General features: G+C 65.9%; 49 protein-coding genes, 1 tRNA gene and 1 pseudogene (1 of these 51 running past the window's edge). 34 read left to right on the plus strand and 17 right to left on the minus strand.

Annotated features, from left to right (window positions below; all coding sequences use genetic code 11):
- On the minus strand, positions 1-1,466 hold a 1,466-nt coding region (locus tag B4N44_RS00255), incomplete at its 3' end, for a class I tRNA ligase family protein (protein ID WP_296695492.1).
- A gap of 154 nt (positions 1,467-1,620) precedes the next feature.
- Between B4N44_RS00255 and B4N44_RS00260 the strand changes: the two genes are divergently transcribed.
- The 8 genes and pseudogenes from B4N44_RS00260 to B4N44_RS00295 form a co-directional block, all read left to right on the plus strand.
- Complete coding sequence (locus tag B4N44_RS00260; RefSeq protein ID WP_296695495.1) at positions 1,621-2,415, plus strand: MlaE family ABC transporter permease; 795 nt, start codon at positions 1,621-1,623, stop codon at positions 2,413-2,415.
- Between the two features lie 115 nt (positions 2,416-2,530).
- Complete coding sequence (locus B4N44_RS00265) at positions 2,531-3,268, plus strand: ABC transporter ATP-binding protein (protein WP_296695498.1); 738 nt, start codon at positions 2,531-2,533, stop codon at positions 3,266-3,268.
- Entirely contained in the window at positions 3,265-4,380 is a 1,116-nt protein-coding gene (locus B4N44_RS00270; RefSeq protein ID WP_296695501.1) for an MlaD family protein, read from the plus strand. Before B4N44_RS00265 ends, B4N44_RS00270 begins: the two co-directional genes overlap by 4 nt.
- A 92-nt stretch (positions 4,381-4,472) precedes the next feature.
- The gene (locus B4N44_RS00275; RefSeq protein ID WP_296695504.1) at positions 4,473-5,123 is read left to right on the plus strand and encodes an ABC-type transport auxiliary lipoprotein family protein; all 651 of its coding nucleotides are present in this window, start codon (positions 4,473-4,475) and stop codon (positions 5,121-5,123) included.
- A 45-nt stretch (positions 5,124-5,168) separates the two neighbouring features.
- Positions 5,169-6,500: a hypothetical protein gene (locus tag B4N44_RS00280; RefSeq protein WP_296695506.1), complete on the plus strand. Its 1,332-nt coding sequence runs from the start codon at positions 5,169-5,171 to the stop codon at positions 6,498-6,500.
- Positions 6,501-6,506: 6 nt separating this feature from the next.
- On the plus strand, positions 6,507-7,409 hold the full coding sequence (locus B4N44_RS00285; protein ID WP_296695509.1) for a DMT family transporter: 903 nt from the start codon (positions 6,507-6,509) through the stop codon (positions 7,407-7,409).
- A gap of 183 nt (positions 7,410-7,592) precedes the next feature.
- On the plus strand, positions 7,593-10,292 hold the full coding sequence (locus B4N44_RS00290; RefSeq protein WP_296695511.1) for a type IA DNA topoisomerase: 2,700 nt from the start codon (positions 7,593-7,595) through the stop codon (positions 10,290-10,292).
- An 11-nt stretch (positions 10,293-10,303) separates the two neighbouring features.
- Positions 10,304-10,689 (plus strand): annotated as a pseudogene (locus B4N44_RS00295) (nitrogenase component 1); the annotation flags it as partial.
- A 151-nt stretch (positions 10,690-10,840) separates the two neighbouring features.
- Here B4N44_RS00295 and B4N44_RS00300 read toward each other — a convergent pair.
- Positions 10,841-11,515 (minus strand): OmpA family protein, encoded by a 675-nt coding sequence (locus B4N44_RS00300; RefSeq protein WP_296695514.1) that lies wholly within the window; start codon positions 11,513-11,515, stop codon positions 10,841-10,843.
- Positions 11,516-11,772: 257 nt separating this feature from the next.
- Here B4N44_RS00300 and B4N44_RS00305 point away from each other — a divergent pair, with 257 nt between their 5' ends.
- From B4N44_RS00305 to B4N44_RS00365, 13 genes are all read left to right on the plus strand, one after another.
- Positions 11,773-12,339 (plus strand): DUF2878 domain-containing protein, encoded by a 567-nt coding sequence (locus B4N44_RS00305; RefSeq protein ID WP_296695517.1) that lies wholly within the window; start codon positions 11,773-11,775, stop codon positions 12,337-12,339.
- Positions 12,332-13,126, plus strand: a complete 795-nt coding sequence (locus B4N44_RS00310; RefSeq protein ID WP_296695520.1) for a DUF1295 domain-containing protein — start codon at positions 12,332-12,334, stop codon at positions 13,124-13,126. Before B4N44_RS00305 ends, B4N44_RS00310 begins: the two co-directional genes overlap by 8 nt.
- Before the next feature lie 26 nt (positions 13,127-13,152).
- On the plus strand, positions 13,153-13,866 hold the full coding sequence (locus B4N44_RS00315; RefSeq protein WP_296695523.1) for a DUF6134 family protein: 714 nt from the start codon (positions 13,153-13,155) through the stop codon (positions 13,864-13,866).
- On the plus strand, positions 13,863-14,402 hold the full coding sequence (locus B4N44_RS00320) for a lipocalin family protein (RefSeq protein ID WP_296695525.1): 540 nt from the start codon (positions 13,863-13,865) through the stop codon (positions 14,400-14,402). The genes B4N44_RS00315 and B4N44_RS00320 overlap by 4 nt, the downstream gene beginning before the upstream one ends.
- Before the next feature lie 219 nt (positions 14,403-14,621).
- Positions 14,622-16,463, plus strand: a complete 1,842-nt coding sequence (cydD, locus tag B4N44_RS00325; RefSeq protein ID WP_296695528.1) for a thiol reductant ABC exporter subunit CydD — start codon at positions 14,622-14,624, stop codon at positions 16,461-16,463.
- Positions 16,460-18,193, plus strand: coding sequence for a thiol reductant ABC exporter subunit CydC (cydC, locus tag B4N44_RS00330; protein WP_296695531.1), 1,734 nt, complete (start codon positions 16,460-16,462; stop codon positions 18,191-18,193). The genes cydD and cydC overlap by 4 nt, the downstream gene beginning before the upstream one ends.
- 129 nt (positions 18,194-18,322) lie before the next feature.
- A complete protein-coding gene (locus tag B4N44_RS00335) occupies positions 18,323-18,463 on the plus strand; it encodes a hypothetical protein (RefSeq protein WP_296695534.1) in 141 nt (46 codons plus the stop codon).
- Positions 18,464-18,552: 89 nt separating this feature from the next.
- Complete coding sequence (gene prxU / locus B4N44_RS00340; RefSeq protein ID WP_296695538.1) at positions 18,553-19,272, plus strand: thioredoxin-dependent peroxiredoxin; 720 nt, start codon at positions 18,553-18,555, stop codon at positions 19,270-19,272.
- 173 nt (positions 19,273-19,445) lie between these two features.
- Entirely contained in the window at positions 19,446-20,852 is a 1,407-nt protein-coding gene (gene selA / locus B4N44_RS00345; protein WP_296695540.1) for an L-seryl-tRNA(Sec) selenium transferase, read from the plus strand.
- The gene (gene selB / locus B4N44_RS00350; RefSeq protein WP_296695544.1) at positions 20,846-22,774 is read left to right on the plus strand and encodes a selenocysteine-specific translation elongation factor; all 1,929 of its coding nucleotides are present in this window, start codon (positions 20,846-20,848) and stop codon (positions 22,772-22,774) included. The genes selA and selB overlap by 7 nt, the downstream gene beginning before the upstream one ends.
- Before the next feature lie 11 nt (positions 22,775-22,785).
- Positions 22,786-22,881 (plus strand) — tRNA-Sec (locus tag B4N44_RS00355).
- Positions 22,882-23,033: 152 nt separating this feature from the next.
- Positions 23,034-24,098, plus strand: coding sequence for a selenide, water dikinase SelD (gene selD / locus B4N44_RS00360; RefSeq protein ID WP_296695546.1), 1,065 nt, complete (start codon positions 23,034-23,036; stop codon positions 24,096-24,098).
- Positions 24,099-24,344: 246 nt separating this feature from the next.
- A complete protein-coding gene (locus B4N44_RS00365; RefSeq protein WP_296695550.1) occupies positions 24,345-25,025 on the plus strand; it encodes a c-type cytochrome in 681 nt (226 codons plus the stop codon).
- A gap of 45 nt (positions 25,026-25,070) precedes the next feature.
- On the opposite strand, the gene B4N44_RS00370 is transcribed toward B4N44_RS00365, so the two are convergent.
- The 5 genes from B4N44_RS00370 to B4N44_RS00390 all read right to left on the minus strand — a co-directional run bounded on the left by B4N44_RS00370 (position 25,071) and on the right by B4N44_RS00390 (position 30,938).
- Positions 25,071-26,057 (minus strand): cytochrome-c peroxidase, encoded by a 987-nt coding sequence (locus tag B4N44_RS00370; protein ID WP_296695552.1) that lies wholly within the window; start codon positions 26,055-26,057, stop codon positions 25,071-25,073.
- A 333-nt stretch (positions 26,058-26,390) separates the two neighbouring features.
- Entirely contained in the window at positions 26,391-27,644 is a 1,254-nt protein-coding gene (locus tag B4N44_RS00375) for a hypothetical protein (protein WP_296695555.1), read from the minus strand.
- Complete coding sequence (locus B4N44_RS00380; protein ID WP_296695557.1) at positions 27,641-28,114, minus strand: thioredoxin family protein; 474 nt, start codon at positions 28,112-28,114, stop codon at positions 27,641-27,643. Before B4N44_RS00380 ends, B4N44_RS00375 begins: the two co-directional genes overlap by 4 nt.
- Before the next feature lie 193 nt (positions 28,115-28,307).
- Positions 28,308-29,753 carry a TrkH family potassium uptake protein gene (locus B4N44_RS00385; protein ID WP_296695560.1) on the minus strand — a complete coding sequence of 482 codons (1,446 nt, stop codon included), beginning with the start codon at positions 29,751-29,753 and terminating at the stop codon, positions 28,308-28,310.
- A gap of 60 nt (positions 29,754-29,813) precedes the next feature.
- Positions 29,814-30,938 carry a glycosyltransferase gene (locus tag B4N44_RS00390; protein WP_296695745.1) on the minus strand — a complete coding sequence of 375 codons (1,125 nt, stop codon included), beginning with the start codon at positions 30,936-30,938 and terminating at the stop codon, positions 29,814-29,816.
- 81 nt (positions 30,939-31,019) lie between these two features.
- On the opposite strand from B4N44_RS00390, the gene B4N44_RS00395 reads away from it, so the two are divergent.
- The 10 genes from B4N44_RS00395 to B4N44_RS00435 all read left to right on the plus strand — a co-directional run bounded on the left by B4N44_RS00395 (position 31,020) and on the right by B4N44_RS00435 (position 42,644).
- A complete protein-coding gene (locus B4N44_RS00395; protein WP_296695561.1) occupies positions 31,020-31,607 on the plus strand; it encodes a DJ-1/PfpI family protein in 588 nt (195 codons plus the stop codon).
- Complete coding sequence (locus tag B4N44_RS00400; RefSeq protein ID WP_296695563.1) at positions 31,607-32,092, plus strand: gamma-glutamylcyclotransferase family protein; 486 nt, start codon at positions 31,607-31,609, stop codon at positions 32,090-32,092. Before B4N44_RS00395 ends, B4N44_RS00400 begins: the two co-directional genes overlap by 1 nt.
- 31 nt (positions 32,093-32,123) lie before the next feature.
- On the plus strand, positions 32,124-32,585 hold the full coding sequence (locus tag B4N44_RS00405; protein ID WP_296695565.1) for an OsmC family peroxiredoxin: 462 nt from the start codon (positions 32,124-32,126) through the stop codon (positions 32,583-32,585).
- Positions 32,586-32,631: 46 nt separating this feature from the next.
- Positions 32,632-33,363, plus strand: coding sequence for a hypothetical protein (locus B4N44_RS00410; RefSeq protein ID WP_296695566.1), 732 nt, complete (start codon positions 32,632-32,634; stop codon positions 33,361-33,363).
- A gap of 11 nt (positions 33,364-33,374) precedes the next feature.
- A complete protein-coding gene (locus B4N44_RS00415) occupies positions 33,375-35,207 on the plus strand; it encodes a RyR domain-containing protein (protein ID WP_296695568.1) in 1,833 nt (610 codons plus the stop codon).
- 432 nt (positions 35,208-35,639) lie between these two features.
- Positions 35,640-35,846 (plus strand): allophanate hydrolase-related protein, encoded by a 207-nt coding sequence (locus tag B4N44_RS19845; protein WP_414718106.1) that lies wholly within the window; start codon positions 35,640-35,642, stop codon positions 35,844-35,846.
- Between the two features lie 207 nt (positions 35,847-36,053).
- Entirely contained in the window at positions 36,054-38,828 is a 2,775-nt protein-coding gene (gene ppdK / locus B4N44_RS00420; RefSeq protein ID WP_296695569.1) for a pyruvate, phosphate dikinase, read from the plus strand.
- A gap of 205 nt (positions 38,829-39,033) precedes the next feature.
- Positions 39,034-39,501, plus strand: coding sequence for a DUF29 domain-containing protein (locus B4N44_RS00425; protein WP_296695572.1), 468 nt, complete (start codon positions 39,034-39,036; stop codon positions 39,499-39,501).
- 285 nt (positions 39,502-39,786) lie between these two features.
- Positions 39,787-40,704 carry a phosphate/phosphite/phosphonate ABC transporter substrate-binding protein gene (locus tag B4N44_RS00430; RefSeq protein WP_296695574.1) on the plus strand — a complete coding sequence of 306 codons (918 nt, stop codon included), beginning with the start codon at positions 39,787-39,789 and terminating at the stop codon, positions 40,702-40,704.
- Positions 40,701-42,644, plus strand: coding sequence for a hybrid sensor histidine kinase/response regulator (locus tag B4N44_RS00435; RefSeq protein WP_296695578.1), 1,944 nt, complete (start codon positions 40,701-40,703; stop codon positions 42,642-42,644). Before B4N44_RS00430 ends, B4N44_RS00435 begins: the two co-directional genes overlap by 4 nt.
- A gap of 6 nt (positions 42,645-42,650) precedes the next feature.
- On the opposite strand, the gene B4N44_RS00440 is transcribed toward B4N44_RS00435, so the two are convergent.
- The 7 genes from B4N44_RS00440 to B4N44_RS00470 all read right to left on the minus strand — a co-directional run bounded on the left by B4N44_RS00440 (position 42,651) and on the right by B4N44_RS00470 (position 51,611).
- Complete coding sequence (locus tag B4N44_RS00440; protein ID WP_296695581.1) at positions 42,651-43,694, minus strand: succinylglutamate desuccinylase/aspartoacylase family protein; 1,044 nt, start codon at positions 43,692-43,694, stop codon at positions 42,651-42,653.
- A 283-nt stretch (positions 43,695-43,977) separates the two neighbouring features.
- On the minus strand, positions 43,978-44,883 hold the full coding sequence (gene rimK / locus B4N44_RS00445) for a 30S ribosomal protein S6--L-glutamate ligase (protein WP_296695582.1): 906 nt from the start codon (positions 44,881-44,883) through the stop codon (positions 43,978-43,980).
- On the minus strand, positions 44,880-45,362 hold the full coding sequence (gene lspA / locus B4N44_RS00450; protein ID WP_296695584.1) for a signal peptidase II: 483 nt from the start codon (positions 45,360-45,362) through the stop codon (positions 44,880-44,882). The genes rimK and lspA overlap by 4 nt, the downstream gene beginning before the upstream one ends.
- 70 nt (positions 45,363-45,432) lie before the next feature.
- Positions 45,433-48,264, minus strand: coding sequence for an isoleucine--tRNA ligase (gene ileS, locus B4N44_RS00455; RefSeq protein WP_296695585.1), 2,832 nt, complete (start codon positions 48,262-48,264; stop codon positions 45,433-45,435).
- A gap of 136 nt (positions 48,265-48,400) precedes the next feature.
- Positions 48,401-49,399: a bifunctional riboflavin kinase/FAD synthetase gene (gene ribF, locus B4N44_RS00460; protein ID WP_296695588.1), complete on the minus strand. Its 999-nt coding sequence runs from the start codon at positions 49,397-49,399 to the stop codon at positions 48,401-48,403.
- A 127-nt stretch (positions 49,400-49,526) separates the two neighbouring features.
- Positions 49,527-51,062 (minus strand): murein biosynthesis integral membrane protein MurJ, encoded by a 1,536-nt coding sequence (gene murJ / locus B4N44_RS00465; RefSeq protein ID WP_296695590.1) that lies wholly within the window; start codon positions 51,060-51,062, stop codon positions 49,527-49,529.
- A 270-nt stretch (positions 51,063-51,332) separates the two neighbouring features.
- Positions 51,333-51,611: a glycine zipper domain-containing protein gene (locus B4N44_RS00470; protein ID WP_296695592.1), complete on the minus strand. Its 279-nt coding sequence runs from the start codon at positions 51,609-51,611 to the stop codon at positions 51,333-51,335.
- A gap of 523 nt (positions 51,612-52,134) precedes the next feature.
- Here B4N44_RS00470 and rpsT point away from each other — a divergent pair.
- Positions 52,135-52,398 carry a 30S ribosomal protein S20 gene (gene rpsT, locus B4N44_RS00475; RefSeq protein WP_093026946.1) on the plus strand — a complete coding sequence of 88 codons (264 nt, stop codon included), beginning with the start codon at positions 52,135-52,137 and terminating at the stop codon, positions 52,396-52,398.
- Between the two features lie 168 nt (positions 52,399-52,566).
- Here rpsT and lgt read toward each other — a convergent pair whose 3' ends face one another.
- From lgt to B4N44_RS00490, 3 genes are all read right to left on the minus strand, one after another.
- On the minus strand, positions 52,567-53,397 hold the full coding sequence (gene lgt, locus B4N44_RS00480) for a prolipoprotein diacylglyceryl transferase (protein WP_296695599.1): 831 nt from the start codon (positions 53,395-53,397) through the stop codon (positions 52,567-52,569).
- A gap of 141 nt (positions 53,398-53,538) precedes the next feature.
- Positions 53,539-55,461, minus strand: coding sequence for a hypothetical protein (locus B4N44_RS00485; protein ID WP_296695601.1), 1,923 nt, complete (start codon positions 55,459-55,461; stop codon positions 53,539-53,541).
- Between the two features lie 187 nt (positions 55,462-55,648).
- Positions 55,649-56,197 (minus strand): Smr/MutS family protein, encoded by a 549-nt coding sequence (locus tag B4N44_RS00490; protein WP_296695602.1) that lies wholly within the window; start codon positions 56,195-56,197, stop codon positions 55,649-55,651.
- A 303-nt stretch (positions 56,198-56,500) separates the two neighbouring features.
- Between B4N44_RS00490 and surE the strand changes: the two genes are divergently transcribed.
- Both surE and B4N44_RS00500 read left to right on the plus strand, forming a co-directional pair.
- A complete protein-coding gene (gene surE / locus B4N44_RS00495) occupies positions 56,501-57,250 on the plus strand; it encodes a 5'/3'-nucleotidase SurE (protein ID WP_296695605.1) in 750 nt (249 codons plus the stop codon).
- A gap of 29 nt (positions 57,251-57,279) precedes the next feature.
- Positions 57,280-57,671, plus strand: partial view of a protein-L-isoaspartate(D-aspartate) O-methyltransferase gene (locus tag B4N44_RS00500; RefSeq protein WP_296695748.1) — the 5' portion only. 241 nt of this gene lie beyond the right edge of the window; 392 of the gene's 633 nt are visible here — the first part of the coding sequence; it begins with the start codon at positions 57,280-57,282; its stop codon lies off the right edge, out of view.

The following is a 57,671-nucleotide window of genomic DNA, read 5'->3' on the forward strand; positions in this document are numbered from 1 at the left end:
GCGACCCAGAAGAAGATGATGTCGAATCCGGTGACCAGCACCGAGGTCGGATAGAAGGCGTTCAGACGATCGGTCTGCTCGGGCCAGCCGAGCGTGCTGAAGGGCCAGAGTGCTGAGCTGAACCAGGTGTCGAGCACGTCCGGGTCCTGGAGCAGGACAACCTCGGGGCCGAAGTCGTGGCGCTCGCGGACCGCGTCCTCCGAGCGGCCGACATAGACGTTGCCTTCCACGTCGTACCAGGCCGGGATCCGGTGCCCCCACCAGATCTGGCGGCTGATGCACCAGTCCTGGATGNNCTGATCGGTCAGATAGGGCTCGATGACTGCGCCCGAGCGATCGCCGCGCGGCTGCTGAAGCCGATGCTCCTTCACCGCCGCGAGCAGGCCGAGCGCGTCCAGATCGGCGACGATCAGCTTGCGCGCCTCGTAACGGTCCAGACCCACATAGGCGGCGGGCAGCAGCGCGCCCTCCTCGGGCTGGTTGTCGCGGATCGCGGCATCCGGGGTGAGGATGTTGATCAGACCGCCGTGCGGCTGATCGGCGATCCCGGTCTCGTCGCGATGGCGCAGCCAGACCTGATGGTCGTTGAAGTCGTGCGCGGGCGTGATCTTCACGCAGCCGGTCCCGAACTCCGGATCGGCGTGCTCGTCGGCGATGACGGGGATGCGCCGACCGGTCAGGGGCAGCTCGACGAATTCACCGATCAGATGTCTGTAGCGCGGGTCTTCCGGGTTGACGGCCACGGCGCAGTCCCCGAGCAGGGTCTCGGGGCGGGTGGTGGAGACGACCAGATGCGCCGGTCCCGTCGCGCCGGACGGCAGCGCCAAGGGATAGCGGATGTCCCACATGTGCCCGGACTCTTCCTCCGAGATGACCTCCAGATCGGAGACCGCCGTGTGCAGTGCCGGATCCCAGTTGACCAGGCGCTTGCCGCGGTAGATGAGCCCCTCTTCGAACAGGCGCACGAAGACCTCGCGCACCGCGTTGGAGAGGCCCGTGTCCATGGTGAAACGCTCGTGCTGCCAGTCGAGCGAGGAGCCGAGACGGCGCAGCTGGCGTGTGATGTTGCCGCCGGATTCCTGTTTCCACTCCCAGACGCGCTCGATGAAGGCATCGCGTCCCAGATCGTGACGGGTTTGGCCGGCGGCCTCCAGTTGGCGCTCGACCACCATTTGGGTGGCGATCCCGGCGTGATCCGTGCCCGGCTGCCAGAGTGTGCGATCGCCTTTCATCCGGTGATAGCGCACCATCGTATCCATGATGGTGTTGTTGAACCCATGACCCATGTGCAGGCTGCCGGTCACGTTNNCGTTCGGCGGCGGGATCATGATGCAATAGGCTCCGCCGCCCGCGCCTTCGTCTCGGGTGCTCCCGGTCTGGTCGGCCGGGACGAAATAGCCCTTCTCTTCCCAGAGGCGATACCGGTTTTTCTCGAGGGTTTGGGGGTCGTAGTTCTTATCCAGCATGATGATGTCGCCGTCTGCGAAGCGCGTTCGAATGAAGTCGCGAGTATAACCGAAGGCGCCCGGCGCTTAGGGGACGCTCAACTCGGATGGAGCGCTGCAGCGCCGGCGGTTTAAGATCAACCGGGAATTTGCACGGGGGACGCGGTCAGGCGTGATGGGAGTCGAGGACAGACACAGGGGGCCCTTCAGCGGGCCGACCGGTTGGATCGAGGAGATCGGCTTCGCCGCGATCGCCCTTGCAAGCTGTCTCGGCCTCTATTTGAAGATCCTGCTCGGACGGACACGTTTGGACATGCCGGCCTTCACCGCATCCTTGCGTCAGGCAGGGCTCTCCATTCTGCCGGCCATCACCTTGGTTACCGCCTCGCTCGGTCTGATCCTCGGTCACCAGATCGAGTCGATCCTGACGGAGCTGGACCTGCCCGGGCTCGTGGTCTTGACGCTGACCTACGCGACCGTCATGGAGTTGGTGCCGATCCTGGTGGGGATCCTGGTGGCCGGTCGGGCCGGCGTTGCGCTCGCGGTCCGGCAGGCGACGCTGACGGTGACCGGCGAGATGGACGGACTGCTCGCAAGCGGCATCCACCCCGTCCAGTTTACGGCCGGTCCGGTCCTGCTTGCGATGTTGCTCATGAGCTTCGCATTCGTGGTTTGGGGGACCTTGGTGACCTTCGCTGCGGCCGGTACCTGGTTGTGGACGATGGCCGGGATCTCCCCGGCGTTGCTCTTCGAGTCGTTGATCCGGGCGCTCAGCGTCGGTGCTCTGGTCGAGGCGTTGGTGAAGCCCTTGCTGTTTGCGCTCTTGATCGCCCTGATCGCCACCGTCAACGGCACCGGCGCAGGGCGCAACCCGGAGGGCATCTCGCGCGCCGCGACGCGGACCATGATCGGGGCTGTCTCGGCGATCCTGGTGGCTGACCTTCTGTACATCCTGTTTTTGCGGGTGTGATGCGGCAGCCTCCAGCCTCCGGCTTCCGGCCTCCTGCCTCCGGCGAAACCGTGCTGCGGTGTGCAGGTGGGGTCGGACAAGACCTTGCGCGGCGATGGCGGCCTCGGCGGGCGTCATGACTGCGGCACTGGTGCTCGATGCTGTTTATCAGCATGTCGGCGGGCGCATGGCCTTGGACGATATCCGGCTCTCGCTGCACGAGGGTGCTTGGCTGTTGATCTGCGGTCCCAACGGCGCGGGGAAGACGCTCTTGACCCGATTGATCTTGGGACTGGATCGGCCCTCGGCGGGTACAATCGAGGTCCTGGGGCAGGATCTGAGTCGGCTCGGCGAGGCCGCGATGGTGCGTCTGCGCGGCGACATCGGTGCGGTACTGCAGCGCGGCTCCCTGCTCGCCGATTACAGCGTGCTCGACAACCTCCTGCTGCCCCTGCGCAACGCGCCCATGACCCGTTACGACATGGCCCGGGCAGCGCGTTTGGTGATGACCTTGCTGGGGCTGGACGGACTGGAGAATCACATGCCGCGCGGACTCTCCTTGGGCCAACAGAGACGGGTGGAGCTGGCGCGTGCGCTGATCCACCAGCCCAAGCTGCTGGTCTGGGACGGCCTTTCGGACGGGCTCGACCCGAGCGTCGCCCGCGAGACCTTGGATGTCTTGCGCACTTTGAGGGAGAACCGCAATCTGACCCTGATCGCCACCGACAACGTGCCGGATGTCTTGGCCGGAGCCGCCGATCGGGTTGCCGTGATGGAGCGCGGCCGTCTGCTGTTCGAGGGCACGCCGCAGGGGCTCGAGTCCGCCGGCGCGACCCGTCTGGATCTGCGTGCAGCCCTGTGGGGACATCCATGACCGAGCACCCGGCTCCTGCGGATCGCCGGCTGGATCGGCTCTATTCCCCGCCCGAGATCGGCGCGCCGGGCAAACGTCGGGCGCGGGCGGAACGTCGCGATCTGCTGTTTTCCGGCATCTTCGTCATTGCGATGGCCGCCTTTGCCGTCGCTGCATTTACCCTGGTTCTACCCGGTCTGTTCGGGAAGACCTACCGTCTGCAGGCCTACTTCCCCGACGCAGACGGACTCGATGCCGGGCTTCAGGTCGTCCAGGAAGGCTATGTCATCGGTCTGGTCGAGCGCGTCGAGCCGGTCTTTCCGAGCGCCGATGCCCATCGGCTCCATTGCCCGGCGCCGTCTGCCGACATGCCGGCGCGCTCGCCGAGACTGCCGTGTTTCCGAGCGACCCTGCGGATCCGCGACAATTGGCCGATCCCGCAGGGCAGTCAGGCGCAGTTGGCGCCGCTGGGTCTCCTGAAGGGACAGGCCGTCAGTATCCGGCCCGGCGGCTCCGCGGAGCTCTATGCCGACGGTGCCGTGATCGAGGCCAAGGCACCCGATATCGACCTGGCCGAGCGGCTCGCGGTGCTGACCGAGACGGTACGTCGAGTGGTCGAGGAGAGCATCGCTCCGACGCTCGCGAGCATCCGCGACCAGGTCAAGACCATCGAGCTGTTGATCGGCACCGGGGAGGACCAGGGCGAGAATCGCGATCGGCTTGCGGGCGCCTTCGAGAATCTCCGGCTTCTGTCGGAAAACCTTGTCACGGCGGTCGACCCGGATGCGATCGGCGCCATCCTCGGCTCGGTGGAAGAGATGTCGGCGAGCCTCGCGCTCATCACCGGCGACATGACCGGCAGTACCGAGGACATCCGGCGTGCGGTGGCCGATTACGGTGATCTGGCGGTAGATATTCGGGGCTTGGTCAACGAGAACCGCCCGGCCATACAGAGCTCCCTCGACGACACTCAGTTCCTTCTGCAGTCACTCTCCGCCGCCTTGACCCCCATCTTGATCAACATCGAGGACGCGAGCCGCAACCTCTCGGCCCTCGCGCGCGACCTGCGCGGGAATCCCGCCCTGATCATCAAGGGTCGAGAGCAAGAGGAGCAGGCGCCATGGTTCCGTTGAGGTTCGGTCGCCCGCATCAGAGGACCGCAAGCCGCATTGCGACGCGCTCGAGCCGGTCGCTGAAACGATTGACGAGGCCATTTCAACGCTCGATGTCCGATAAGATCGCTCTACGCCGCTCGCCCCATGTTCTCACGGCGCTGATTGTCGTGCTGCTTGCGGGTGGTTGCGGGTCGTCCGCGCCCATGCGGTCCGACCTCTTTTATTCGCTCGACCCCGATCCGTTGGAGTCTCCGGTCGGCGCGCCGCTGCCGGGCACCTTGCTGGTGTCGGATCTGGCCGCGCGCGGCTTCTTGGGCGGGCGGCAGATCGTCTTCCGCACCGAGGCCGAGCCTCTGCAGGTGCAGCGTTACGACGACCTCCTCTGGGCCGACCCCGTACCGCGCGCCCTCTCGCGCAACCTGGTCCGTGCCGTGCGTCACGCGCAGATCTTCGAGTTCGCCTTGATCACGGCCGACCGTGCCCGTGCGGACTACCTGCTCGGCGGCGAGGTGGAGCGTTTCGAGCACCTGCCGACGGCGACGCCGCCGCGGGTGGTCGGCGCGCTCAACCTGGCGCTGGTGCGCGCCGACGACCGTCGCTCTGTCTGGGACCGCAGCTACCGTGGAGAGGTCGAGGTACAGGGCGATACGCCTGAGGCGATGGCCGAGGCATTCAACCGACTGGCGGCCCTGCTGGCCGCCGATGTGGTGCGCGACCTTCGAACGCTGCCCGGAGCCGCGCGCTCCTCGGTGAGGCCATGATCGGCGCGATGGGATCGGTCTTGTGGGTCTGCCCGGACGGTGTCGATGCGACCTGATCGGTTTGCGGCGCTCTATCCCCGCGGTCTGGATCGGATGCGCGTCGCCTGGGATCATCTGCGCATCCCGGGGCCGCCGGCCGAGTATGCCCTGACCCGCACCGAGGTCGAGCACCCCGACCCGGAGCGACGCTTCGCCCGCCGCACGATTGGGGAGATCCTCTGCGACGGCGACCGGCTGGCCCTGATCGACAAGGCGTCGCCCCACAGCCTCTTCGACCTCATGGTGTCCGAGATCTCGGATCCTCCGAAAGCCACGCCCTGTGCGGTCGAGCCCGTCACCGGCCGCGTCCTCTGGCGAACCGGCCTCGCCTTCGTGCGTTTCGTCTCCGACCCGGATGTGATACACCGCTTCGATCTGGACGACGGCGAGCTGCATCTCGCGCTCAACTGCGACCCCAACACGCATGACCGCGAGAGCGTGCAGGCGGCCAAACAGTTTCATCTCCATCTCCTTTACTGGAGCGGCGAGGCGTTGAAGCCGCTGGAGCGCGCGGGGCGATTCGGCGCCGTCGCGGATGTCCGGCTACGCCGTCAAGCCATCGACCCGCTCGCCTTCCTCGGTGCGCACTTGATCCACGGGTCGCTGGCCGAATTCGACCTCGGCATCCCGGGTGCCCGGCTGGCGATGCCCGACGAGCGGTTGACGATCCGCGGCGACCGGCCGCTCGGCTGCCTGATCGAGCTGCCCGGTTGGCAGGTGCTCGGCGATCCCGCTTTCGAGGATCTCATCCGGCGTCTGCATCGGCGCCTCGAGTTGCTTGCGGCCGATCTGCTCGAGGTCTTCACCGGGCAGCGGCGCGCGCCGTCGCCCTGGCATCGCCATGCGCTGCGCCCTCATGCGGACATCGCACGCGGTCTCGGCGCGCTGCCCGTGTCCGCCCGGATTCGGGCCGGGCTGCGCGAGCTGTCCCTGGCGCTCCGAGACCTTCCCGTGTCGACCGCCCGCCGCTTGGAGCGGAGCGACGCGCGCCGGCGCATGGATCTCATGACGCTGAATCAGCCCTGCTACGCCCTGAATCTCCATGCCTCCGAGCGCAACCGTCCAGGTGCAACGCTCAACGACGCCGCGCTCGTGCACCTGACCATCCAGCCGAAGCTCTTCTCGGGCATCGGCGGGGCCGGTCTGCTCGAGCTCGGCGGTGTTCCCAGCGTGCGGATCCTGCGTGGCGAGGGTCGCTCGAGCGTCGAGAGCTGGCATCGCCGAGGCCGGTTCCAACGCGCGTTCGCCGAGTTCAATCAGTGCCTCCAGGGCGATCATCCGGACATCCGTTTCCGGCCACTCAAGCGGTTCGTCGACCCGAGTACCGGTTGGGCGTGAGCGCGGATGGATTTCTCCGATTTTGCCCATCTCTGGATCTTCTTCTCGCTGGCGTCGGCGTTCTTTCATGCGTCTCGCCTTGCGGTCACCAAGCATCTCAGCCTCGACTTCTCCACCGAGGTCCTGACGCTTTACGTCAACCTCAGCAGCCTGGTCATCACCCTGCCGCTGATCCTCTGGTCTCGCGATTTCCCCTTCCATCAGCCGGCCTATGTCATGGCGATCCTCGGCGGGGGCATCTTGTCGGCCTTCGGCGGATGGGCGTTGAACGCAGCGCTGCACAAGACCGAGGTCTCGCTGGTCGGACCCCTGATGACGCTCACGCCGGGGTTCGCGATCCTGATCGAATGGCTCATCACCGGCGCCTTGCCGGCGTCGGTCGGGCTGATCGGTGTGGTCCTGTTGGTGGGCGGGGGCTACATCCTGAGCCTCGGCGATCACGAGGTGCGCTGGTATCTCCCCTTCAAGCGACTGGTGACGGACCCGGGCAGCGTGCTCGGGCTCATTGCTGCCGCCTGCTTCGCCGCTGCGAGCGTGGTCGGGCGGATCGGCATCCAACTGAGCGATCCGCTGTCGTTTGCCGTGGTCGTCGCCATCGTCAACCCGATGGTCATCTTCGTCCTCTTCAGCCTTCGCGACCGGGGCTTCTATCGGCAGATCTTCACGCAACAGGCGCGCCGTCGCATCCGCCCCCTGTTGGTCCTCGGGGCGCTATTCGCGCTCATGCGCATCGCCGATCAGATCGCGCTCAGCCTGACGTTGGCCTCCTATGCCATGGCCGTGAAGCGCACCGCCGGGATCTTCTCCGTCGTCCTCGGGCGTTGGTTCTTCAACGAGCACCATGTCGTCATCAAGCTGATCGGCGCCGCCGTCATGCTGCTCGGGGTGTTGGCGTTGACGCAGAAGTAGGCTAAGCCGCGCCTGACGCGGTATGCGATGTTTTTGGGTTGGATCAGCCACGTCAGATTCGGCGAGGGTCGGAGTCTGCGCGGTTTAAGCCGACGTTCAGCGGTTTGCGGCGAGCCCGGCTGTCGGATTAGGCTGCGCTCATCCGACCTACGGGATGTCTCGGCGTGTGGAAGGGAGATCGGGATGACGATCGTGGTGATTGCCGAAAAGCCGAGCGTTGCCCGCGATATCGCGCGCGTGTTGGGTGCACGTCGCAAGGGCGAGGGGTTTCTCGAGGGCAACGGGTATCGGGTGACCTGGGCGATCGGACACCTGATCCATTTCGCCGAGCCGGACGAATACGGCGAGGTGCAGGGTATCGACTGGGCCGGGCGGTGGTCGGCGGATCAGCTCCCGATGATCCCCGACGCCTGGAAGCTCGAGACCTCGAAGCAGACTGCGGCCCAATTCAAGCTCGTCAAGGCGCTCATCACGGCACCCGAGACCAAGCGACTGGTATGCGCGACGGACGCCGGACGCGAAGGCGAGCATATCTTTCGCCTCATCTATCAGCACGCCCGCTGTAAAAAGCCGTTCGACCGACTCTGGATCTCCAGCCTGACCGACGAGTCGATCCGCGAGGGCTTTCGCGCGCTGCGTCCGGGCCAAGCCTACGATCATCTCGCCGATGCTGCGCGCGCCCGTGCGCAGGCGGACTGGCTGATCGGCATGAATCTCACGCGGGCCTACACGGTGCACAACCGGGTGCTCTGCACGATCGGGCGGGTGCAGACGCCGACCCTGGCAATGATCGTCGCCCGCGATCAGGCGATTGCGTGCTTTACCAAGGCATTCTTCTATGAGTTGGTGGCGCATCTGAGCACTTCGGATGCGGCGCACTTCGATGCCCGTTACATCCGCGACGGCGAGACACGCATCGACAAAAAGGAGGAGGCCGAGCGGCTGTATCGCGAGCTGAGCCCGCACCACACCGGCACGGTCACCAAGGTCGAGAAAAAGATCCGCGCCGTCCGCCCGCCGCCGCTCTACGACCTGACCAATCTGCAACGCGATGCCAATCGGCGCTTCGGCTTCACCGCCGCGCAGGTGCTCGAACAGGCCCAGGCGCTCTACGAGACCCACAAGCTCATCAGCTATCCGCGCACCGAGAGCCGCCACATCTCGGAGGATATGCTGCCCGAGCTGCCGGGCATCCTGACGGGCCTGCAACACCCGCTCGCCGCCGAGGCGTTGGAGCGGCTCCAGTCCGGTCATCGGCTGGGCAAGGCATACGTGGACCGCACCAAGCTGACTGACCATCACGCCATCCTGCCGACCGGCAAGACGCCGTCGCCCGATCTGCCCGCGCCGCTGCGCAAGATTTACGACCTGGTGGCGACGCGCTTCGTGGCGGTCTTTCTACCGGATCAGCGCATCGAAGAGACGCGGGTGGAGATCGCGATCGGGGATGCGACCTTCCTGGCGCGTGGTGCGGTAGTGCTGGAGCCCGGCTGGAAGCGGGCGGAAGCTGCGGGGCATGCGCAGCGCCGGGCCGAGCCGGCTCCGGGTGCGGTGCCGGTCGAGGGCAATGGCGCCGACGAGACCGGCGAATCAGGCGTCCTGCCGCCACTGGTGCAGGGACAGGAGCTGGCCGTCGACAGCCTGGAGGTGCAGGAGAAGGAGACCCAGCCGCCGCGTCACTATGATGATGCGACCCTCCTGGCGGCCATGAAGAATGCCGGTCGCGAGATCGAAGACGACGCCCTCGCGGCCGCGATGAAGCAATCCGGGCTGGGCACGCCTGCTACGCGCGCCGAGATCATCGAAAAACTGATCCGCACCCGTTATGTCGAGCGTCAACGCAAGCAGTTGCACGCTACGCCGAAAGGAATGGCCCTGATCGGCTTGGTCGACCCGGCGCTGCGCAGCCCCGAGCTGACGGCCGAGTGGGAACAACGCCTCAAAGACGTCGAGCATGGCGAGCTGGCTGTGGATGTCTTCTATCGGCAGATCCTGGACTTCCTGCGCGACCTGGTGCCGCAGATTGCGCAGGGCCCGGCGATGTCGGCCGAGCAGGCGGCAGCCGAGCGCGCCGAGCGTCCGTCGAGCAAGGGTGCGCAGAGAGGGAAGGCAGGAGGCACGCGCAAGTCCGCTCGGTCGAGCCAGGGCGGCGCCTCGGTTAAATCCTCGCGTGGATCGGGCGAGTCGGAAGCGCGAGGACTCGGCGCCTGTCCGATCTGTCGCGAAGGCGAGGTCACCGAAAACGCTCGCGCCTATGGCTGTAGTCGGTATCGCGAGGGTTGCGGATTCACCGTTTGGAAGACAGTCGCCGGGTTGTCGCTGACACAGGACCAGGTGCGCCGGCTCATCGCGCAAGGTCGGCTGCCGCGAATCGAGGGCTTCACGTCGAAGGCAGGCAAGCCTTTCTCCGCCGGGCTACGGTTGGATGCGGCCGGGAAAGTGGTCTTCGATTTCGAGGCCGAGGCGACCGATACCGGGTCGGCTGAGGCGGCCGTCGAGGGGGGGCAGGGGGCTCGCAAGAGCGCTCGACCCAACCGAGGCCGGCGGACGGCCCCGGCAACCTCGGAAGATGCGAAGGACGTCCGCGCGCCGATCTCCTCGATTCGCGACAACCCCCTCGTCTGCCCGAAATGCGGCCAGGGCAGGATCATCGAAGGCCGACGCGGATTCGGCTGCAACCGGTTCCGCGAGGGCTGCGATTTTGTGGTCTGGAAGACCTACGACGGCCGGGATCTGAATGAAACCGACATCCGCGACCTGATCGAGCAGAGGCGCACGCGGCCGATTCAAGGCGGCGCGGCCGGCGTCGGTTCGGTCCGGCTGCGTCTCGATGCGCAGTGGCAGGTCGTGACCGAGACCGATGCGAGTACAAGATCGGCATGACGACGGATCTCATCGAGCACGAGGGCTTCAAGGTCCACGACGTCAACCTGGTCGCCGAGTACAACATCGCAGGGGAGATCTGGAGCGTCCTGCCCCTGCTCGACGAGCTGGGTCTGCGTGTGCTCTGCAGCCTCTCCGGGGACGCGTGCTTCCACGAGGTGCAGACCCTGCACCGCGCGGAGGTCGATATGATGGTCTGCTCCAAGGCCATGATCAACGTCGCGCGCAAGCTCAAGGAGACCTCGAGGGCAACTTCTAAGGCGTCGCGGATGTCTCGCAGGCGCTGCGCGATGTTGCGCGGATTATCGACGACCCGGATCTCACCCGTCGCACCGAGGCCCTCATCGCCCGCGATGAGGCCAAGATCCACGCGGCACTCGAACCCTATCGGACTCGAGCGGACGATTGACCGGCGGGCCATCCGCCCGGGAAGGATGCGCTCGACTGCATCGTGTGAGACCCTGCCTGCTCGGTGGATCGGGCGGGGCGCCGCTCGATCGGCCTGAGCGGATCGGCCGGTCGAGTGATCTGTCGGATTCGCTGTCCGATCAGGCGGTAATGGGCACGATTGTGATATCGACCCGGCGGTTGAGCTGCCGGCCCGCTTCCGTCTCGTTCGATGCAATCGGTTGATTCTTGCCGTACCCGGAGGCGATGATGCGCTGCGGCAAGACCCCGTCCGACTCCATGTAGTACTGAACGGCACCTGCGCGCCGCTGGGAGAGGAGTTGGTTGTGCTCCGCCGAGCCGGTGCTGTCGGTATGACCGGAGATCAAGAGCTCGGTTTTGCCGTACTTGCTGACGATCGCCGAGATCTTGTCCATGGTGCTGTAGAAGCCCGGCTGGATGCGGTCGGAATCGATCTCGAAGGTGGTTGCACCCGTCATTCGGACCAGCAGTTGATCGTTCGGCAGCTTCTGCACGCTGATCATGCCACTGGCGATCTCATCGGCGAGCGCCTTTTCGAAGTCCTTGCGTTGGTTCTCCATGTAGGCGCCGACGGCGGTTCCGATCAGGGCCCCCCCGACCGCGCCGATCAATGCGCCGCGTCCCGCATTGGCGCTGAACGAGCCGATGATTGCACCCGCGGCGGCGCCTCCGGCGGAGCCGAGCGCCGCGCCCGCGCCGGTCTCGGTCAGGCCGGAGCCGTCGGCGGCACAGCCGACGACCAGGACGGCGGCAAGGGCGGAGGCGGCGAGGCGTTTGAAGGGACGTAATGTCATCTGGGTGCTCCCGTGGCGAGTCGTGATCAAGGTGGAATTTGTGACCGCCGATCATAGCAGAGGCGCGCGGGCCTCGTGTCGCGGAGAAACGGCGGGAATCACCTCTTTTCATGCTGTACTGCCAGGGCATCGGCGCAAACCGCTCATGTGATCTCTCACAAGCTGCGCACCGTTGCGTATCGTTGCGAGCGCTTGTCTCGGGACCGAGCGACACAACATGTTCTCGAACCCAACCAAACCCGCGGGACATCGGATCGATGCTCAGACTCGTCGTCAACCTCGTCGCCTTCCAGATCGCCTGGTTCGCCTGTGTGCTGGGCGGTGCGCACGGATGGCCTTGGCTCGGGGTCGGCGTGGCCGCGCTGGTCGTTGCCTTGCACCTTTGGATGTCCGAGGCGCTGCGTCGCGAGGTGATGCTGTTGGTGATCGTCGGCGCCATCGGCGCCGTTTGGGACGGATTCCTGGTGCGCTTCGGGTTCCTCGAGTATCCGTCGGGTATGCTGCTGCCCTGGCTCGCCCCGGTCTGGATTGTCGCCATGTGGGTGGCGTTTGCGACGACCCTGAACGTGGCGCTGAGCTGGCTGAAGGGGCGTTGGTCCCTGGCGGTCGTGCTCGGCGCGATCGGCGGGCCGCTCGCCTTCTACGGCGGGCACAAGCTCGGCGCCGTCGCCTTCCCGGACACGTTCGTGGCGATGGCCGTCCTGGCAGGCGGCTGGTCCTTCCTGATGCCGCTGAGCGCCCGGCTGGCGCAGCGGTTCGACGGCGCGGGTTTTCCGAAGGCCCCTGCTTTGGCCCCACTCACGCAGGACAGTGCACATGTTTGATCTCGATCTCTATCTCGCCGGCTTGGGGGCCGCGCTCGGGATGGGTCTCGGCGCCTGGCTGGTCAGCTTGAAGCTGAACGACGTCAGTATCGTCGACTCGCTCTGGTCGCTGTTCTTTCTGCTCATGGCCGCGGTCTTCTTGCTCGGCGCGCCCGAGGCGGGCGAGCGCGCCTACCTGGTCTTCTTCCTGGTCACGCTCTGGGCGGTGCGCCTGAGCGTTTTCATCACCAAACGCAATTGGGGCCACGGCGAGGACCGGCGCTACCAGGCGATCCGGGCGGAGAACGAGCCGGGTTTTCGCTGGAAAAGCCTCTACATCGTCTTCGGTCTTCAGGCGATCCTCGCCTGGATCATCGCGCTTCCGCTGCTCGCGGCGACACTCGGTACCAACCCGCTCGGGTGGCTGGACTATGCGGCTCTGACCCTTTGGCTGATCGGGCTCTTCTTCGAGGCGGTCGGCGACCAACAGCTCGCCGACTTCAAGGCTCGGCCCGAGAATAAGGGCAAGGTCATGGATCAAGGGCTTTGGCGCTACACCCGTCATCCTAATTATTTCGGCGAGGCATGCATCTGGTGGGGCTATTTCCTCTTTGCGCTCGCGGCCGGCGGCTGGTGGACGATCGTCTCGCCGGTGCTCATGACCTTCCTGCTGCTGCGCGTGTCCGGGGTGGCCTTGCTGGAGAAGGACATCGGCGAGCGCCGGCCGGCTTACCGCGACTATATCGCGCGGACCAACGCCTTTTTTCCGGGGCCGCCGCGGCGGGTCCGGGATGATTCGAATCGTTGAGAAATGAGGTACCGGGAGAGATGCAGATGGAAACAGGACAACGCTGGTTGAGGTCGCCACCCGCGACCGGGCAGGACAGTCGGGCGCCTGCAAGCCGTTGGCGGTCGGCTGCCGCCGTGGCCCTGATGATCGGGGCTGCACCCTTCGCCTCCGCCAACACCGAGTCGGGGAGTTTTCGGTTCAAGGTCTATCTGGATCAGGATCCGATCGGCGAGCACAGCTTCGATATCCGTGCGCTCGGCGAGGATGCGCAGGTGTCGAGCCGGGCCAGCTTCGACATCAACTTCTGGATCTTCACCGCCTACAGCTACCGTCACGAGAGTCGCGAGACCTGGCGCGACGGCTGTCTGCAGACGATCGACGCCAGCACGGACGACAACGGCAAAGACTACCGTGTGCGCGGCGAAGACAGTGGGAAGTCGCTCGCACTGTCGGTGAACGGCGAGTCGCGGCGTCTGCCCGGCTGCGTCATGACCTTCGCCTATTGGGACCGTGATTTTCTAAAGCAGGACAGACTCCTGAACCCTCAGACCGGCGAGCTGGTGCCGGTGCGGGTGCAGCCGCAAGGGACCGAATCCATCCGCTTCGGCAGCGAGGATGTCGCCGCTGCACGTTATAAGCTCAGCACCGACGAGCTCGAGCTTACCCTCTGGTATTCGGACAAGCACGGCTGGATCGGTCTCGAAAGCGATACCGGCAAGGGCAAGACGCTGCGTTACCAGCGGATGGCACCGACATGAAGAGACTCTCGGCTCTCTTGCTCATCACACTCGTGCTCGCTTTTGCGAGCGGCTGCACCGAAGAAGGAGGCGCACCCATGGATACCGTCAAACAGGTCGATCTCGAACGCTTCATGGGCAAGTGGTACGTGATCGCCAACATCCCGACCTTCGTGGAGAAGGGCGCCTACAACGCCGTCGAGTCTTACGCGCTCAATCCAGACGGCACCATCGCGACCACTTTCACATTCAACAAGGACGGGTTCGACGGGCCTTTGAAGACGCACAACCCGAAGGGCTTCGTGCGCGATACGAACACCAACGCACTCTGGTGGATGCAGTTCATCTGGCCATTCAAGGCGGACTTCCGCATCGTCTGGCTGGAGCCTGATTACAGCATCACCGTCATCGGCCGGGCCAAACGCGACTATGTCTGGATCATGGCCCGCGCGCCCGAGATCCCGCAGGCCAAGTACGACGAGATCGTCGCCTTCCTCGGCGGGCTCGGCTACGACACGAGCAAGATCGAGAAGGTGCCGCAGCGTTCGGGCGGGTGAGGCGTGGGCGGGGGCGTTTGCCCCCGCGCGTCCCTTTCGGGCACGCGCAGCCGTGAGATGTGCAGTGCGAGCCCGAAGTAGCGCTGTCGATTGCTTGACATACCGTACGGCCTTGGTCAACTGCGGCCGCGGATGAGTTTTTTCGTTGCCCTGTCGGTATCCCCTTCCTTATCCTCCCCCGATTCGGGTCGACCGACCCGCCTGCAGGCAGATCGCATCATGTCCGTCAACGTTTGGCTCAAGTCCCATCGTCCGCTCGCCGGTGCGGCGCTCAAGCGCACCATCGGGTTCGGAGTAGTGCAGGGGCTGCTTGCCATCGCACAAGCCTGGTTGCTCGCCTTGATCCTGAACGCCGTGATCTTCGAAGGCGCGGGTCTGACCGAGATCGGGCACTTGATGGCGGTCCTGCTGGGGCTCTTCCTGGTGCGCGCCTTCAGCGTCTGGCTGGGCGAGCGTTCGGCCTTTCAAGCCGCCGCCTTGGTCCGCTCCGGGTTGCGCGATCAGGTCTTTCGCCACCTGCAACGGCTCGGTCCGCGCTATCTGGCCAACGAGCGCAGCGGCGCCTTGGTCGAGACGCTCACCAAGGGGATCGATGACCTGGAGGGTTATTACGCCCGTTTTCTCCCGGCCATGACCCTGACGATGATCCTGCCCGTGGTGATCCTGGTCGTGGTCTTTCCGGCGGACTGGGTGGCGGGTGCGGTCATGCTGGTCACCGCGCCCCTGATCCCGCTCTTCATGATCCTCATCGGATCGAGTGCTCAGTCCAAGAATCAGCGCCAATGGAAGGAGCTCGCGCGCATGAGCTCGCACTTCCTCGACGTCATCCAGGGCCTGACGACCCTGAAACTCTTCGGCGCGAGCCGTCGCGAGGCCGACGAGGTCGCGCGCATCTCCAATGCCTATCGCAGCAGCACCATGCAGGTCTTGCGGGTCGCCTTTCTCTCCTCGGCCGTTCTGGAGTTCTTCGCCGCCATCGGCATCGCCATTATCGCTGTGTTCGTCGGCTTTCGACTTTACGGACTGGTGATGCCGATGCCGGATTGGCTGACGGCGCTCCCCGAGATCACCTATCTGCAGGGCCTCTTCATCCTGATGTTGGCGCCCGAGTTCTACGCTCCCCTGCGCAACATGGGGATCCAATACCACGCGCGCATGGCTGCCGCCGCTGCTGCCGAGCAGATGATGCGGGTCCTGGATGCCGAGCCGGAGACGCGATCCGCACCCGATGCGAACGCACCTGAGCGAGCTGCGTCCGGTCATGCCCCGCTGCAGGCTCCGCGCCCCTTCGGTCTGCGTTTTCAGGACGTGCATTTCAGCTACGAAGCGGGCCGCGACGCACTGTGCGGTATGGACTTCGAGGTTCCGGGCGGTGCCCGTGTCGCGCTGGTCGGGACCAGCGGGGCCGGCAAGACCACGGTGATCAATCTTCTGCTGGGCTTTCTCTCGCCGGCCTCGGGACGAATCCTGATCGGCGAGCAGGCACTCGCCGACCTCGATCTCGCGCAGTGGCGCAGCCACCTCGCCTGGGTTCCCCAGCAGCCGCGTCTCTTTCAGGGGACGATCGGCGACAACATCCGGCTCGGTCGCCCGGATGCGGATCTCGAGTCGGTCCGTGCGGCGGCCCGTCGCGCCCGTGCTGCCGAGTTCATCGAGGCATTGCCCGCGGGCTACGACAACCTGGTCGGCGAGCGCGGCGCCGGTCTCTCGGGCGGTCAGATCCAACGCATCGCACTCGCCCGTGCCTTTCTGCGCGATGCCCCGCTGGTGATTCTGGACGAGGCCACCGCCAACCTCGATCCCGAAAGCGAGCGTCTGGTCCAGGAGGGCATCGAGGAGCTGGCCAAGGGTCGCACCCTCTTGGTCGTCGCCCACCGACTCGCGACCGTGCGCCGCGCCGACCGCATCCTGGTGCTCGAATCGGGCCGGGTGGCCGAGTCCGGGACGCACGAGACCCTCTCCGCGTTGAACGGGCTCTACGCTCGGATGATTGCGGCCTACGGCCAAACCGCACCTGCGCAGGCCGACCTTTGGAATCCGGGGCAGGAGAACGACCGATGAAGGAGCTGTTGCGTCTTTGGGGTCTGTTTCGGCCCTATCGCGGCTGGATGATCGCCGGCACCCTGATCGCTCTCCTGACCCTGATCGCCAACGTCGCGCTCATGGCCTTGGCGGGCTGGTTCATCACCGCCATGGCCGTGGCAGGTGTCGCCGGAGTCGCCATCAACTACTTCGCGCCCGCCGCCTTGATCCGCCTGAGCGCCGTCATGCGCACCGCCGGCCGCTACGCGGAACGCCTGGTCAACCACGAGGCCACCTTCCGGTTGATCGCCGAGCTGCGGGTCTGGTTCTACCGCCATCTCGAGCCGCTGGCCCCCGCGCGTCTGCAGCAGTATCACAGCGGCGACCTGCTGAGCCGCATCCGTGCCGACATCGACGCCTTGGACAATCTCTATGTTCGCGTGCTGGTGCCGGTGGCGGTCGCCGCCATCAGCGCTGTGCTCTTCTTCGTCTTCCTGCTGCTGCACGACCCGCTGCTGGCGCTCTCCGGGCTCGCCTTCCTGCTGATCGCCGGTGTCGCCTTGCCCGTCTGGTCGCAAGGGCGCGGTCAGGCCCCGGGGCGTCGGCTCGCCGAGGACGAGGCCGAGCTGCGTGCGGCCGTCATCGACGGGGTTCAGGGCATGGCCGAGCTGACGATCTACGGGGCCAACGCGCGCCAAGCCGAGCGTATCGACGGCCTGGGTCGGCGCCTGATCGCCGATCAAGCCCGCTTGAGCAGCGATCACGGCGTCACCCAGGCGGCGGTCGGTCTGAGCGCGAGCCTGAGCCTCTGGGTGCTGCTCTGGCTGGGCATCCCCATGGTGCACGAGGGTACCCTGATGCCCCCGCAGCTGGCCATGCTCGCACTCTTCACGCTTGCGAGCTTCGAGGCCGTCGCCCCCTTGCCCCAGGCCTTCCAACTTCTCGGGCGGACGCTGGCCGCGGCGCGGCGGATCTTCGCCATCGTCGATACGGATCCGCCCGTCGTCGAGCCGACCGCACCCTCGCCCCGACCGGAGCGTTTCGACATCCGCTTCAGCGGTGTCGGGTTCAGCTATCCGGGTGCGGCGACGCCCGCCGTCGCCGACATCGATCTCGATGTCCCGCAGGGCACCCGTGCCGCAGTCGTCGGCGCCACCGGTTCGGGCAAGAGCACGCTCTTCAACCTGCTGCTGCGCTTCTGGGAGCCGGACGCCGGCGACATCAGCATCGGCGGTCACTCCATCACGACCTTCCGCGGCGACGACCTGCGCAGCCATATCGCGGTGGTCAGCCAGCAAACCTATCTCTTCGACACCACCATCCGCGAGAATCTGCAGATCGCCGCGCCCGAGGCCACGCAGGAGGCGATCGAGGCGGCCTGCCGCGTCGCCCAGATCCACGACTTCATCAGCGCGCTGCCCGACGGCTACGGCACCTGGGTGGGTGAGACCGGGGTGCGTCTCTCCGGCGGACAGGCGCGACGCATCGCCGTTGCCCGCGCACTGCTCAAGGATGCCCCCATCCTGCTGCTGGACGAACCCACCGAGGGCCTCGATGCCGAGACCGAGCGCAGCCTCATGCAGGCGCTCGATCGGCTCATGGTCGGACGCACCGTGCTGCTCATCACCCACCGTCCCGCCGGGCTGGACTGGGTCGACCGCGTTCTCGTCCTCGACAACGGGCGCGAGGTTGCGCGCGGCGATTCCAAGGTCATCCCGGAAGCCACGCAAGGGGCCTTGCTGCGAGACGTCGCGGGCGCGGTGGCGTAAGCTGGCGGTGAGCAAGCACATCCCGGCACAGGACAATCCTACCCAACCCGCGGCGCTTCTTCACATCGGTCTCGACGACGATCTGCAGGGCGAGCTGGCCCGTTGCCGGGAGGGCAGGACAGCCGTCGCGTGGAAGGGTTTCGGCGCACGGAGGCGGGGGATTGGCGCCACGAGATCATCGAGGATGGCGACCTGACCTTCACCTGCGGTGACCTCCGGGTGCGCCTGTCCGTGGCCGATCTTTGCGAAGATGTCGTACTCGAAGGTTGAAGGCGCCCTGGTCCTCGGGGATGTCCTTGACATGCCGATGCCCGTGGCTGTTAATTGATTCGCAGGACTACGAACAACCAGGAGGGACTATGAGCGAAGAAGAAGCCGTTAGCTGTGCTCGCGTGTCGAGCTCCGTTGCCGGCGACCCCTCGTCGGAAACCGCCGCGCCGGCAGAATCGAGCGGCAAACAAGAGGTAACCGTCATGAGTGTGCGCGTGGGGCAGAAGGCCCCTGATTTTACTGCACCGGCCTACCGCAAGGGCGGATTCACCAGCCTGAAGCTGTCGGACTTCTCCGGCAAGTGGGTGATGCTCTGTTTCTATCCCGGTGATTTCACATTTGTCTGAGCAACTGAAGTGTCGGCGGTCGCCGCGAATTATCAGAAGCTGCAGGATCTCGGTGTTGAAGTCATCTCGGTCAGCGTGGACAGCCACTTCGTCCACAAGATCTGGAACGACGAGGAATTGAGCAAGATGGTGGAAGGCGGTGTGCCCTTCCACATGGTTGCGGATCAAGCGGGGAATGTCGGTCGCGCCTACGGCTGCTGGGACGAGAGCCAGGGTGTCGAGCTGCGCGGGCGTTTCATCATCGATCCCGATGGTGTGATCCAGGCGATGGAGGTGATGACGCCGCCGGTCGGGCGCAAGCTCGCCGAGACGATTCGGCAGATTCAGGCCTTCCAGCACGTGCGCGCCACCGGCGGGAAAGAAGCCTGTCCCGCCGGCTGGGAGCCGGGCAAGCCGACCCTCACGCCCGGCCCGGATCTGGTCGGAAACGTCTGGAAGGTGTGGAACCCGTCCATGGAATAGCCGGCTTGCATGGGCCGGCTGGTCGAAACCCCGCCCGGTGGCGGGGTTTTTGTTGGAGCGACAAATGTTAAAATTTTTGAGTAGCTTAAACCGCGCCGGCTCCAACGGTCGTCAAGTCTGCCGAGACCGATCCCATCCAAAAACATCGCATACCGCCTCGGGCGCGGTTTAGGATGAATCCACTTTCGAACCTTCCCTCAGTCAGTCGCCTGCTCGCGGATGCGCAGATCCTCGCCCTGGTCGATCGCCACGGGCTTGCGGTGATTACGCGACTCGTGCGCGAGACGTTGGCCGAGGCCCGCGATGCCGCGCGCGCCGGTACGCCCGTGCCCGACGTCGCGACCCTGATCGCCCGGGTCGATGTCGACGCCGCGACGCTCGCACGACCGAATCTGCGACCCGTCTTTAACCTCACCGGCACGGTGCTGCATACCAACCTCGGCCGTGCATGCCTGCCGGAGGAGGCCGTCACCGCGCTGGTCTCGGCCGCCCGCGGGCCCTGCGCACTTGAGTACGCGCTCGCCGACGGCGGACGCGGCGATCGAGACGACATCGTCGAGGAGCTGCTGTGCGAGCTCACGGGTGCGGAGGCTGCGACAGTGGTCAACAACAATGCCGCCGCCGTCTTTCTGCTGCTCAATACGCTGGCGCGAAAGAAGAAGGTTGTCGTTTCCCGCGGCGAGCTGATCGAGATCGGCGGCGCCTTTCGCATCCCCGATATCATGGAGCGCGCCGGTGCAAAGCTGGTCGAGGTCGGGACCACCAATCGCACCCATCTGGCCGACTTTGCCGGTGCCATCGGCGCACGCACCGCCATGCTGATGAAGGTCCACACCAGCAACTTCGCGATCCAGGGCTTCACCCACGCCGTGCCGGAGCGCGAGCTGGCCGCGCTGGCCCACGCGCACGGCCTGCCCTTCGTCGTCGATCTCGGCTCGGGCACCCTGACCGAACTCGAACGCTGGGGACTACCGCACGAGCCGACACCCCGCGACTGTCTCGGCGCGGGCGCCGACCTGGTGACCTTCTCGGGCGACAAGCTGCTCGGCGGCCCCCAGGCCGGTCTGCTGGTCGGGCGCAGGGATCTGATCGACGCGATCAAGACAAACCCGCTCAAGCGAGCACTGCGGGTCGGCAAGATCACCCTGGCCGCGCTCGAAGCCGTGCTGCGTCTGTACCGCGACCCCGATCGTCTCCAGGACCGCTTGACGACCCTACAGCTCCTGACCCGCCCGGAGGCGGACATCCGGGCCGCGGCCGAACGTCTGCTGAACCACTTGCGTGCGTCCCTCGTCGCACTGCCGGTGACCCTGGACATCGTCCCGCTTAAGTCGCAGATCGGCTCCGGCTCGCTGCCGGTCGATCGCCTGCCCTCATGCGGATTCGCCATCCGCCCGCACGGCAAGAAGGGCGGCGTGCTTCATCGCATCGAGGCCGCGCTGCGCGGCCTGCCTCGCCCGGTCATCGGCCGCATCGAGGACGGCGCGCTGCTGCTCGACCTGCGCTGTCTGGCACCTGCGGATGAACCCGAGCTGATGGCCCAGCTTCCGACACTGAGCGGAGTGCTCGCCGCATGCTGATCGGGACCGCCGGACATATCGACCACGGCAAGACCACGCTGGTCAAGGCGCTCACCGGCGTGGATGCCGATCGGCTGCCGCAGGAGAAGGCGCGCGGCATGACGCTGGATCTGGGTTACGCCTACAGCCTGCTCGCCGACGGCGGGGTGCTCGGCTTCGTCGATGTGCCGGGGCATGAAAAACTCATCCACAACATGCTTGCCGGCGCCACCGCGATCGACCTGGTGTTGTTGGTCGTCGCTGCCGACGACGGACCCATGCCCCAGACCCGCGAGCACCTCGAGATGCTCGATCTGCTCGGCATGACCCGGGGTGCGGTCGCACTGACCAAGACCGATGCGGTTGCGCCCGAACGGCTCGACATGGCTCGCGCGGAGGTGGCCGAACTCTTGGTGGGCACGGGACTCGCCGGCAGCCCGGTGTTTGCGCTCTCGGGTCGCACCGGAGAGGGCGTAGACGCCCTGCGTGCGCATCTGGAGACGACTGCAGCCAACTTCGTTCGGCCCCCGTCGGGAGGCGGTTTCCGTCTGGCCATCGATCGCGCCTTTTCGCTCACGGGCGTCGGGACGGTCGTCACCGGCACCGCGCATACCGGGGCCATCGGCGTGGGCGAGACGGTCACGCTCGCCCCGCCTGGTCTGAAGGCGCGCGTGCGCGGTCTGCATATGCAGGACCGCCCCGCCGCGCGCGGCCAGGCCGGAGACCGCTGCGCACTGGCGCTCAAAGGCGACTTCGAGAAGAAGGATATCGCGCGCGGCATGTGGCTGGTCGACCCGAGCCTCGCCGTTGCGCTGAACCGCTTTCACGGCGAGCTGCGCGTGCCGGCCGGACGGGCGCCCTTGCGGCATATGCAGTCCGTCCATGTGCATCTGGGGACCGAAGACATCGTCGGGCGGGTTGCACTGCTCGATTGCAGGGAGGTGGGCGCGGGCGAGCGGGCCCTGGCGGAGATCCTGCTGGAGCGCGACACCCTGGCCCTGCGGGGCGACCGCTTCGTGCTGCGCGACGCGGGCGCGCAGCGCACCGTTGCAGGGGGCAGGGTGCTCGACATCTTCCCGCCCACACGCCACAAGCGCACGCCCGAGCGCCTGGACCTGCTCGATCGCCTGCGGAACGACGATCCGGCCGTCGCCCTCGCCTTCCTCGCCGATCAGGCCGCGAACGGGATCGACCTCTCGCGCTTCGCACTCGCCTGGAACCTCGGCGAGGCGGAGTTTGACGCACTCCAGCGCCATCACGGCCTGCGCGTGAGTCGCGACGGCGATACCCTGCTCGGCATCGCCCCGGCGGCCTGGACCGGACTCCGGGACAGGCTGATCGATGCCCTGACGCAGGAGCATGCACGCGCCCCCGACATGATCGGTGTCGAGCGCGAGCGGTTGCGCCGCATGACCTCGGTCAAGCTCGCTCGTCCCTTGTTCGATGCGCTCTGCGCCGAGCTGATGGCCGCGGGGGAGATCGCGCAGACGCGGACCTGGCTGCACCTGCCGGATCATCGCGCCAGCGTGACCGAAAGCGATCGCCTCCTGTTCGCCGAGCTCAGAACCTTGCTGGATGCCCGGCCCTACAATCCGCCGCGGGTGCGCGATGTCGCCGACGCAACCGGGACGCCGGAGCATCAGGTACGACGACTCTTCAAACGACTCGCCCGAGCCGGCGAGCTGTATCCCGTCGCCCACGATCACTATTTCACCGCCGACGCCGTCGCCGAGCTGGCCGATATCGTGCGACGACTCGCCGAGGAGCAGGATGCGGTGCGGGTCGCGCCGTTTCGCGACGCCATCTACCCTGCCGGCGAGGGGGGCCGAAAGGTAGCCGTTCAGATCCTCGAATTCTTCGACCGCATTGGCTACACTCGCCGGGTCCGCGACGAGCACCTTCTGCGGTCCGACAGCGCGGCCCGGCAGTGGGCCGACCGATGATGATTGTGTTTGGAAGAGATCGTTCCCCGGTGGGGCGCCCGGTCTTCAAAACCGGGAGGGGCGGCCATGCGGTCCCTGGTAGGTTCGACTCCTGCTCTCTTCCGCCAACCCCTTCCCGACCCTTTCGTACCCCCGCCGAGCCCTCTCCAATCAAGCGTGTGGTCTCGCGGGAACACGACGCACGTGCTTCGTTGGCGCCCCCTTCACGACCACCGACGGCGCTGATTCCCGAGCGTCTCAACGACACCGGAGCACCTCGATGAAGACCCTGGACGATATCGCCCAAGCCCACATCCGTCTGACCGAGTACAGTCACGGCTCCGGATGCGGCTGCAAGATCGCGCCGAAACTCCTCGACGACATCCTCAAGAGCGCGGCCATCATGCCGCCGGACGCCCGGCTGCTGGTGGGTTACGGCTCCAGAGACGATGCCGCCGTGTATGATCTGGGCAACGGGACGGCGGTCATCTCCACGACGGACTTTTTCATGCCCATCGTGGATGACCCCTTCGAGTTCGGACGGATCGCGGCCACCAACGCCATCAGCGACATCTACGCCATGGGCGGTCGCCCTCTCATGGCCATCTCCATCTTCGGCTGGCCGATCGACAAGCTCGGGCCCGATATCGCGCGTTCGGTGATCGACGGTGGCCGCAAGGCTTGTCTGGATGCGGGTATCCCGCTGGCCGGGGGGCATTCCATCGATGCGCCCGAGCCCATCTTCGGGTTGGCGGTGACCGGCATTGTCGAGACCGCGCATCTCGTGCGCAACGACACGGCCGAACCAGGCTGCCGGCTGTATCTCACCAAACCCATCGGCATCGGCATCCTGACGACGGCCCAGAAACAGAAGAAGCTCCTCCCCGAGCACGCTAGACTGGCGCCGGACACCATGTGCCGGCTCAACAGAATCGGCGCCGAACTCGGCACCCTGGCCGGCGTTAAGGCCATGACCGACGTGACCGGATTCGGCCTGCTCGGGCATCTGCTGGAGATGTGTGAGGGCAGCGGGGTCGGCGCCCGGCTCGACTACGACGCCGTGCCCAAGCTCCCGCATATCGCGCTGTATCTCGAGCAGGGCTGCTCGCCGGGAGGCGCCCAACGCAACTTCGACAGCTACGGACATCACGTCGGCGAGCTATCCGAGAGCCGAAGGAAGATCCTCTGCGATCCCCAGACCTCGGGAGGGCTGCTGATCGCCGTCGCACCGCACGCGGATGCGCAAGCGCAGCTCAAGGCAATGAGTAGCGCGTTTGGACTCGATCTCAGACCCATCGGCACCCTGACCGAGTGGAGCGGAGGTCCTCTGGTCGAGGTCGTTTAGGTGCGGACTTCCTTATCGTCAATGGGCTAGGTGGCTGTCGCCGAAGAGCGAGATGAGCGGCGAGGTGTCCCTAGGATGTCCTCAGGGACATCAGGATCGCCAGGATGACGATCGGGATGCCGGCAGCCCATGCCTCGGCCACTAAGAACACCGGCTGGCGGGTCTTCTTGCCGCCCCGCGCGAGCCCGGTCCGGAAGGGCCTTATCGGCGCCCCGGTGCGGAACGGAGCCGGCCGGATGGGCTACAATGGAAAAACTGACCGTAGCAACCGCCGTCCAGCCAGTGCCGCCCAGTTTCCTGATGCGAATCCTCGCCCGCTTTCGCCTGCTGACATTGCTGTTTGCCGGATTGCCGTTCGCCCACACGGCAGATGCCCAGCCACTCTACTGGGCGTGTAACGGCTGCCACGGGCCGAACGGCATCAGCGTGGGCGAGCACATCCCGACCATCGCGGGCCTGAATTACCGCTACTTCTACGCCACGATGCAGGCATTCCGGAAAGACCGACGCAAGGGTTCGTCGATGGGGTGGATCGCCAAGGGTTACAAATCCGACCAACTCCAACAGATCGCCTTATATTCCGGGACCCAGCCCTGGGTCGGCAAGCTGGAGGAAGTCGACCCGCGACTGGCGCAACGCGGGCAGGTACTCCATGCGGAGTATTGCGAGGAGTGTCACGAGCAGAACGGCCGCTTCCAGGACAAGGAGACCCCTCCGCTGGCCGGACAGGCCAGGGGCTATCTCTTGTACCAGATGCAGGATTATCGCGCGGCGGCACATCAGATGCCGCAGCCGGCATTGATGCAGGAGCGCTTGGAGAAACTCTCCGATGCCGACCTGATCGCGCTCAGCGAGTTTTACGCCGGCAGCCTGACGAGGGAGTACCAAGACAGCGCGCCTCCCGAGCCGGCCTTTAGAGGCGAGTAAAGAATCCGCGCGGCCGGGGGTGCCGGCCTCGCGGGATGCCGGTCGTCAGTCGAACGGCTGCGGTTGCGGTGTGTTCTCGGTCGACGGCGGCAGGATCGGCAGCGCAAAGCTAGGCTGATCGCCGGTCAGGGTCTTCAGGAAGGCTACGATCTGGGCGTTCTCCTCGGGGGTGTAGGCCTTGCCGAGCTGGATCCGACCCATGATATTCACGGCCTCCTCCAGACCCCAGGCGGCACCATCGTGGAAGTAGGGGTAGGTCAACTCCACGTTCCGCAACGTCGGCACCTTGAAGTTGAAGCGGTCCGCGTCCTTGCCGGTCACAGCGAACCGACCCTCGGCGGGATTGTCGGTCTGGTAGGGCTCGACCACGCCCATTTTCTGGAAGGTCGTGCCACCGGCGGCTGCTCCATTGTGGCAGGCGACGCAGCCGCTGTCTTTGAACAGCTGGTATCCTGCCAGCTCCGCGTCGCTCAGAGCGTCCTTGTCTCCCAGTAGCCATTGGTCGAACGGCGAGTTCGGGGTGACCAAGGTCTCCTCGAATTCGGCGATGGCCTCGGTGACCTTGTCGATGTCGATGCCGTCCTCACCGTAGACCAGCTTGAACTCGTTCACGTATCCGGGGATCGATTCCAGCACGCTGATCGCCAAGGTGTGCGTGAAGGCCATCTCGCCAGGGTTGGCGATCGGGCCGCCGGCCTGCTCCTTGAGATCCGCGGCGCGGCCGTCCCAGAACTGGGCGACACTGAGGCTGGAATTCAGCACCGTCGGCGAGTTGATCGGACCCTCTTGCCAGTTGTGGCCGATCGAGGTCTTCAGATTGTCCGTCCCGCCCATGCTCAGGTTGTGGCATGAGTTGCAGGAGATGAAGCCCGATTTCGATAGCCTCGGGTCGAAGTAGAGTTTCTTGCCGAGCTCCGCCTGGGCCAGGTTGATCTCCTGAGCCGGGCGAATCGGTGTGATCGGCTCGTTGGCCCAAACAGCGGCGCAGGGCATCACCCCGGCGATAGCAATGACGAGAATCTTGAGTTTCATTCTGTGCCTCCCAGTGACTGATTTAGGACAAGCGACGGCGCATCGCCAGCCTGCGGTCCACGAGCCAGGGTAGAACAACCGGGCAGGCGGCCAATTGAGCTAGGTCAAGGCAACTGCCGGAATACCGACTTGTTGTCCGGAAGAACCGAAGCCCTGGAGCTTCACGCCCGGAGAGCTGATGCCCTGATCGGTCCGCAAAGGCGGTGCGACGGAGACGTTGGCGCCGATCCTCAAATCTGCATGGATGCGCCCTTCGATCGGCTCCAGGTCAACCGTCAGCCCCTCGCCTTGTCTCGATCGCTCGGTGACAGCTTGAAATGCGTTGCTCGGGCGTCAGTCGGCACGCCGCCCCAAGCGGTATTGGATGCGGGTCGGTCCGCCCGTGGTCTCGCGTGTCACCCAGGCGGTGTGAAGGTTGCCGGCCTCGTCCAGGGCGATGGACGGATGGCCCTGCTCATCGGGTCCGGAGGCTCCGGGAAGCGGCAGGTCCTCGCTCCAGGTGCCCTCGGCATACCAGCTCAGGAGGATATCGCCCTGTCCTTCGCGCTCGTCGGTCCAGGCGACGACGAGCGTGCCGTCCGGGTGGCCGGCGGCGCTGACGTGCCATTGCGCGGACAGCTCGCCGAAATCGTCCTGCACCCGCTCGTTCGGGCCGAATCCGTCCGGGCCGAAGTGCCCCGCATAGGCGTCGTAGCCGTGACGAAAGTTGCGCTTGTCTTCCCAGGCGGCGAGCAGGCGATCGGCGCCATAGGGTGCGAGCGCGACACGCGCGACGCCGTGACCTGCACCGAAGGGCAGCTCGGGACCGGGCGGGTCCTCGCTGATTCGCACCGGCGGATCGAAACTGCAGGGCTGACCGACTGCGCTCGCCGTGGCCATGATGATGGTGTGACCGGGGCGGCGGTCCTCCCAGGCGACGACGAGGCGTTCGCCGACCTGCGCGGCGGTCGGGAAGAGCTGGTCGGCGACCGGGGCGACAGTGTCCGCCGGGCAGCGCGCCTTCACCGCCAAGCCGAGCGCGCCGTCGCGGTCGAGCGTCGCCGTCATGATCCGTCCGACGCCGGTCTGCCGATCCGCCCAGACCGCGACCAGCTTAGCCTCGGAGCCGCCGAGGCTGACCTGCGCGCCTTGTGGGGTGAGCTCCAAGGGTGGTCCGAGTCCCTCCGGGGTCGCGAGCCGCACGAGGATCCGTCCGTCCTCCTCCCAGGCGACGGCGAAGCGGCGATCGGGCAGAGCGACGACGGCGGGCTCGAAGGCCTCGCCTTCGCCGCTGATCTGGATGGCGGGGGCAAAGCCGACCTTAGTCGGATCCTTCAGCGCCAGGTAAGCACGCGGGATTCCCCCGTGCTCGTCGTCCCAGACCACCGCGACCGTGCCGTCCGAAACCGCGAGGCTGCGGCGTCCGGCGGACGACATCTGGTGGAAGACGCCCGCCGAGGTTCCGACGACCTCGATCGGCGGCGCATCGAATGTCCAGGGCTGCGCCGCGACCGACCCCGTAGCCGTCGCCCAGGCCAGACCGGCAAAGAGGGCCCCGGCGAGCGAGGCGTGGCCGGGTTGTGCGCACCGGATTACGAAACGGCTCACGAGGCACCCGCGACGGCCAGCGCCTCTTGGATCTTGGCGTCGGCCTCGAGCAGGTCCTCGATCCGCTGTACGCCCACTAGACGCAGGACCGTCTCCCCGTCGGGTGTCATGAATGAAAAGACGGGTGTCACGAAGGCGTCGTAACGGGTCCCGAGTTCGCGCTCGGTGATGCGCTCCCCGCTCGGCAGGCGCAGGCGCTCGCCGCTCTCGGCATCGACATAGGCGAGCGCGTAATGCGCGGAATAACGCTCGCGCACCTGCGCGTCGGAGAAGGCCTCTTTGTTGGTCTTCTCGCAATAACCGCAGCCGTAGCGGCCGAAGTAGACGAACAAGGGTTTGCCCTCGTCCCTTGCCTGTTGCATGGCCTGGTCGAAGGGCTTGAAGGCGTAGCCGTCCGGTGCCTCGGCGTGGGCTGCGGCACCGGATATCAGGAGAAGGACGAGGAGGGCCGATGGCGCGAATCGGGTCATGGGTTCAAGCTCCCGCGCGTGCGGTGAAAAAGATGTGTACCGGCACCTTATCAAAAGCCGGCGCGGACCGGCACCCGGGCTTGTTCGTGACTTCGGCCATCTTGGCACGTGGCGACTGAAGGTTTGGGTGGGCGCTCTTATGAGCGAGGTCGGCACCCGCTCAAGCACCCGGCGAGTCGAGATGATCCGTCGCTCAACGCAGCCAAAAGGCCGGCGAGAGGATCACCAGGATGGTCAGGATCTCCAGTCGCCCGAGGAGCATGGCGACGACGCCGAGCAACTTGCCCAGATCGCTGACCGATTGGAAGGTGAGGGAAACCTCGCCGAGTCCCGGGCCGAGATTGTTCAGGCAGGTGGCGACGGCACTGAAGGCATCCAGCGGGGCGAGTCCGGCGTGGATCATCAACAGGGTTAAGGTCCCGACGGCGAAGGTATAGAGCGCGAAAAAGCCCCAGACCGAGCGCGCGAGCCGCGGGTCGACGATGCGTTGGCCCAATCGCAACGGCAGGACGGCGTGCGGATGGATCAGCTGGCGCACCTCCTGGGCGCCCTGCTTGACCATCAGCAGGACGCGCAGCACCTTCATGCCGCCGGCGGTCGAGCCGCCGCACCCGCCGACGAAGCTGATATAGATCAGCAGGAGCGGGAGGAAGTCGGGCCAGTGGGCGAAGTCGACGGTCCCGAATCCGGTGCTGGTGACGATGGAGACCACCTCGAAGGCTGCATCGCGCAGGCTGGCATGCACCTGATCGTAGGGGCCTTCCAAGTAGAGGATCAGACCGACCAGCAGGACCATGGCGAGCACGAAGCCGAGAAAGGTCCTGGCCTCGGTATCGCGCAGATACTGCAACGGGTTGCGATTGAGCCAAACCAGGTAATGCACACCGAAGTTGATGGCGGCCAGGAGCATGAAGACGACGGCGACCGCCTCGACGGCGGGGCTTGCGAAATGGCCCATGCTGGCGTCGTGGGTCGAGAAGCCGCCGGTCGAGACCGTGGACAGACTGTGGGAGACGGCATCGAACGGGGTCATCCCCGCAAGCCAGTAACCCGCTGCGCAGGCGAGTGTGAGCGAGACGTAGATCAGCCAGAGCGCACGGGCGGTTTGGGTCAGGCGCGGGGTCAGCTTCTCCTCTTTGAGCGGACCCGGCGCCTCGGCGCGGTAGAGCTGCATCCCGCCGATGCCCAGCATGGGCATGACCGCGACCCCGAGCACGATAAGCCCCATTCCGCCGAACCACTGCAGCTGCTGGCGGTAGAAGAGCAGCGAGCGCGGCATGGTGTCCAGACCGGCGATCACGGTCGCCCCCGTGGTGGTGATCCCGGAGGTGGATTCGAACAGGGCGTCGACCGGCGAGAGACCGAAGCCGCTCATCAGAGGCCAAGCGCCCAAGATACTCAGCAGGACCCAGAAGAGGGTCACGACCAGATAACCGTCGCCCACGCTCAATTCGTGCGCGCGGCGCCGACCGAACAGCCAGAGGAAGGCACCGAACCCGAGCGAGCCGGCCATCGGCCAGAGAAAGTGCAGGACCTCGGGCTCGCGATACCAGAGGCCGACCAGGATCGGACTCACCAGTGTGACGCCGAAGATCAGTGCATAGATGCCGACGATCCGACCGACCAGGAAGAGGTTCATCGGGGTGCCGAGCCGGTCGCGCGGCGTCGCCGCCCTCGCTGCCGGACGCCTCGATCGGGTTCAGCGGGCAAGACCCAGCACCTCGAGATAGCGCTCGGCGCTGCGTCCTTGCTCGTACTCGGCCACGGCCGAGCGCAGGATTGCCGGCGCAAGCGGCTGCTCCAGGGTCCGTTGCATCGCATCGGCAAGCGACTCGACGTCGCCTACCGGCACCAGCGGGCCGAAGCGCCCGCCGTCCAACAGCTCGAAGGGACCGCTCGGACAGTCGGTCGAGACGACCGGGATACCCAGCGCCATGGCCTCCGTCAGCACGTTGGGCGAGCCCTCCCAGGCGGAGGACAGCACGAAGAGACGGGCACGCGCGAGATAGGCATAAGGATTGTCCTGAAAGCCGAGCAGCGCGACGCGGCCGCTCAATCCGAGCTGCCCGATCAGCGCCTCCAGCTTGGGTCGGCCGCCGCCCTCGCCGAGAATCGCGAGCCTGCAATCGAGGTTCCGCGGGAGCCGCGCGAAGGCATGGATCAGCGTCGGAAAGTCCTTCTGACGCTGCAGGCGCCCTGCGCCAAGGATGACCGGCGGTTGGCCGTGTGCGAGCCAGGGGTGCGGACAGGGCTCGGCCGCCAAGCGCTCGAGGTCCGGCGTGATGACCGGGTTGCGGATGACGCTGATCTGCTCGCGCGGCAGACGCGCGATCCGGGCGGTATCCTCCGCCACGCCGTCGGAGACGGCGACGATATGGTCGATCCGCGGGTAGGTGCGGCGAATGGGTGCATAACGCAGCCAGCGTTCGAGCGCCGATTTTTCGGCCATCGCCGCCGAGAGCTGGGTGCCCAGACGCATCACCAGGCGGGTGTCTGTCCCGGCCAGCGTGCGGGCCAGCACGGCGGCCCGGCCGGCGCGATCCTTCGCCGCCAGCAGGGCGGCCGGGCGACGGCGCCGCAGATAACGCGCCAGTGCGGGGGCGGCGAGCAGGCTGTGCTCGGTCCCGACCCGGATCCGATTGACCTCGGCCGGGAGTCGGGCGAGGTGAGGCCCGGACGCGCGCAGCAGGACGAGGTCCACCGGTTGGTCCAGATCGAGAAAGCCGCCGATCAGGTTCACGAGCATCCGCTCGACCCCGCCGGCCCCCGAGAAGGACGCGAAGACGGCAAGCGGCGGCCGCGAGTCGGGTACGGCGCTCGGCATGGGGCGGGTGGCGATCGTCACCTTGACCAAATGCTATAGTCTAAGGTTTGCATGAGATTTGAACCCAACGAGGACAGAATCATGGCGGTGAAGAAGATCCTGATGCTGGTCGGCGATTATGTCGAGGACTACGAGGCGATGGTACCGCTTCAGATCCTGCAGATGGTGGGCCACAAAGTCTACACCGTCTGTCCGGACAAGAAGCCCGGGGATTGGGTGCGCACCGCGATCCACGATTTCGAGGGGGACCAGACCTACAGCGAGAAGCCGGGCCATCGCTTCGCGATCACGGCCGACTTCGACAACGTCGACCCGGCCAAGTACGACGCCCTGGTCATCCCGGGTGGCCGCTCCCCGGAATATCTCCGATTGAATCCGCGCGTGATCGAGCTGGTCCGGCACTTCGCGGCCGGCGATAAGCCGATCGCCTCGGTCTGTCATGGTCAGCAGATCCTCGCCGCCGCGGGGATTCTCGAAGGCAAACGCTGCACCGCCTACCCGGCCGTACGTCCCGAGGTGGAGCGCGCGGGCGGTACCTGGTGCGAGGTCAACGAGACCGTCTCCAATGCCTATACCGACGGCAATTTGGTCACGGCCCCGGCGTGGCCGGCGCATCCGGAGTGGATGCGCAAGTTCCTCGACCTGCTGGGCACCCGCATCGAAACCTAATGAGACAGCGCGTCTTTGTCTACGGCACCCTGCTGCGCGGAGAGGTCAATCACCATCTGCTCGCGCAGGCGGAGTATCTCGGGCCGCATCGCACGGCGGCGTGCTTCTCGTTGTATCTGCTCCGCGCCTATCCGGGCGCGGTGCGCGGCGGCGCAACCGCGATCCGGGGCGAGGTCTACGCCGTGGATCATGCCGGCCTGCGCCGGCTCGATCGACTCGAAGACTATCCCGCGCTCTACGACCGCCGACTGCTGGCGACCCCGTACGGCCGGGCCTGGATCTATCTCTTTCGCGGATCCGTGCATGATCGCACGCTGATCCCCGGCGGCGACTGGCGGACCTGCGCGGCCGATCCGGACTCCATCCGGGCCGCCGGTGTGCGCCGGGCGCGCGATCCGAAGACCCGCGGGCCGTTGCTCGGCGCTGCGGGACGCAAGACGGTTGCGCAGCCCGGCGAACCGGAGCCGGTCCGCTCGTCCGTCTAATCCGAGCCCTATTGAAGTTGGAGTCAGCCCGATGTCCGAAGAAGGCCGTTTCAAGATCCATCTCGAGCAGCAGGAAGGCTTTCAGATCAATGTCGCCTTCGACTGGAAGCGCGCCGCGGATCTGCTCATGGACGAGCCGCCCCCATTGGGCGAGCAAAAGGGACCGAATGCCTCGCGTCTGCTCGCCGCTGCCGCGGCCAACTGTCTGAGTGCGAGTCTGCTCTATTGCGTCTTCAAGGAAGAGCCGCCGGAGAACTGTCTGCGTGCCGAGGCGGTCTGCGTCATGGTCCGCAACGAGAAGAAGCGGCTGCGTGTCGGCCGGATGGAGATCACCCTGATCCTCGCCGAGGCCGTGACGGCGTCCCCGCGCTTCGCGCGCTGCAAGGATCTATTCGAGGACTTCTGCGTGGTCTCGGCCAGTATTCGCCAGGGGATTCCGATGCGCGTGACGCTTCGCGACGAGGCAGGCAACGTCCTTCACGAGACGGAATGACGTGCCGTTGGACGCGACGATAAGCCCGGCCGGATGTGCGCCGTCGGTGTGGATCGCCCGGCCGCACCGGCGTCCCGAGCCCGTGGAGCTCGACGCCGCGCTGACCTCCGTGGGCTTAACCGACCCGAGACCCGTTCTGGTCGTGGTCGGCGGCGCCGCGCATCTGTCCGAGGCGGTGGCGCCTGTGTTGCTGACACTCTTCGAACGGATCGCGCCGCAACTGGATGCGCTCGGCGCAGCCGTCATCGACGGGGGCACCGCCTTCGGTGTCATGGCGTTGATGGGGCGGGCCCGCCGCTGCGCCGGTGCGCGCTTCCCGCTGATCGGGATCGCGCCCCAAGGTGCCGTGGCGATCGACAGCGGCAAGCCGGACCAACCCGCCGGCAAGGACGGCAAGGCGCGGCTCGACCCGAACCACACCCATTTCATGCTGGTGCCGGGCGACGCCTGGGGCGACGAGTCGCCCTGGATCAGCGCCGTCGCCGATCGTTTTGCCCGCGGGCGCGGCTCCCTGATGCTGGTCGCGGCCGGTGGGGAGATCACGCGCCTGGATGTGATGCACCGACTGCGCAGCGGCGGTCGGGTCCTGGTGCTCGCCGGCAGCGGCGGCACCGCGGATCGGCTGGTCGATCGGCGTCGTAACGGTGCAGCCGGTCTGGATACTGGCCCTGCCGATCTCGACGCGGAAGCCCCCGAGCGCGCGCTGATCCATATCTTGGACCTGGCGGACGCGGGCGATCATCTCCCCGGTATTCTTGCCCGAGCACTCGCGCCCTGAGGAACGCTCGGATGCCGTTTGGCTTCGGTCCACACCCGGTCCTCGTCTGCGGCTCCGAGCCGCTCGCAGGACAGGTCGTCGCGGGTCTGCGCGGCGAGGGTCGCAGGGCTGAAGCGCTCGAGCGGGAGCACCTTCTCGCGCTGGACCCGCGACGAATCCGCACCCTGATCCTGGCCGATCCACCCGATGCTGCCGATCTGGTTGCGGCGCTCATCGCCCCTAAACGGCCCGATCGTCGTCCGGGCCGGCACGCGACCCGTCGTCTGATCCTGATGCATCGGCAGGATCCGCCGCCGCGGTTCACGATGCCGGAGCCCGACAGCCCGTGGCGTCCGGAGACCTTTGCGATCCCGGATCGCGCGGCGCGTGCCCTGCTCGGTCGGTGGCCGCTGCATCTCGGCCTGGATCCGCGCTTCGGTCAGCGACCGCATCTGTTGATCGCCGGTTTCGCCGATCCTGCGCAGGCGCTCCTGGTGCACGCTTTGCGCCTGATCCAATACGGTACCGGCAGGCCGTGCGCCAGCATCCTGTGTGCGCACGGCGACGCGGCCGAAACGCGCTTCCTCGGGGCCTATCCCCAGGCCCGAGCGATCGCCGACATCCGATTCGCACCCGTCGAAGACCTCGAGACCCTGCTCGCCCCTGCCCCCCGGGTCATGGATGGGTGCAGCGCATCCGAAGGCCGGATTCCCGAGACGCGCCCTCCGGTGACCCTCGCCTTCGTTTGCCCGGGCGATGCAACCGGGGAAGGCATCGAGCTCGCGCGACGCCTGGTCGACAGGCTCGCCGCACTCCAGGGCGTGTCGCCCCCGGTCCTGTTGGAGACCGGTGCGATGTCGGACCCGGGGAGAACGCCCGCCGCCGGCATCGAGGATTGGGACGGCCAGATTATCCCGGTCTCCTATCTGCGCGAGGCCTGCCGCCCGGCGGTCTTGCTCGACGGCCGCGGCGACGAGGTCGCCCGGACCATCCACGATCACTATCGCGACAGCATCGCCGCACAAGGCCGCGATCCGAGCCTGGAGCCGGCAGGTCAGCCATGGGAGCTGCTGGCGACCTCCTATCGGCAGGCCAATCGCCATCAGGCGGATCACGTCTGGGCCAAGCTCGCCGTGACCGATGCCCGGGCGGTGCCCGAGGAGATGGTCGAATCCTTCGTCCTGACGCCCTCGGAGGTCGAGCGACTCGCGATCATCGAGCATGAGCGTTGGGCGGCTGATCGGCATCTCGACGGCTGGAGTTACGCCCCCGAGCGCGACAACCAGCTCAAGCACCACCCCCAGCTCATCCCCTACGCCGATCTGTCCGAGCCGATGAAGGACCTGGATCGCTTCGCCGTGCGCGGTTTGCCGACCCTGCTTGCGCGTCAGGGACTCGGGATCCTGCGCTTGCTGATCGTCGGTATCCCGCAGCCCGCCGCGGGCTGTCCGGGCGGTATGCGGTTGCGGCGGCTCGCCGAGAAGGCGCTGGATCGACTGGTCACGCGTTATCCGGATCGTGCCCTCGTCCTCGCCTCGACCCTGACGGATCGGCGCTCGCGCGAGCTGGTGCGCGAAGCGATGGATCGCGAGCAGGGCGTGGGTCTCTTTCTGCTGCTGCCGCGCCCCTTGGGCCATGTCCTTGCCGAGCTGCCCGATCCTTACGAGAGACGCGATTTCCTGACCCTCGCGGCGCGGGCCGAGCGGCGGATCGCCCTAAACGGCGAGACCGACTTGGCGGCCTGGCTGTCGGAGCGCGCCGACATGAGTCTGATCCTGGGCGATCGGGTCCCTGCGGGCGTGGTCGAGAAGCGGGTTCGACTGGATCCGGGTGGTTCGGGTCTCGACTGGAATTTCGAGTATTGATGGTCGCGGCCGGTCTCCGGTCAGGAACTCAGCCGCGTCCGGGGCGAGATGCTCATTTTCGAGTGAGCTCGAATCTTTGGTGCATCCACAGCTGTCAGCGGTGACGCGGTTTAAGTGCACCTGAATCGTGCGCCGTTCGATCCCGAATGCGCCTTTGCTGTGCGGAAGCCCGGGTCCGGCTGGACATCCGCCGGGATGAGCGGGACTCAAGGCGCTGTCGCGGCGGTCAGCGTTCCCTCTCCTCTTGCGGGAGGGGGCCGGGGGAGGGGGTTCGACCGGCTCCTTGCAGCGACACTTGCCGTCGTTGGCGCACGATTTGCCGGTCGATGTCTGAGGAGAACCTGCAGGCGCGTTGTCCGCCCTGCAGCTCACGCGACAATTCGGCGAATAGGCGACTAGGGTTCCGATCTGCTGACGGCGGGTGTCCGGCCGCTGGCGGTCGAGGTCCGGGCGGTTCCGCAGACGACCGTCGGCAGCTTACTCGCCGGCATCCCGGCACCGCTGGGCCCGGGCAGCGTCGAGCTGGCCGACGGCCGTTGGGAAAAGGGTTTCATCTGCGAGGGCTTCGCCGCGGAGGGTGCGCGAGACATGCGTGCGCTCGGGGGCTGGCGGGCGTATCTGAGGAGTTGCGGCGGCTGAGGCTGACGTTAACTTGCAGCCGCCAGCGAGTGTCTGATAGCAGGAAGCAGGAGGCAGGCGGCTCTCCCTCCCGGCACACCCCCGCACGAAATTCCCCCCGACCGAACCGCGAAGCTCTGCGACAATACGCCGGTTGCCGCGGCACGGGTCCGCGTGCTCGAGTCCAGACAACCCGCAACGAAAAGACGAGAGAGGTACATTCGAACAATGGCATCCCAAACCAACAAACATGTGTTCGCATTCGAAGAAGGGGACGGAAAAGACAAGAGACTGCTCGGCGGCAAGGGCGCCAATCTCTGCGAGATGACCCAGATGGGGCTGAACGTCCCGCCCGGTTTCGTGATCTCCACCGCGGCCTGCCTGGAATACCTCGACTCACCCGATCATGCGCTGCCGGCCGGACTGATGGATGCGGTGCACACGCAGATGCGTGCCGTGGAGAAGAAGACCGGCAAGGGCTTCGGCGATCCGGACAAGCCGCTGCTGGTCTCCGTGCGCTCGGGCTCCGCCATGTCCATGCCTGGCATGATGGACACCATTCTGAATCTGGGTTTGAACGAGGAGACGCTGCAGGGCGAGATCCGCGCGACCGGCGATGCGCGCTTCGGCTACGACGCCTATCGACGCTTCATTCAGCTCTTCGGCAAGGTCGCGCTCGGTGTGCCGGATGCGGCCTTCGACCATGAGCTCGAAACGGTCAAGGAGGCGGCGCACGCCAAGCAGGACGTCGACCTCAGCGCGTCTGATCTGAAAGAGGTCAGCGAGCGTTTCCTGCGAGTCGTCGAGTCCCATACCGGTCATCCCTTCCCGTCGGACCCCTATCGTCAACTGGAGATCGCCATCAAGGCGGTCTTCAACAGTTGGGGTGGCAAGCGCGCGGTCGACTACCGCAGACAATTCCACATCACGCCCGAGATGGCCAACGGCACCGCGGTCAACGTGGTGACCATGGTCTTCGGCAACCGCGGGGACGACTCCGCGACCGGTGTGGCCTTCACGCGCAATCCGGGCTCGGGCGAGAACAAGCTCTACGGCGAGTATCTCGTCAACGCCCAAGGCGAGGACGTGGTCGCCGGGATCCGCACGCCCAAGCCGATCTCGCGGCTGCGCGCGGAGATGCCCGAGATGGCGGCTCAGCTCGACATCCTGCGCGAGAAGCTCGAGACGCACTATCGCGAGGTGCAGGACTTCGAGTTCACCATCGAGCGCGGTCAGCTGTTCTGCCTGCAGACGCGCAACGGCAAGATGAACGCCGTCGCCATGGTACGCACCTCGGTGGAAATGGAGCGCGAGGGACTGATCACCAAGGAAGAGGCGCTGCTGCGCATCCAGCCCGACTTGCTGGAGCAGATGCTTTTCCCGCGGCTGGATCCGAGCGTCAAGGCCGATTCTGTCGCGCAGGGCCTTCCGGCATCGCCGGGCGCGGCATCGGGTATTGCGGTCTTCGATGCGGATCGCGCCGAGCAATTCGGCCATGAGCTCGGGCAAAAGGTCATCCTGGTGCGCGAGGAGACCAAGCCCGAGGACATCCACGGCTTCTTCGCGGCGGAAGGCATCCTGACCTCGCGCGGCGGCAAGACCTCGCATGCCGCCGTGGTCGCACGCGGCATGGGCAAGCCCTGCGTCGCCGGTGCGGAAGGGATCAGCGTGGATGTGAACCGGCGCGAGGCGCGGGTCGGCTTGACCAGCTTCAAGGAAGGCGACGTCATCACCATCGACGGCACCTCGGGCAAGGTCTATCTCGGCGCCATCCCGACGGTCGAGCCGGACTTCACGCCGGAGCTCGACGTCCTGCTCGGCTGGGCGGACGAGATGGCCCGGCTCAAGGTCATGGCCAATGCGGACACGCCCGAGGATGCCCGTCGCGCGCGCAAATACGGCGCGGTCGGCATCGGTCTGGCGCGTACCGAGCGCATGTTCAACGACGTGGAGCGTCTGCCGGTCGTCATCGAGATGATCGTCGCCGAGACGCCGGAGACACGTCAGGCCGCACTCGACAAGCTGCTGCCGCTGCAGCGTAAGGACTTCCGCGATCTGTTCGAGGTGATGGCGCCGAATCCGGTAACGATTCGATTGCTCGACCCGCCGATCCACGAGTTCCTGCCCGACGAGCATGTCCTCGAGCGTGAGCTGACCGACCTGCGCGTGCTCGCACGCAACGCCCGCGGGATGACGGTGCTGGCCGGGGCCATGGGGCTGCTGCACTCGCCCGACAACGTGCGCCACGACATCGAGTCGCTGCGCCGCATGGTGGATCCGGCGATCGTCGAGGAGGCCATCGCCAAGAAGGAGGCGATGCTGCGCAAGGTCCGTGCGCTCTACGAGACCAACCCCATGCTGGGTCATCGCGGCGTGCGTCTCGGTATCACCTTCCCCGAGATCTACCAGATGCAGATCCGGGCGATCCTGGAAGCGGCCGCCGAATGCACCAAGGCCGGTATCGAGGTCCATCCCCAGATCAAGGTGCCGCAAGTCTGCACCGCGCAGGAGCTGCGGCTGGTCAAGTCCTTCGTCGACACCATCCATGCCGAGGTCGCCGAGACCTATGGCCAGCCGGTGAGCTTCAAGTTCGGCACCATGATCGAGGTGGTGCGGGCCTGCATGCGTGCCGAGTCGCTTGCCGAGGAGGCCGAGTTCTTCTCCTTCGGCACCAATGACCTCACGCAGGCGACCTTCTCCTTCTCGCGCGAGGATGCCGAGAACAAGTTCCTGCCGCTCTACAACCAATCCGGCATCCTACAGGACAACCCCTTCGAGGTGTTGGACGTGAAGGGCGTGGGCAAGCTGATGCAGTTGGCCGTGGACTGGGGCCGCTCGGTCAAGCCCAACCTGCATGTCGGCATCTGCGGCGAGCACGGCGGCCATCCGGCTTCCATCGCCTTTTGCCACCAGGCCGGGTTGGACTATGTCAGCTGCTCGGGTCCGCGCGTGCCGGTCGCCCGGCTTGCTGCCGCCCATGCAGCGCTGAAGGCGGCTCGATAGGAAAGGGGACTTGTTCTCTGGCCAGGGATGGCCGTTGGTTGCGGCAGAGCAGTCGTCCGCGCGGGTATGTCGTCACATCAACCGTCGGAGGCAATCGGATGGTCGTTCGCACTGCGCAGCGATGCGCTTCAAAGCCGTCAGCCCCTGCGTTTCCGATCTTGTATGATCAAACCGTCAATCGGCCTCTCCACGAGGATCAATCCAGATGACGGCGAAAGCGCACACGCGTGTCCCCGAGCGCACCGACCTTTACGACACCGACATCGTTGCCTGGGCCAACGAGCAGGCGCGGCTCCTGCGCGCGGGTCGCTTGGATCGGCTCGATATCGAGCATCTTGCCGAGGAGATCGAAGACGTGGGCAAGAGCGAGCAACGCGAGCTGGCGAGCCGGATGGCCGTCTTGTTGTCGCACCTGCTCAAGTGGCGGTTTCAGCCGGAGCGGCGTGGCGCGAGCTGGGAGACCACCATTCGGACGCAGCGCGCAGGCATCCAGCGTCGCCTGCGTCGCACGCCGAGCCTGGCGCGGTCGCTGGAAGACCCCGATTGGTGGGCCGATGCCTGGGACGATGCACTGGACGCCGCCACCCGCGAGACCGGAATCGCCGATCTGCCGAGGTCCTGTCCCTGGGCTGCCGGTCAGGTGCTGGATGGGGCTTGGTTGCCGGCAGGTTGAGACGCTTCGTCCCCGTCGGATAGGAACCCAATCAAGCGATTCCCGGAGAAGGCGATCGCGGTCGGGCACGCTCACTAAACCGGGTGTTTCGGCTGAGCCGCGACGCTCTCGAGGTTTGATAGAGGTAAAGCCTTGCTGCCGGAGTCGCGACAATTCGGCGACGCCGCTCGGCACGATATCGGCTTCGCTCACGCCATACATGTCGTCGATCGGATGAAAACAGCAGGTTGTTCTTCTTTGCGACCATGGCTCCCCCGCGGATCCATTGCCGATGCGGAATTCCGAATGCTCCGATTTCTACTGATTCTTGTATTCACGCTCGCATCGCCCGTCCCGTGCGCGTGGGCTCAACCGAGCGACGCCGCGATCGAGCCGGCGTCCGAGCGGCGGACGGGCTCGGAAACCGGGGCGCCCCTTCAGTCCGATCAGGCTGCAACGCTGACCTTCGGGGTCGTGCCTCAACAGGCCGCGAGCAAGCTCGCGCGGCTCTGGTCGCCGATCCTTGACGACCTGGGGGTGCGCACCGGGGTGCGGATCGGTTTCCGCACGGCACCGGATATCCCGACCTTCGAGCGTCGGCTGGCCGCGGGCGACTATGATCTGGCCTACATGAATCCCTATCACTACACGCTCTTCAGTCGCGATCCCGGCTATCGGGCCTTCGCACGGCAGCGCGATCAGCGCATCCGCGGACTGCTGGTGGTGCGGCGTGATTCGCCGATCAGGGACATCACCGACCTGGCCGGCCGGCAGGTCGCCTTTCCGGCACCCGCGGCCTTTGCTGCCAGCGTCTTGCCGCAGGCCGCGCTGCGTCAAGCCGGGATCGACATCCAGGCGCACTATGTCCGTTCGCACGACTCGGTGTATCGCGCCGTGGTCCAAGGGCTTTATCCCGCCGGCGGGGGTATCGAGCGGACCTTTAAGGGGACCGAGCCGGAGGTGCGGGATCAGCTGCGGGTCCTCTGGTCGACCCTCGACTACACGCCTCACGCTATTGCCGCGCACCCGCGGGTCGACCCGGTCCTGGTGGCGAGGATCCGTGATGCGATGGTGGCGATGGCGGAGACCCCGCGGGGGGCCGAGCTGCTGGCGGCGATCGAGTTCGAGGGGATCGAGCCCGGCGAGGATGCGGATTGGGACGACGTGCGCGCACTCGGAATCGACCTCCCGATCGAGACCGAGACCATCGACAGCCGCCGATGAGACCGGGTCGGACCGGTTGGATCCTGTCGTTTCGCGGCAAGACCGTCCTCGGCATCGCGCTGATCGAGATCGTCCTGCTCGCCATCTTGGTGTGGTCCAGTCTGAGCTATCTGGGCGATTCCAGCGCCCGTTCCATCGCCGAGCGCGCCTCCGCTACAGCCACGCAGCTCGCCGCCTTGGCCAAAGACGCGGTCTTGTCCGAGGACCTGGCCAGCTTGGAGACCTTTGCCGACGAGGTCATGGCCAACGAGCAAACGGCCTACCTGCGCGTTATCGGCCACGGCAATCTCTTGGTCCAGCGCGGCACGCCCGAGGTTCTTGCCAAGCCGTATCAGGCGGATTCGGCGCAGGTGCGCCCGGCCGACGGGGTGTTCGACGCCGATGCGCCGATCCGCGAGGGCGGCATGGATTTCGGCCGAATCGAGCTGGGGATCTCCACCAAGGGGCAGGAACAGCTCTTCGGCGAGGCGCGTGCGCACCTCTTGGGCATCGCAACGATCGAGGTCGTGCTGGTTGCCTTGTTCTCGATCCTGCTGGGTACCTATCTCACACGCGCGTTGGATGGCCTGCGCGGGGCGGCGCAGGCCATCATCGAGGGCGGCCCCGGGTCTACGGTGCCGGTACGTGGCCGCGACGAGATCGCGGATACGGCACGCGCCTTCAACGCGATGTCCGAGCGTCTGCGGCGCAGCTACACGGAGCTGGACGAGGCCCGCCGTCGTGCCGAGGCCGCCGCCGAGGAGGCGGAGGCGGCATCCGCCGAGGCCACCCGGGCCAATGCGGCCAAGTCCCGTTTTCTGGCGCACATGAGCCATGAGCTGCGCACCCCGCTGAACGCCGTGTTGGGCACACTGGACCTCGCCGAAGACTGGGTGTTGCCGGCCGAGCAGCATGCGCAGCTGGGTATCGCGCGGGACGCGGGCCGGGCGCTGCTGGAGCTGATCAACAACGTCCTCGACCTCTCCAAGATCGAGTCGGGCGAGATGGATCTCTACCCGGAGCGGGCGGACCTGGTCGCGCTGGTGCGTGCCGCGGCGGCGATGGTCCTGCCGCTCGCGCAGGCCAAGGGCCTGACGCTGGAGGTCCGGCTCGATCCGCGGTTGCCCCGCACCGTGTCGGTCGATCCGGTGCGTTTGCGTCAGGTGCTGATCAATCTGGCAGGCAATGCGGTGAAGTTCACCGCAGCGGGCCGAATCGAGCTGCGTGTGGAGACCCGATGCCCGGGCGAGGCCTGTCAACGCGTGCGCTTCGAGGTCATCGACTCGGGCATCGGGATTCCGTCGGAGCGTCAGGCCAGTCTGTTCGACGAATTCACGCAGGTGAACGATCCTCTGAGCTACGACCGGCGCGGCGGAACCGGCCTCGGGCTGGCGATCGCGCAGCGCATCGTCAATCTGATGGGCGGGAGCATCCATGTCCAGAGTGCGCCCGGTCGCGGGAGCTGTTTCTGGTTCGAGCTGACCCTGATACCCGCGGAGCTGATTGCCCCGCCCGAACCCCGGCGGCGGGCCCCGAGCTGTCGTCCCGCGGAACAGGATGCCCGCGGTGCCCTGCCGATCCTGCTGGTCGACGACAACCAGGTCAATCGCATGGTGGCCGAGGCGACCTTGAGAAAAGCAGGCTATCAGGTGCGCATCGCCACCAACGGCGCGGAAGCCTTGGAAGCGGTCTGCAGCGAGCCGATCGGGAGTATTCTGATGGATGTGTCCATGCCCGTCATGGACGGGATCGAGGCCTCGCGGCGGATTCGCGCGCTGAGCGGTTACCCCGGTCGCGTGCCTATTATTGCCATGACGGCGCACGCGTTGAAGGAAGAGGAGGATCGCTGCATGGCGGCGGGAATGGACGACTTCATCACGAAGCCCTTTCTCCGCGCGAACCTGCTGGCCGTGCTCACGCGCTGGCATGGACAAGAGGCCGGATCGGGCGAGCCGCGGTAACAGCCGTCAAATAATGACGGTACCATCCTCGTCATCCGGGTCGAGTGCGTCGCGGTACTGCTCCAACAAGGCCGCGGCGGCCTCCGGCTTGCCGAAGCAGGCGAGGTGATAAAGGGCCTCGCCTTCGGTGATGAGCGGGAGGTTGGTGCGGCCGATGACGATACCGCTCACCGGCGAGAGCACCGGGTCGTCGACCGGGCGGAAGGGGTCCGTGATGATGCCCAGTGTATCGCCCTTATTGACATGGGCGCCGAGCGGGGTGAGGGAGAGCAGAATGCCGCTTTGATGGGCACGGACCCAGACGCTGGATCGGGCGACGAGCGGTTCGGGTCCGACGGTGCGGCGCGGTACGGTGGATCGGATCATCCCGAGGTGGCGCATGACGCCTAAGATGCCGCGCAGCCCCGCACGCACGGCGAATTCGTGGAAACGCAGCGCCTCGCCGCCCTCATAGAGCAGGATGGGGATGTCGCGCGCTACCGCCTCCGCACGCAGCGAGCCGGGCCGCACCTCCGCGTCGAGGATGACCGGTGTCTCGAATGCCTTCGCCAACGCCGGCATGTCCTCGCCGGCGTTGAGCGTGACGCGGATCTGAGGCAGGTTCTCGCGGTGCAGTGCGCCTGTGTGCAGGTCTATCCCGTGGGTGGAGCCATCGACAATCTCACTGATGAGGGTTGCGGCGAGGCGTGCCGCGAGTGAGCCCTTTTCCGACCCGGGGAAGCTGCGGTTGAGATCGCGCCGGTCCGGGAGATAGCGCGATTGGCGGACATAGCCGTAGACGTTGACGACGGGCACGGCGAGCAGGGTACCGCTCAGCCGGCTCAGTGACTTCTGCTGCATCAGCCGGCGGATGATCTCGACCCCGTTGATCTCGTCGCCGTGGACGGACGCCGTGACGAACAGACGGGGGCCGGGCTTTCGGCCTCGAACCACATGCACCGGCATAAAGACCGGTGTGGTGGTGTAGAGATTAGGCAGCGGGATGTCGACCCGGGCGCGCTCTCCGGGCTGGATCTCGCGACCGGCGATGGTGACTGAATCTGCGGTCATCGGCTGGCGTCCTTGGAGACAGACGCCACGATCTTGTCATGAAATCGCCATCTTGTGGGGGTTGGCTTTCTGCCTCCAGCCTCCAGCTATCGGCTTTCAGTCCAAGGCGATTTCCGAAAAGGGAGCTACCGGCGCGTAGGTGCGAATTTATTCGCACGCACAGCCCCCTCAGGTCTTTCGGGCATGTGCAGTCGTGATGCCTTTTCCCGGAGATCACCTAAATGGAGCCGTTGAGCCGCAAAGGCGATGCAGAATAATGCGGCGGCTGGCGGCTTCCCCGGCGTCACCCCTGCCCGCGTGTGCGGGTCTTGCCGAGCGCGGCGTTCTTCTCGACGAGCTCGATCATTTGCGAGGCGATGTCCTTGCCGGTGGCCCGCTCGATCCCTTCGAGCCCCGGGGACGAGTTGACCTCCATCACCACCGGGCCGTGGTTGGAGCGCAGGATGTCTACGCCGGCGACGTTCAGGCCCATGATTTTGGCCGCGCGGGTGGCGGTGGAGCGCTCCTCGGGCGTGATGCGGATCAGCGATGCGCTCCCGCCGCGATGCAGATTGGAGCGAAACTCGCCGGGCTTGGCCTGGCGCTTCATGCTCGCGACCACCTTGTCGCCGATCACGAAACAGCGGATGTCGGCGCCGTTCGCCTCTTTGATGTATTCCTGCACCAGGATGTTGACCTTCAGGCCCATGAAGGCCTCGACCACGCTCTCGGCGGCCTGCTGAGTCTCGGCGAGCACCACGCCGATGCCTTGGGTGCCTTCCAACAGCTTGATCACCAGCGGGGCGCCGCCGACCATCTTGATCAGATCCTCGACATCGTCCGGTGCGTGGGCGAACCCGGTGATGGGCAGGCCGATCCCCTTGCGCGAGAGCAGTTGCAGCGAGCGCAGCTTGTCGCGCGCGCGGCTGATGGCGACCGACTCGTTCAACGGGTAAACCCCGAGCATCTCGAACTGACGCAGCACCGCCGTGCCGTAGAAGGTCACCGAGGCCCCGATGCGCGGGACGACGGCGTCGAAGTCGCCGAGCTCTTCGCCCCGATAGTGAATGGATGGGGCGTGCGAGGTGATGTTCATGTAGCAGCGCAGGACGTCGACGACCTTGGTCTCGTGTCCCCGCGCACGCGCAGCCTCGACGATGCGACGGGTCGAGTAGAGGGTCGGATTGCGCGAGAGGATGGCGATCTTCATGACTTTTCGGGCGTCACCAGGGTCGTGGTCAGCATGATCACCACGCCGACACTGATGGCGCTGTCCGCGATGTTGAACGAGGGCCAGGGATTGAAGAGGGCGAGCGGGATGAGGGGAAGATACACCTGAATAAAGTCGACCACGTGACCGAGCAGCACCCGGTCGATCAGGTTGCCGACGGCCCCGCCGATGAGAAGCGCCAAGCCGAGGGCCAGCCAACCCTCGCCTGACTTCAGACGCAGCAGCCAGACGGTGAGACCGATCGTGATGCCGACGGCGACGAGTGCGAACAGCCAGCGCTGCCAACCGCCGGCATCGGCCAGGAAGCTGAAGGCGGCGCCGGTGTTGAACATCAGGGTCAGGTTGAAATTCGGGATCAGCTCGATGACCTCGAAGGGCTCGAGCAGACCCAGCACCAGCCACTTGGTGCCCTGATCCAGCACCAGGACGACGAGCGAGAGCCAGAGCCAGTGTTTCATGACGGCGCCTGTGGTGCTCGAGCCGGTCGCCGAACCAGTCGCCGAACCGGCCTTCGGCGATGCATGCGCCTTAGGCATAGCGGCGGATCTCGCCGCTGCCGGCGACATTCTCCGCACAGCGCCCGCACAGCTCCGGATGTTCGGCGTGTGTGCCGACATCCGGGCGATGATGCCAGCAGCGCACGCACTTGGTGTTCGGCGAGGGCGTCACCTGAACGGAAAGTCCCGTCAGGTCGGTGTCGAGCGCCTCAGAAGAACGCGCGCTGACGGGGTGCAGACGCACCTCCGAGGTGATGAGCGCGAAGCGCAGCTCACCCCCGAGGCGCCCGAGCAGGGCGCAGAGTGGATCGTCACAATAGAGATCAAGCTCGGCATCCAGCGACGAGCCGATCAGCCCGGCCTTGCGTGCGGTCTCCAGCGCGGGTCCGACGGCCAGCCGGGTCGCGATGACCTGATCCCAGAAGGCGCGGTCCATGGGGTCGCCGTCGGCGAGCGGGAAGAGCCCCGCGTACCAGGTCTCGACGAAGACGGTCTCGGCGCGCTCGCCCGGCAGGTGTTGCCAGATCTCCTCGGCGGTAAAGCTGAGGATCGGGGCAAGCCAACGGCTCATCGCCTCGGCGATGTGGTACATCGCGCTCTGGCAGGAGCGACGCGGCAGGCTGTTCGCCGGCGTGGTGTATTGACGGTCCTTGATGACGTCCAGATAAAAGGAGCCCATGTCGACGACACAGAATTGCTGGACCTTCTGATAGATGAGGTGGAACTGGTAGTCGCGATAGGCCTCGATGATCTCCTCCTGAAGCCGGAAGGCGCGATCCACCGCCCAGCGGTCCAGCTCGATCATGGCCTCGGGTGCAACCCGATCGGTCGCCGGATCGAAGCCGTTGAGGTTGGCGAGCAGGAAACGTGCTGTGTTGCGGATGCGTCGATAGGCGTCCGCGGTACGTTTGAGGATCTCGTCGCTGACGCTCATCTCGGCGCGGTAGTCGGTCGCCGCGACCCACAGACGGATGATGTCCGCCCCCAGTGTCTTCATCACATCCTGCGGCTTGACCACATTACCCTTGGACTTGGACATCTTCTCGCCCTTGGCATCGACCGTGAAGCCGTGGGTGAGGACTTCACGGTAGGGCGCGCGCTCATGCATGGCCACCGAGGTCATGAGCGAGCTTTGGAACCAGCCGCGATGTTGATCCGAGCCTTCAAGATAGAGATCGGCGGGCGCATGCAGCCCGTCGCGATGCTCGAGCACGCAGGCGTGAGTGACGCCCGAGTCGAACCAGACATCCAGTGTGTCCTGGACCTTCTCGTACTCGGCACCTTCGGTCTCGCCGAGCAGGTCGGCCGGCGCGAGCGCGAACCAGGCCTCGATGCCCTGCTGCCCGACCCGGCTCGCGACCTCCTCGATCAGCTCGGCGGTGCGCGGGTGCAGCTCGCCCGTGACCTTGTGGACGAGGAGCGTGATGGGCACGCCCCAGGTGCGCTGGCGCGAGATACACCAGTCCGGCCGGCCTTGAACCATCCCTTCGATGCGGCTCTGACCCCAATCGGGTATCCAGCTCACATGGCCGATCTCGCGCAGGGCGGCCTTGCGCAGACCCTGCTTCTCCATGCTGATGAACCACTGAGGCGTGGCGCGGAAGATGATCGGCGTCTTGTGACGCCAGCAATGTGGATAACTGTGGGTGAAGCGGGTCGCCAGCAGCAGTGCACCCTTGGCCTTCAAGGTCTCGACGACCTGCTCGTTGGCCTTGAAGACGTTCTCGCCCGCGAAGAGCCGCGTGTCGGGCAGAAAACGCCCATCCCCGCCGACCGGGTTGTGGACCGGCAGGTGATAGCGCTGACCGACGATATAGTCATCCAGACCGTGACCGGGCGCGGTATGCACGGCTCCGGTGCCGGCATCGAGCGTCACATGCTCGCCGACGATCACGGGCACCTCGCGGTCGTAGAAGGGGTGCTTTAGCTTGAGTCCCTCGAAGTCGATCCCGCGGCCGTAGCCGAGCACCCGATACTGATCGATCCCCCAGCGGTCCATGGTGTCCTTGAGCAGACCCTCGGCGACGATGAGGCGCTCGTGGCCCTGCGCGGACTCGACCGCGACGACCACGTATTCAAGCTCAGGATTGAGTGCGACCGCTTGGTTGGCCGGGAGTGTCCAGGGCGTCGTGGTCCAGATCACGATCGATGCCGGACCTTCGCCGCAGCCGTTGGGCGTGCCGTGACAGCGTGCGGCGAGCGACTCGGGCTCGACCACCGGGAAGCGCACGTCGATCGCGATCGATTGCTTGTCGGCATACTCGACCTCGGCCTCGGCCAGGGCCGATCCGCAGTCGATGCACCAGTGCACCGGCTTGAAGCCCTTCTGCACATGACCGTTGGCGATGATGCGCCCGAGCGAGCGGATGATTTCGGCCTCGAAGGCGAAGTCCATCGTCAGATAGGGGTTCTCCCAGTCGCCGAGGACGCCGAGACGCTTGAAGTCGGCGCGCTGGCCGTCGATCTGCTTGGCGGCATAGTCGCGGCAGGCGAGACGAAACTCCGCGACGCTGATCTTGTGTCCCGGTTTACCCTTCTTCTTCTCGACCTGCAGCTCGATCGGCAGGCCGTGACAGTCCCAGCCGGGCACATAGGGCGCATCGAATCCGTCGAGCGTGCGCGCCTTGACGATGATGTCCTTGAGCACCTTGTTGACCGCATGACCGATATGGATCTCGCCGTTCGCGTAGGGCGGGCCGTCGTGCAGGATGAAGGTCGGAGCGCCCGCGCGGGCCTGGCGGATCAGGGCGTAGAGCGCCATCGACTCCCAGTGTTCGAGCATCGCGGGCTCGCGCTGGGCGAGGTTCGCCTTCATCGGGAAGCCCGTGTTCGGGAGGTTCAGGGTGTCTTTGTAGTCGGTCACGTGGCTTGGTCTCGGTGCGTCGGAAGGGGTTGCGTAGGATCCTCGAACGGGCTCCGGGGCGAACAAAGGAGGATTGTGGCTTGCTCGGCCGTGCGAGGCAAAGGTGATCGCGCCCGGGTACGAGCCCCGAGCCGACTCAGGGCTGGAGGCCGGCGACGGGGGGGCGGAGGCGGCTGTCCGGGTCATGCGGCGCGGCGGACCTGAGATACTCGCGTGCTACCCGCGCATCGACCTGAATCTGATCCTTGAGCGCATCGAATGACTCGAACCGCTTCTCGTCGCGCAGCTTCAGCTGAAATTCGACCTCCAAGTGATGTCCGTAGATCTCCCGGTCGAAGTCGAAGAGATGCACCTCGAGTCGATAGTCCTTGCCGTTGACGGTCGGGCGTGTGCCGACGTTGGCCACACCCGGGAGCGGGGTCGGGCCGAGCCCGGACACCATGACGGCGTAAACGCCGCGCACCGGGCTGAAACGGCGGTGCAGGTCGATGTTCGCGGTCGGAAAGCCGATGCTGCGACCGCGTTTGGCACCGTGGGAGACGCGACCCTGCATCCGGTAGGGGCGTCCGAGCAGGTGACGGGCGTGCTCGAGGTCGCCGCGACCGAGCGCATCGCGCACCCGGGTGCTGCTGATCCGCTCGGCGCCGTGGGTGATGGTGTGCAGATCCTCGACCTCGAATCCGCTATCGTCGTTCCGGCCGGCCTGTCCCATCGCGTGCAGCAGGGCATAGTCCCCTTCGCGACCGCGACCGAATCGGAAGTCGTCGCCGACCAAGAGATAACGTACGCCGAGCCCGTCGAGCAGGAGTCGCTGCACGAAGTCGCGTGCACCCATCCCGGCGAGTTTCGGGTTGAACTCGAGGAGCATCACCCGTTCGATGCCGCAGTCCTGGATCGCCGCCAGCTTTTCGCGCAGCCGCGTGAGCCGTGCGGGCGCCGACTCGGGCGCGAAGAACTCCATCGGTTGCGGCTCGAAGGTGATGACGGTCGCCGGCAGACCGAGCTCGCGTCCGCGCGCCAACAGCCGCTGGAAGACGGTCCGGTGGCCCAAGTGGACACCGTCGAAGTTGCCGATGGTCGCAACGCAACCTCGGTCGGTCTGGCGCAGGTTGTGTAAGCCTCGGATCAGCCGCATTGCCATCTGCCTCGGGAAGCCGGAGCGTCAGTATACGCGAGCACTGCGACGTCCCGAACCGTCAAGCGGGCCTTATCCGGTCGAGTCGACTGCCGATCCCCGATCGGCCGCGTCCGGCGACCCCGACCTATTCCCGTCCCATGAAGTGCCGCGGGCGAATGCCCAAGGTCAGGAGTGCGCCGGCATAGACAGCCCCGCCGATCAGAATCCACATCAGCAGGCGCCAGATGCGCTCGCCGAGACCCATCGCGATCCAGTCCGCGGTTGTGCCCACACCCCAATAGATGATCAGCCCCATCAGGAGGTTGGCGACTATCGCCTTGATCATCAGCGGGATCCATGTGCGCTCCGGGCGAAAGATGCGTTCCTTCAGCAGGCCGCGCAGCAGCAAGCCGGCGTTGGTGATGGCCGCGATCGTCGTGGCCGCCGCAAGCCCGGCATGACCGAAGGGGACCATCAGGATCAGGTTGAAGACCATGTTGGTCACAAGCGCGATGACCGCGATCCGCACCGGGGTTTTCATGTCCTGACGGGCATAGTAACCGGGCGCCAACACCTTGATTCCCATGAAGGCAACCAGACCGAGCGAGTAGGCCATGAGACTCAGTTTGGCCTTCTCGACATCGTTCGCGCCGAACTCGCCGGAATAGAAGAGTGTCGCGATCATGGGTCCGGCCAGGAGCAGAAGGCCGACGGCGCAGGGTACGCCCAGCAACAACACCCAACGCAGTGCCCAGTCCATGGTGTAGGAGAAGGCAACCGGATCATCCGCCGCGTGACGCTGAGACAGGCGCGGCAGGATCACCGTCGCCAGCGCTACGGCGAGAATACCCAAGGGAAATTCCATCAGCCGGTCGGAGTAATAGAGCCAGGAGATGCTCCCGGTGACCAGGAAAGACGCCAGCAGGGTATCGAGCAGCAGGCTGATCTGACCGACCGAGACCCCGAAGAGTGCGGGTACCATCAGCTTGACGGTCTTGCGCACGCCCGGATCCGTCGTCGCCAAGCGCGGGCGCGGCAGCAGCTTGAGCTGTCGCAGGAAGGGGATCTGAAAGAGTAGTTGCGCAATTCCGGCGATGAAGACGCCCCAGGCCAGCGCGACGATCGGCCTGTCCATCAGCGGTGCGAGATAGACGGCGCAGAGGATCAGCGAGATGTTGAGCAGAACGGGCGTGAAGGCCGGGATGCCGAAACGCTCGTAGGTATTGAGGATGCCGCCGGCGAAGGCGGTCAGGGAGATGAACAAGAGATAGGGAAAGGTCAGGCGCAGCATCTCGGTGGCGAGGGTCAACTGCTCGGGATCGTGCACGAAGCCCGGTGCGAAGACCAGAATCAACACCGGCGCGCCGAGCACGCCGAGCACCGTGACCAGCAGCAGCACGGCACCGAGCGTTCCGGCGACCGCATCCACATAGGCTTTCAGGGCCTCGAAGCCGCGCTTCTCCTTGTACTCGTTGAGTACCGGCACGAAGGCCATGGAGAAGGCGCCTTCGGCAAACAGTCGGCGCATGAAGTTCGGGATCTTGAAGGCGACGAAGAAGGCGTCCGTTCCGGCGTCTGCGCCGAAGATTCGGGCGACCACCAGGTCGCGCACGAAGCCGAGGACCCGCGAGAGAAAGGTGTTGCTACCGACCTTGGCGATCGAGGCGGCGAGTGAGGCCACGGCTGATGGGACTCCGCAAAAAGCGCGGATTATAGGGGTGTGGTGAGGGCGGCGGCGATCGATCTATCGGATTTGGCGAAGCGCGTCGGTCAAATGCGTCTCTTCAAGGTCTCGGATGTGAACGACGCAGCGAGTTCGCCTCGATGTCCGGAGAGGCGGTGTCGTGTCCGCAGCAGCGAAGGCGTGTCGTCCCCATGGGTGTTGGCCCGTAAGCCGACCGCTCGGGTGACGGACGTCTCGGCCTACGGGTTGTCAGTCGTTCGTGGGTCTTTACCGGTACTGCTGCTGGTTACGCTGTGCCTCCCATGCCGCGCGGTCCCGTTGTTGTTGAAGCTCCTTCTCATGCTGATCGTACGCGAAGGAGCCGAGCGCCCCGACGCCGGCGCCGATCAGAGCACCGCGACCGGCATTGGCGCTGAGTGATCCGATGGCTGCGCCAGTGGCGGCACCGGCGGCCGCTCCGGTCGTGGTCCGGGAGGCTGTGGTGGTGCCGCAGCCGACGAGGGCAGCGGATAAAATAATACTCAAAAACAAAGGTATGGTCTTCATGCTTCCGATCTCCGAATGACTGGTCGTACTTGCTCTTTGAGGATGGATGCGGCTCGTTCCGGGAAGACGCGGTTTGAGGTCTTGACTGACGAGATCTGGGATAGAACACGAGGAATTCAAGTCGGTCGTCCTGTGCCGCGCGCGGCTTCCGAAGAGCCGGGCACAGGCAGTTGCGTCTGACCCACGGCCGGGCTCTCGGGCGAGTGCGGCTTCCAGTCGGGAGGCCGGCGGGTCATCCGTGCCGCGCCGTGCCGCGTCTCGAGTGTTGACATGAGCCGAACGGCGGCGGGTGGATGGAGGCGATAAGCGCGGCGTTCGGATGCTGGAGTCCGGTGTGCAGGATCAGGTTAGCCGGCTCTTCGGCGAGGCGCAACGCGGCTCTGTCGGATCAGTCAGGCGACTCGGCCCCCGCGCGCAGCGCAACAGTGCCACGCACGCATTGACAGCACCCGAGGGCGCATGGATACTACGCGGTCTTTACTCGAATTACAGCACTAGAGCGCCGGATTTTCAGGAGACCCCTTTGGCCAACTCAGCACAAGCCCGCAAGCGCGCCCGTCAGTCGGAAGACCGTCGTCAGCAGAATGCCTCGCAGCGAAGCACCCTGCGTACCTTCATGAAGAAGGTCATCAAAGCCATCCAGGCCGGCGACAAAGAAGCTGCCGTCCAAGCCTTCAAGGATGCGGTTCCGCGTATTGACAGGGCCGCGCGCAAGGGTCTCATCCATGCCAACAAGGCCGCTCGTCACAAGAGCCGGATGAATGCCCACATCAAGGGCATGAGTTAGTCACTGTTCGGCACCGATCTCCGGCGCATAAAAAAAACCGGCCTTCAAGGCCGGTTTTTTTATGCCTTCGCGGGCGAGAATCAAAGAGAGCCGCCAGCCGCCAGCACCGTGAAATCCAAAAACGAGTGTCCCGCGACAGCCGGCCACCTGCGCCCGGAGTGACTTGGACTACGACGACGTCCGACGTCCGTAGGCGAGCGCGAGCAGCAATGCACCGAACAGAATCATGGGCGTCGACAGCAATTGCCCCATGGTCAGCCAATCGAAGGCGAGATAGCCGATATGGGCGTCCGGCACGCGTATGAGTTCGGCGGCGAACCTGGAAAGCCCGTAGCCGAGCAGGAAAACCCCGGAGATGGCCATCATGGGACGCGGTTTGCCGGAAAAGATCCAGAGGACAATGAAGAGCGCAAGACCCTCGAGCGCGGCCTGATAGAGCTGCGAGGCATGCACCGGGATGCTCCACACCGTCCCTTGGGGGAGATCCGCGCATTGCGCCGGAAATTCCAGGCAGGGCAGGCGCATCCCCCAGGGGAGATCGGTCCGGTGACCCCAGAGTTCGCCATTGATGAAGTTGCCGATTCGCCCGGCGAACAGGCCCAGAGGCACGAGCGGGGCGAGGAAGTCGCCGACCTGGAAGAACCGCATGCGATGGCGGCGCGCGAACAAGTAGATCGCGATCAAGACCCCGATCAGCCCGCCGTGGAAGGCCATTCCGCCTTCCCAGACCTTAAGGAGGTTCAGCGGGTTCGCGGCCAGTTGGTCGAGCCCGTAGAAGAGCATGTAGCCGAGCCGCCCCCCGACGATCGTCCCGATGACACCGTAGAAGATGAGATCGTCGACCATCTCGGTGGTCCAGCCCGACCCGGGGCAGCCTGCCCGCCAGCGTCCCAGTATCCAGGCGGCAGCGAATCCGACGAGGTACATGAGCCCGTACCAGTGGATCCGCAGGGGTCCAAGGCCGAGTGCGACGGGATCGATATCGGGGTAGGTCAACATGGTGGCGCTAGTATACAGGGCGGTTTCGGGTTGGAAGATTTAAGTTTCGAGACGCATCGCACCGAGCGCCGGGGCGGCATCCGTCCGGCAACCCCTGTCCGGCAATCCCGCTTGACGCCCGACAGTGAATCGTCGACGTGATCAATCGCCGAGTCCGGGCTCCGGGGTCGGCACGCCCCGGACGAACGCATGCGCCGTGCCTCGGAAGTCGAAGTCCGGCAGTTTGGAATGGAGCTGCCCGGCGAACTGAGATGCCCACTGCGGAACGCCCCCCTCTCGATCCTCGGGGAGCGGGTCGAGAAGCTTGGCCCCGGGCGTGATCGGACCCGGGGACGTTGCGGAGAAGCCGGCGACGCCCGTGTATCGGAAGATCCCGTAGAAGCCTTCGGCCCCATAGCTCCCGCGATGATTCAATGTCGATTCCGCGAGACCGAGACCCGCGAGCGGCAGATTCCGGGCTGATTTGTGGGGCTCGTCGAAGGCCTCGAAGGCGTGGATCTGAACCCCTGTGTCTCGCGACCAGCGGAATGCCTCGGTCAAGAAGTCGGCGCTCGTCGAGGTGTTGAAGTACGCCTGGAAGACGTCGATGCCCGGCGGTTCGATACGGGTGTCGCCGTCGGCGAGATGCTCGCGAACACGGGCGAATGCCGATCCGGATGCAACTGACCGAGCGCCGAGGAGATAGCCCGGGAGGTTGAAGGCGATGCCGTTGGTCGGATGACCGATCTCGCCGATCATGAGCTCGACCCTCTTGCCGTCGGCGAGACCCGCGATCGACGCCTCCAACCGGCGCCACTGGATCGTCAGCTCGCCGTCTTCGCGGTCGAAGACGACGTCCCAATGACCGGTCCTTCGCGCCTGCTCCACCGCCTCCGGGCTTGGATAGATGTTCTCCATGAGGACGTCCGCGACCCGGATCAGCTCGCGCACATCCTGCGTAAATCGTCGGATCGCAGGATCGACCGAGTCGGCATCCGCGCCCCGGAAGCCATGGCTCCGGACCCCGACGGCGAGTCCGAGTCCCTCGAAGTCGCCGCCGGGCGCCATCTGCGCGCGGGCGAAGCGCACCATCTCGGTCACCTGTCGGGTCGGCGTCATGGTGTCGCCGAGCGGTGCGGCGACCTCGGCATACTCATTGGAGACGATCAGGTGGGTGACTGTCCCCGGGTGGCGTTCGTTGGCGACCTGTGCTTGGGCGAGTGCGGAGCGGATGGCGAAACGCATGCGCGGGTTGATCAGGGTGCCGTCGACGGCGATGTTCGGCACACCCTGCTTGATCGTCAGGAGTGTCTTGCCGGCGCTTGCGTTGATCTCGGCGGCAGCGAGCGCGTTCTGCGCGTTGGCGTCGCCGAGGAAGAAGCCGGGATTCAGGACGGCCCCGGGCGCGTCTTGATCGGCCGGCTTGAAGATGCGCAGATGGACCGCCGCAAGCGCGAGATCATGCCCGGCCGTTCCGGTCGTTTCCAGGATGACGCGGTGCGGGGCCGGGGCGACAAAGGTCGCCTCGGGCGGGAAGTAGACATAGAGTTCGTCGATCGCGGTTTGGGTTGTCGGCGTTTCCGCATCGGCGGCGAAGAAGTCGACCCGGTTCTCGGCCCAGACCGGTAGCGCCACGAAGTCCTCCGCGCCGAGTTTGCGCCAATAGCCGAGGTCGAACCCGGTGCCGTAGGTGGAGAGGGTCAGCGGGGCTCCGCCGGCCTCCCGCACCAAAAACGCGAGCTGGCGATAGACCGATCCCCGATGATCGACCGAGACCGCGGTCTGCGGTGTCGGGCCCTCGAAGTGCTTGAAATAGGTTCGGCTCCACGCGCTTGCGCTCGCGTCCCGGAGCGCGGAGAGGTCCAGGTCCAAGACGCCTTGCGCCTCGATCCGACTCACCCGGCCTTCTCGATCGAAATGCAGTGCCACCTGCTGGCGGGCCGCCCAGAGGCCGGCGTGCGGCCGGGTCAAGGAGATGCCGCCGCGATAGCTGTTGAACGCCGGGGTGTAGAGTCGGTCGGGTGCGAAGGGGTTGTCGGGGGACGCGCTCCATTGGCCGACATAGGGTTGATAGGCGAGTCCCATGATCGGCCCACCGGACCCTCCCTCTCCCCCTGACGCTCCGGCTTCCGCGGGAACAAGGATCAGGATCGCGATGATCCGCAGGACGTCGACCGTGGTTTCGTGCCATGCCCGAAGGCCTGTCGTGCCCGTCGGATGGCTCGGATTCCGTGCGGTGTGATCGACAATCACGGCGAGGGACGGCACGGGCTCAGGGCGTCCGGCTCGACTTGCTCGGGTTGCGCAGCAGGACATAGACGGCGCCGGTCCCCCCGTCGCGTCGCGTGGCTGAGCAGAAGGCCAGCACCTCTTCGTAGAGACGCAGCCAATAATTGACCTTCTGTTTGAGCACCGGCTGCCGGCCGGCCGAGCGATAGCCCTTGCCGTGGACGATGAGGGCGCAGCGGACGTGCCGCCGGGCGCATTCGGCAAGGAACTCGGCGAGGAGTCCGCGCGCCTGCTCGGCGTGCAGTCCGTGCAGGTCGAGCTCCAGTCCGACCTCGATGCCGCCGCGCTGCAACTCGGCCATCAGGCGCCGCTGGACACCCGGGCGCGTGAAGAGGAGAAATTCATGCGTCTCCACCTCCGACTCGGACAACAGGGTGTCGCCTTGTGCCTCGGGCAACTCGACGGGGCGCGGACGCGGGACGGGCGGCGGGCGGCGCCGCTCATGCTCGACCTGGTCATGGCGAACCGGCTCGGCGTCCTGGACATGCTCGCGAAACAATGCCAAATCAGATTCTTGGATTTGTTTCTTCATGTCTGGACAGGGTATCGTTGCGCTTCGACGGAAGGGGTCGCCCGTGGGTCCGGCTTAGGACATCTCGAGGAGGCGAAAGTCCGCAGGCATGATCACGACGGCATCCGCCGGGTCGCTCTCGACCGGCTGCATCGGCTCGGGTGGAGTCGTCGTTCGGCGCCGCAGTATAGCAGCGCTGCCCGGCCGAGGCGGGCCTAAGCGCGCGGGGTGCCGGTCAGGGTGCTTTTGAGTATGATCCAGGCCGCCCCGGCGCGGTGGGCCCTGATCGAGTATCGGTTTTCTTCGGATGCGGTTTAGGACGACATGAAGATTCTCGTGAGCAACGACGACGGCTACCAGTCGCCGGGCCTAATCAGGCTTGCCGACGCCCTTTCCGCGCTCGGGGATGTCCTCGTCGTGGCGCCCGAGCGCGACCGCAGCGGCGCCAGCAACTCTTTGACGCTGGATGTGCCGCTGCGGGCAACCCGAATGGCGAACGGTTATATCCGTGTCGACGGGACCCCGACGGATTGCGTTCACCTGGCCTTGACCGGCCTGGTCGATGTCGATCCGGATATCGTGGTGGCCGGGATCAATCACGGTCCGAATCTCGGCGACGACGTGCTTTATTCCGGGACCGTTGCGGCCGCCACCGAGGGGCGCTTCCTCGGGCTGCCGGCGATTGCGGTCTCCATGTACGCGCACGAGCCGCAGCACCTTGAAACCGGCGCGGCAGTGGCGGTTCAGCTGGTCACCCGGTTGCGGGAGGCGCCGCTCGAGTCCACCATTATCCTGAACGTCAACGTACCGGATGTTCCGTACGATCGGATCAAGGGTTTCGTCGCGACCCGCTTGGGGCACCGGCACAAGGCGGAGGCCGTCGTCCCGGCACTGGATCCGCGCGGGCGTCGCATCTATTGGGTCGGACCCGCCGGTCCGGAGCAGGACGCCGGACTCGGCACGGATTTCTTCGCCGTGCGCAGCGGTTTCGTCTCGATCACCCCCTTGCAGGTGGACCTGACCCGACACAGTGCGTTGGAATCCATTCGCCAATGGTTGGATGTGCGCCCTTGAGCGCCGGGACTGCGCACCAAGGGATCGGGATGACCTCGCAGCGCACCCGCGCTCGCTTGATTCAGCGTCTTGAAGAGTCGGGGATCCGCATGCCCGAGCTCCTCGATGTGATCCGTCGATTGCCGCGCCATCTGTTCGTCGACGAGGCGTTGGCGAGCCGGGCGTACGAGGACTCGGCGCTGCCGATCGGCCACGGCCAAACCATCTCGCAACCCTACACGGTCGCGCGGATGACCCAGGCGTTGATGGAGCCATCCAAGCCCGATACCGTGCTCGAGATCGGCACGGGCTCGGGGTTTCAAACGGCGGTTCTCGCATCGTTGGTGCGTCGCGTCTACAGCGTCGAGAGAATCGGGGCCTTGCTCGAGCGCGCTCGGGATCGACTGCGCCTGCTCGAATATCGAAATATTCGCTTTCGCCA

It is taken from the genome of Thiocapsa sp. UBA6158 (genome assembly GCF_002423035.1).
Taxonomy (GTDB): Bacteria; Pseudomonadota; Gammaproteobacteria; order Chromatiales; family Chromatiaceae; genus Thiocapsa.

Coding starts and splice junctions, on each gene's coding strand:
- B4N44_RS00260 (WP_296695495.1), top strand. CDS start 1,621: ATGGGAGTCGAGGACAGACACAGGGGGCCCTTCAGCGGGCCGACCGGT.
- B4N44_RS00265 (WP_296695498.1), top strand. CDS start 2,531: ATGACTGCGGCACTGGTGCTCGATGCTGTTTATCAGCATGTCGGCGGG.
- B4N44_RS00270 (WP_296695501.1), top strand. CDS start 3,265: ATGACCGAGCACCCGGCTCCTGCGGATCGCCGGCTGGATCGGCTCTAT.
- B4N44_RS00275 (WP_296695504.1), top strand. CDS start 4,473: ATGTCCGATAAGATCGCTCTACGCCGCTCGCCCCATGTTCTCACGGCG.
- B4N44_RS00280 (WP_296695506.1), top strand. CDS start 5,169: ATGCGACCTGATCGGTTTGCGGCGCTCTATCCCCGCGGTCTGGATCGG.
- B4N44_RS00285 (WP_296695509.1), top strand. CDS start 6,507: ATGGATTTCTCCGATTTTGCCCATCTCTGGATCTTCTTCTCGCTGGCG.
- B4N44_RS00290 (WP_296695511.1), top strand. CDS start 7,593: ATGACGATCGTGGTGATTGCCGAAAAGCCGAGCGTTGCCCGCGATATC.
- B4N44_RS00300 (WP_296695514.1), bottom strand. CDS start 11,515: ATGACATTACGTCCCTTCAAACGCCTCGCCGCCTCCGCCCTTGCCGCC.
- B4N44_RS00305 (WP_296695517.1), top strand. CDS start 11,773: ATGCTCAGACTCGTCGTCAACCTCGTCGCCTTCCAGATCGCCTGGTTC.
- B4N44_RS00310 (WP_296695520.1), top strand. CDS start 12,332: ATGTTTGATCTCGATCTCTATCTCGCCGGCTTGGGGGCCGCGCTCGGG.
- B4N44_RS00315 (WP_296695523.1), top strand. CDS start 13,153: ATGGAAACAGGACAACGCTGGTTGAGGTCGCCACCCGCGACCGGGCAG.
- B4N44_RS00320 (WP_296695525.1), top strand. CDS start 13,863: ATGAAGAGACTCTCGGCTCTCTTGCTCATCACACTCGTGCTCGCTTTT.
- cydD (WP_296695528.1), top strand. CDS start 14,622: ATGTCCGTCAACGTTTGGCTCAAGTCCCATCGTCCGCTCGCCGGTGCG.
- cydC (WP_296695531.1), top strand. CDS start 16,460: ATGAAGGAGCTGTTGCGTCTTTGGGGTCTGTTTCGGCCCTATCGCGGC.
- selA (WP_296695540.1), top strand. CDS start 19,446: ATGAATCCACTTTCGAACCTTCCCTCAGTCAGTCGCCTGCTCGCGGAT.
- selB (WP_296695544.1), top strand. CDS start 20,846: ATGCTGATCGGGACCGCCGGACATATCGACCACGGCAAGACCACGCTG.
- selD (WP_296695546.1), top strand. CDS start 23,034: ATGAAGACCCTGGACGATATCGCCCAAGCCCACATCCGTCTGACCGAG.
- B4N44_RS00365 (WP_296695550.1), top strand. CDS start 24,345: ATGGAAAAACTGACCGTAGCAACCGCCGTCCAGCCAGTGCCGCCCAGT.
- B4N44_RS00370 (WP_296695552.1), bottom strand. CDS start 26,057: ATGAAACTCAAGATTCTCGTCATTGCTATCGCCGGGGTGATGCCCTGC.
- B4N44_RS00380 (WP_296695557.1), bottom strand. CDS start 28,114: ATGACCCGATTCGCGCCATCGGCCCTCCTCGTCCTTCTCCTGATATCC.
- B4N44_RS00385 (WP_296695560.1), bottom strand. CDS start 29,753: ATGAACCTCTTCCTGGTCGGTCGGATCGTCGGCATCTATGCACTGATC.
- B4N44_RS00390 (WP_296695745.1), bottom strand. CDS start 30,938: ATGCCGAGCGCCGTACCCGACTCGCGGCCGCCGCTTGCCGTCTTCGCG.
- B4N44_RS00395 (WP_296695561.1), top strand. CDS start 31,020: ATGGCGGTGAAGAAGATCCTGATGCTGGTCGGCGATTATGTCGAGGAC.
- B4N44_RS00400 (WP_296695563.1), top strand. CDS start 31,607: ATGAGACAGCGCGTCTTTGTCTACGGCACCCTGCTGCGCGGAGAGGTC.
- B4N44_RS00405 (WP_296695565.1), top strand. CDS start 32,124: ATGTCCGAAGAAGGCCGTTTCAAGATCCATCTCGAGCAGCAGGAAGGC.
- B4N44_RS00415 (WP_296695568.1), top strand. CDS start 33,375: ATGCCGTTTGGCTTCGGTCCACACCCGGTCCTCGTCTGCGGCTCCGAG.
- ppdK (WP_296695569.1), top strand. CDS start 36,054: ATGGCATCCCAAACCAACAAACATGTGTTCGCATTCGAAGAAGGGGAC.
- B4N44_RS00425 (WP_296695572.1), top strand. CDS start 39,034: ATGACGGCGAAAGCGCACACGCGTGTCCCCGAGCGCACCGACCTTTAC.
- B4N44_RS00430 (WP_296695574.1), top strand. CDS start 39,787: ATGCTCCGATTTCTACTGATTCTTGTATTCACGCTCGCATCGCCCGTC.
- B4N44_RS00435 (WP_296695578.1), top strand. CDS start 40,701: ATGAGACCGGGTCGGACCGGTTGGATCCTGTCGTTTCGCGGCAAGACC.
- B4N44_RS00440 (WP_296695581.1), bottom strand. CDS start 43,694: ATGACCGCAGATTCAGTCACCATCGCCGGTCGCGAGATCCAGCCCGGA.
- rimK (WP_296695582.1), bottom strand. CDS start 44,883: ATGAAGATCGCCATCCTCTCGCGCAATCCGACCCTCTACTCGACCCGT.
- lspA (WP_296695584.1), bottom strand. CDS start 45,362: ATGAAACACTGGCTCTGGCTCTCGCTCGTCGTCCTGGTGCTGGATCAG.
- ribF (WP_296695588.1), bottom strand. CDS start 49,399: ATGCGGCTGATCCGAGGCTTACACAACCTGCGCCAGACCGACCGAGGT.
- B4N44_RS00470 (WP_296695592.1), bottom strand. CDS start 51,611: ATGAAGACCATACCTTTGTTTTTGAGTATTATTTTATCCGCTGCCCTC.
- lgt (WP_296695599.1), bottom strand. CDS start 53,397: ATGTTGACCTACCCCGATATCGATCCCGTCGCACTCGGCCTTGGACCC.
- B4N44_RS00485 (WP_296695601.1), bottom strand. CDS start 55,461: ATGGGACTCGCCTATCAACCCTATGTCGGCCAATGGAGCGCGTCCCCC.
- B4N44_RS00490 (WP_296695602.1), bottom strand. CDS start 56,197: ATGAAGAAACAAATCCAAGAATCTGATTTGGCATTGTTTCGCGAGCAT.
- surE (WP_296695605.1), top strand. CDS start 56,501: ATGAAGATTCTCGTGAGCAACGACGACGGCTACCAGTCGCCGGGCCTA.